The organism is Halovulum sp. GXIMD14793 (assembly GCF_054457435.1).
Genome location: NZ_JBTLNE010000010.1, coordinates 1 through 57,671, shown reverse-complemented (window position 1 = coordinate 57,671; position 57,671 = coordinate 1). Strand labels below are relative to the sequence as shown.

Sequence of the window (57,671 nt, the reverse complement as noted above, 5' to 3'; positions counted from 1 at the left end):
ACGCTGGTCTTTGCCCTGCAGGATGGCGTGTCGCGGCATCTGGCGGACGAATATAACATCCTGACCGTCGTCATGATCCGATACTGGTTCTTCGCCGCCTTTGTCATAGCCCTAAGCGCGCGCCAAAAAGGCGGGCTTGGCCGGGTGATGCAAACAGCGCATCCCTGGCTGCAGATCGGGCGCGGCGTGCTGCTGGTGGCGGAAATCTGCGTCATGGTGCTGGGGTTCGTTTTGCTGGGTCTGGTCGAGGCCCATGCCATTTTTGCTGCTTATCCGCTGATCATCGCCGCATTGTCAGGCCCAGTTCTGGGCGAAAAGGTCGGCTGGCGGCGTTGGGGGGCCATCGGCATCGGCTTTGTCGGCATGCTTCTGATCCTGCGCCCGGGCATCAAGGCCTTCAGCCCGGAGGCACTGATCGCCCTGACCGCTGCCGTCATGTTTGCGGTCTATGGGTTGATGACCCGCTATGTCGGACGCAGGGATAATGCAGCGACCAGCTTTTTCTATACCGGGACATCCGGTGCTGTAGCGATCACACTGATCGCACCGTTCTGGTTTACGCCGATGCAAGGGCTGGAGGATTGGTTCTGGATGGGCGTTCTTTGCATATCCGGCGCGTTGGGACATTACCTGCTGATCCGGGCCTATGAGGTGGCCGAGGCGTCTTCCATTCAGCCACTGGCCTATTTTCAGCTGGTCTTTGCCTCGACCATTGGGATCACCGTCTTTCGCGACACGTTGGAAATCTGGACCCTCGCCGGTGCCGCACTGATCATATCGGCTGGCCTTTATACCGCCTGGCGGACGCATGTCAGAAGCTTACGCCAAGCTCCTTATGAAGACCGATCGGCGTGACTTTGCCTGAGATGCGCATACGATAGACGTGAAGGCTTTCCATGACCCGCATCACATAGTTGCGCGTCTCACCATAAGGAATGTTCTCAATCCACCACAACGAATCGACCTCAGGCGCGCGCGGATCGCCATATTCGGCAATCCAGCGATCAGCCCGGTGCGGACCCGCGTTATAGGCGACCGCCGCCAGGATGATCGACCCGTTATAACGCTCCAGCATATCCGCCAGATACTGCGTCCCAAGCTGCGAGTTATAGCCAGGATCCTGCGTCAGCCGGGCCCGGTCATAGTCGACACCGATCTGCTTGGCGACGTTCTTGGCTGTGGCGGGCATCAACTGCATCAGCCCACGCGCGCCAGCAGGACTGATCGCATAAGGGTTCAACTCGCTTTCCTGCCGGGCGATGGCATTGGCAAGCGCCTGATCCACCGGCAAACGATGGCGCAGAGTATCCGCGATCGGGTAATAGGCATCTGGCTGGACCAGCCCCTTGCGCGCCAGACGTTTGGCAATCTTGACAGCCGCAAAGGGCCGGTCGATCTGGATCGACATCGCGGCCAGCGCAAGGCTGTCATTCACATCCAGACTTTCCTGCACATGCAGGATAAAGCGCTGCATCAGCACATGATCGCCTGCTTCACGCAGCAGCAACGCTGCCCGCACCGGGGTCGAGCGCGCAAAGGGCCGCGATTTCCAGTCCGGCAAACCGCCACTTTTCGCCATCAAAGGATCAACCGGCAGTTTGGCACGCTCTGCCGCTAACTGACCATAAAAACTGGTCTGATAGGCCGCACCATAACCATAGGCGGATTTCGCCGCACCGCTATTGCCCTCTGCCTCGTAGGCGCGACCCAGCCAATAGCCTGCACGGCCCAGGGAAATCGGCGTTTCCACCGCCAGACGGAAGCGTTCGAAATGCGCGACCGCCCGCTCGGTCTTGCCCAGATATGTCAGGGCGATGTAGCCCGACAGCCATTCCAGTTCGGCAAAACTGGACCCTTCGGTCAGAAAATGCTGGCTGGCCAGATTATAGGCTGTTGTCACACGGCCCTGCCGCATGGCCCGATGGGCCAGCAGGCGGCGGCGATAGGCCCAGGCCTCGGGTCGGCCTAATGCTTCCTTACTGACCGAGCGCTCCTTAAGGAGGGTTTCGGAGGGATCATAGCGATCCTTGCGCATCCGCCAGGCGAACCGATCATGCGCAAGCCCGGCATCGCCCTGCAATTTCGCCGGGACAGCCTTGATCAAGGCATCCACGCCGTTCTTTTCAAGCTGCAAAGCAATGCGTGCCTTGGCCAGCGCAGCCCTGTCTTTGCCGACCAGCGGCAGCATCGCCTCGGCTTCTTTGGTGTGACCCTCCCACAGCAGATTATCCAGCCGTGTTGCATGATGCGGTTTCAGCACCTTGCCATAGGCTTGCAAAAAGGCCGCCTGCTCTGCCTGGGTCAACCGTTTCTCGGTCCAGGCACCAATCACCGTCCGTTTCGCAAGTTCCGTATTCTGAGTAGATACCAGCAGCAGCGCGCCCCGCCCGGTCTGCGGTGCGCCAGAGCGGAAAAAGCGTTGTTTCGCCTCCGTCGGCAGGTCGGTGGGCATCACCGCTTCGGCCCGGCGACGCATCAGCGCCAGCCCTGGCCAATCGGGATTGCGTCTTAGGAAATCGGTGTAATCGGCCCAGCTCCCCTGCCCGGCGCGCAACTGATGCCAGGTCACCAGATCAAGCGCCACCTGATCACGGGTTTCGCGCGCGGCTTCCCGCGCAAGCGGATAATCGCGCTGCGCAATCGCATCCATCATTCGGATCAGCGTATCGCGGTCTGCCGACTGTGCGGCACCTGCAACAAGGCACAAAAGCGCCCACAAAAGCGGTCTGTATCGCATTCTGTCTAACCTGCTCTGGTCCTGGCCGGTTATCCGGCTCCGTTTGAGGGGACTTTAGCACGAGTAAGCACGCGCGTCTGCACCCTTATCCTTGCCGCCCGATCAAAGCGCCGTTAGGTTGCGCGGCGCATCAATGGTGGTGCGTCAAATGGAGTTTCAGTCATGTTTCGTGGATCAATCCCCGCCCTTATCACCCCGTTCCGAAACGGTGCCGTGGATGAGAAGGCGCTGAAGGACCTGGTCGACTGGCATGTCGAGGAAGGCTCCAGCGGGATTGTTGCGGTTGGCACCACTGCCGAAAGCCCGACGCTGAGCCATGAAGAACATGAATATTGCATCGAGGTGATCGTAAAACAGGCTGCCGGGCGCATCCCTGTGATTGCCGGTGCGGGATCCAACAACACGGCAGAATCGATCCGTTTTGTCGAGCACGCCAAGAAAGTCGGCGCCGATGGTCTGCTGGTCGTCACGCCCTACTACAACAAGCCCAGCCAGCGCGGCCTTTATGCCCATTACAAGGCCCTGAACGACGCAACATCACTGCCGATCCTGATCTATAACATCCCTGGCCGCTCGGTCATCGACATGACGCCGGAAACGATGGGGCAACTGGCAAAGCTGCCGAATATCGCAGGCGTAAAAGATGCCACTGGCGATGTCGGCCGTGTTTCGGACCAGCGCGCCACCTGCGGGGCGGATTTCATTCAGCTCTGCGGCAATGATGACGTCGCTTTGGGCTTCAACGCCCATGGCGGCGTCGGCTGTATCTCGGTGACCGCCAATATCGCCCCGCGCCTTTGTGCCGAATTTCAATCGGCTATGGCCAAGGGTGACTTCGCCACGGCCGCCACCTATCAGGACCGCCTGTTGCCCCTGCACCGCGCCTGCTTTGCCGAACCAAATCCCTGCCCCGTCAAGTTCGGGATGTCCGAACTTGGCCTGTGCACAGACGAAGTCCGCTCCCCGCTGGTTGGTGTTGAGGATAGCACAAAAGACATGATGCGCGCCGCAATGCGGCATGCCGACTTGGTAAATTAGGGCGCTTACGGTTTTCCGATTGGGCCGCTTCGTAAAATCCGCGACAAAAATGCCCCGGTGGATATGATCGACCTGCAGCAAAGTTCTCTTTCTTGCGGTGTTGCTGTATTGAGGGATGATGATATCGACCGAGCTTTGTGGCGCCCCGCTGAGACAGGCAGATGACACGCACCGCCAATCAACCCAAGCGCCGCGATCTGTGGTTCACATTGTTTCTGTTTGCTTGCGTGGTGATCAGTTTGATCGTGCTGGCCTTTGCCACCGGATGGGAGGAGGCACTGGCCTCCCTGCAGCGGATCGGGTTGCAGCAATTTCTGATTCTGCTGGCGCTGGCATTCTTTAACTACCTGCTGCGCGCTTTGCGCTGGCATCTGTTCACCCTGCGGCTGGAGATACCTTCGGGGCTTGCGACAGACCTGCGGCATTATCTGGGCGGGCTGGCGATGACCGTAACCCCGGGGCGTTTGGGGGAATTGGTGCGGTTGCGCTGGCTGCGGCAAGAGACCGGCTTGGCTTTGGAACGCACGGCCCCTCTGGCACTTGTGGATCGCGCAGCCGACCTCGCAGCCATCGGACTGCTATTGGCATTATGTCTGGCCTTGGGTGCCTCAGGTGGCGGCGCAGGTATCCCTGTGGCCATTGCTGCGGTGCTGGTGGCGCTGATGGTGACAAGGTCCAGCCTGGCGGTTTGGGGCGTAACCCGGATGTGGAAAATTGTTGGGCGCTGGCCGCGTCTGTTTGCCAAGCTGCGGCAGGCGGCCCGGACCCTGGCCCCATTTTCCGAAGCCCGTGTGCTTTGGCCTGCGCTGTTGCTTGGTGGCATCGGTTGGTTCGCAGAGGGCTATTCTTTCCATTTGCTGCTGGTTTGGCTGGGGTCAGATATCGGCCTTTGGACCGCCGTGGCGATTTTCATCATCGCGACGCTGGGCGGCGGCGCCACCGGCGCGCCGGGCGGCCTTGGCGGGGCCGAGGTGGCAATGGTTGCCCTCCTGTCCGTGCAAGGCGTGCCGTTGGAGGTATCTCTGCCCGCAACAGCGATTATCCGCCTGACAACGCTATGGTTTGCTATTGCCATCGGAACCGTTGTATTCCCATTTGCAACACGTAGCGCCGCAAGAGGAACCTATGCCTCTCAAACATGATACTTATACCGGCTGGGGTCGGGTTCTGACCGCCACCGGCGATATCGCTCGGCCCGAGCGCGGTCTTTCCTCGGCTGCCGGACCAGCTCAAGGCAATCGCCGCTCTTACGGGGATGCCGCCCTGAATAATGACGGTGTGATCACCGACATGACCCGGATGGACCGGTTTCTATCGTTTGATGCCGAAGCCGGGCTGCTGGAGGCCGAGGCCGGTATCAAACTGTCCGAAATTTTGCGTCTGCTTGCGCCAAAGGGCTGGATGCCAGCCGTCCTGCCGGGAACAGCACACGCAACGCTGGGTGGGGCCATCGCATCGGATGTGCATGGCAAGAACCATCATGCGGCGGGCAGCTTTGGCGAGCATGTGGAAAGCCTAACCCTGATAGGGGCTGACGGCACCAATCAGACCGTTTTGCCGGACACGGCGCTTTTTCGGGCCACCGTCGGCGGCATGGGGCAGACCGGTATCATTGCCAGCGCCAAGATCAAGCTGGCCCCGTGCCCGTCAGGTTTCGTGGAACTGACAGAGCGGCGCATCAATGCACTGACCGATTTTCTGGCAGCGTTCGATGCGTCCGAGGCACCGTTCAATGTCGGCTGGATCGATGCGACCGCCAAGGGCGAGTATATGGGCCGCGGCATTCTGGAAGAGGCGCATTTCGGCGCATCGAAAGAACCGTATCATCCCAAACTGGATCGCCGCTCGGTGCCCTTCAACGCGCCCCGCTTTGCAATGGCAAAACCAATCGTGAAGATGTTCAATACTATGTATTGGCGGCGTGTGCCCGAGGGCGGACGGATCAAGTCACGCAGCCTCGATAAGTTGTTCTTTCCGCTTGACGGAATCAGCGACTGGAACCGGCTTTACGGCAAACGCGGGTTTCATCAGTTTCAATGCGTGGTACCGTTTGAACCTGCACCGGATGTACTGCGCGATATGCTGCAGGCCATCGGTGAATCGGGCCTTGCCTCGCCGCTCGCCGTGCTGAAAAAGCTGGGGGCTGGCCGCGCTGGTATGTTGTCTTTCCCGATGGAAGGCTACACGCTCGCGGTCGATTTCCCCAACCGCGACACGGCGCGCGATCTGGTCAAGCGGCTGATCGACATGACCAAGGCGGCCGAGGGCCGGATTTACTTCACCAAGGATTCGCTGGCAACGGCAGCGCAGGTGGCGGGTATGTATCCTGAAATGGATGACTGGCGCGCCGCGGTCCGCGATGCTGACCCCAAGGGCACCTTTGTCACAGACCTTGTCCGTCGGCTTGAGCTAAGGGGTGAAGCATGAACGAGATCTGGATCATCCTTGGCGCATCCTCAGCCATGGCGCGTGCCCTTGCCCGCCGCAAGGCTGAGGCGGGTGCCTCTCTTATTCTGGCAGGCCGGGATCAGGACGATCTGGCGAAATCCGCTGCCGACCTGACCGTGCGCGGGACAGCGGATATTACGCCAATGCGCTTTGACACAAGGGATGCTACGACATTCGGGCCAATTATCGACGCCGCAAGAACGCATGACGGTCAGATCGGTATTGCTGTGTTTGCCGGTTCTATGCCGCCACAGGAAGAGGTCGAGGCCGATGCCGCTCTGATGGATGGCGTCGTAACTGACAATTTTGCGGGCCTTGCGCGATTCCTTCTACAGGCCGCGCCGGTTCTGGAAGATCGCGGTGCGGGCCAGATCGTTGCTGTCAGTTCGGTTGCCGGGGATCGCGGGCGCTTGAAAAACTATGCCTATGGCGCGGCCAAGGCCGGGTTTCAGACTTTTGCTGCAGGGTTGCGGAACCGGTTGGGTCGCAAGGGTGTGCATGTGTTGACGGTAAAGCCGGGTTTTGTGGATACAGCCATGACCTGGGGCCTGAATGGCATGTTCCTGGTTGCCAGCCCGGATGATGTGGCACGTGACATCGAAAAGGGTCTGCGCAAGAAGCGCAACGTGATCTACACGCCCTGGTTCTGGATTGGCATAATGGGGATCATCCGAACCATCCCGGAGCGGATCTTCAAAAAGCTGCAGGTATGAAGGAGGGTGGGTTTCACCCACCCTACAAGTGAGGTTGCGTGTAGGGTGGGTGAAACCCACCCCCGCCAGATGTCATACTGCCCAAACCAAAGTGATCATTGCGATAGCTATTAAAGCAAGGCCGAACTTGTCTCGCAGCGCAAACTCGATGGGGTCATAGGCCTGACTGCCCATCCACCCCGTCCAGATCATACGTGTCAGCCAAAGAGCCAAGGGCAAAACCGCCAACCTCAATTGCCAAGCACTATAATAAAGCACCTGGGCGACGCTCGAATAGCTATAGCCGACAAACACGGCACAACTGGCAATCCCTGCAAGAATGGCAACATTCAACAAATCTCCGCGATCGGATTTGCTGTATTTCCGCCCGGGCACCGGCCCGTCCGTCGTCGCTTTCGCCAGTTCTGTTAGCCGCTTCACGCAGGCCAATGTAAGGAAAAGTGGAAAGATAAACCCGATCAACCAACCCGAAGCTGGCACACCGGTCGCCACCGCGCCTGCCACCACCCGCAACGTATAAAGCCCGGCCAGGGTTGCAATATCGACCCAGCGCGCTCGCTTCAGACGCATTGAATAAGCGAGGGTCAAAACAATATAGAAACCAATGACAATGAACATCGCCCAGCCCAACAGCGCTGCTATGGTCAGCGCAAACAAGCCCAGTGCTACACTGGCTGCCATACCAACCCGGATCGGCACGCGCCCGGCCGCAAAGATGCGCTTGCATTTCGTCGGATGCGCCCGATCTGCATCGATATCCGTCAGATCATTGACCAGATAGATCGCACTGGCGGCCGCTGAGTAGCTGACAAAGCCCAGCACCACAGCCAAGATCGACCAGACATCTGCTGTATGTGCCGCGATCAGTGGCAGCACCATCAGAATGTTCTTTATCCATTGTCGCGGCCGCAACCCACGCCATAAGTCAATCCAGCGCCAGCGGCTGCCGATCACCTCAGGTGCCAGACCGGCTTCTTCCAGTTTGCCCGGCAGGGCCTCTGACGGGCGCGCAACCAGGCACTTTCGCGCCTTCTGCCAGACGGGGATATCCTTGAGACTGTCACCGACATAGTCAAAGCCACTCTCACCATAGCGCTCGACAAGCGCGGCGGCCTTTTCCTCACCACTCAGATTGGTGTTTTCATCTGACGTCAGAACAGCATCGAAGCCGCCGATATGCTCAGCGATTGGTTCGACCAGCACTTTGGTCGAGGCCGTGGCCAGCACGACCTCCCGCCCTTCGGCGGCGGCTGCATGGCAGACGGCTAAGATTTCCTCATCCACAGGTTGGGTCGTCGGCTCGCTTTGGGCGAGGGTCGCAAGATCTACCTTCAGTCGCGCGCGGTCGCCCCAGTTTTTCCACACAATTTGTAACGTCCCCAGTGGATCGCTGCCCATGCCTTTCCAGAAACACTCATAGAGCAGATCGGTGCGCAAAAGCGTGTCGTCGAGATCGACAACCAGCGGCACCTTGCTCTCATCGGGATCGGACATCACTGAGACGCAATCTTGAGCCCGGCGAACAGGCAGCCATCAGTGGCACGGACTGGCGGGATCATGCACATCATGCGTGCACGTTCCCAGGCTGCGACCACTTTAGGCACATAGCCCCGGGTTTCTTTGTAATTTGGAACACCACCATTCCTATCCACCGCACCTTCACCAGCGTTATACGCGGCCAGAGCCAGCACTGCATCACCGTCGAACCGGTCCAGAAGAAAGTCCAGATACTTCACACCACCGGCAATATTCTGCGCCGGATCGGTTCTTTTCTCTACACCGAAGCGTTTCGCAGTAGCGGGCATGAGTTGCATAAGCCCCGCCGCCCCCGCTTTGCTGACTGCTTCCGGATTGCCGGCACTTTCTGTTGAGATGACAGCAACAACAAGCGCAGGAGACACCTGAGTACCCGATGTCGCTTTCAGGATATCAACGCCATAAGCGTCCACAATCTTGCGCAGCCGCTGCGATGAAGGGAACAGCGGTTTAGCCTGATCAGGCGCACCCGCAAGCACAGCCCCTGCCAATACCAACTTGCCAAAACCCCGGTCCCTCAGGTCTGGGGAAACATTGGCCCAGAACCAGTCATCACTTTGGGCATAGACCGGTTTCGGTACAGGCTTCTCTTCCTCATCGGGCAGGTCGATGACATGATCGAGAACGCGCTTCACCTCTTTAGGCGGTTCCACCTGGATGGAAATCAGTCGCTTGGCACCAGTCGACGGGAGCGGAGTGACTCGCTTGAATGTAAAGCCGCCTGGCGGCTCCTCGGCTTTCACTGGATATGGCAACAAACATGCCGCTGCCAACACCGCTATGGTGATGTTTTTACAAATCACTGCTTCTGCCTCATTCTTATGGACTTTGAACCAGTCCATTTTTTATGATTCTATCGAGGCCTCATTCTCAGGCAAGCGTTTCCTGATTTACTGCTACGATTGCACATTTGGGGGCAGATTCGCATGTATTTTGCCCCAAAAGAACTGTTCAAAAATCTAAAAATGCCGGATTCGGAAAAATTTACATATATTTATCAAACACTTAAATCCACAAGGCGCATGATGCAAAAAAGACACGATTTCTGTCCAATTTCCGCCCGAATTGGCCTGTTAATTCTCAAGTGTTCGCTGAGAAGCCTTTCGGTCGCGGATGACCGTGGCCAGCAAGGTGGACGTAAATCTTGTGGATTTCCTTTGGAGGGAAAGAATATGAAACTGTTCAAGCTGAAAAAGACCTTCGTCGAAGATGAAGATGGTGCAGTAACCGTAGACTGGGTTGTTCTGACCGCAGCTATCGTTGGTATCGCTGTTGCCGTTATCGCCCTGCTGCGCGACGGTATCAAAGAAGCTGCTACCGACATCTATCAAGAGCTGACCGGCGCGATCAACTGATCGAAGCTGCGACTTAGCGTCGAGTTGATTCAGGTCTCCTGAATTTTGATTTAGAAGGGCGGCTGGTTGCCGCCCTTTTTGTGTCAAGCTGGTCTGGAAACTTGATTTTAACTGGCGTTACTTCCGTCTGGCGTTTTGCTCAAGATGCCTCGTAGCTTTTGACGATGAGGCAAAATTAAGCTTGTGGATGTTCCTTGGAGGTAACAAATATGAAGCTGTTCAAACTTAAGAAAACCTTTGTCGAAGACGAGGGTGCGGTGACTGTTGACTGGGTCGTATTGACTGCCGCTATCGTAGTCATTGCTGTCGCTGTCGTTTTGCTGCTACGGGACGGCGTGAAAGAAGCCGCAACGGATATATATAACGAGCTGACTAAGGCGTGATCTTAGCGCAACTCGCGAAACACCTGAGGCCTCACACATCATCTAACGCGTTAAAATTTCGGGTTTCAGCCCGCGTTAGATGCTTCAGGTTTTTCACAAAACGCTATAAGCTCTTTGTCACTGCTTCAAAAGGGTGGTGCTGGCCACTCTTTTGAAAACAGTGCTCCGCGTATGTTGATATCCTTCCAATCGTCTTTTCGGTTAATCCGACCGTTCACCGCATTCGTCTTGATATCTCGACAAAGACACGAGACTCAGACTATAGTGCCCTTTGGAGACTTGCGCTTTGCGCAGGGCTAAATCAAGTTTGAAAGGCTAGACACCCCATGCGTATCGTCTTCGCTTTGGTATTTCTGATCGGCATAGGCATTGCCGGATTTGCCACATATCTTGGAATGGATCATTTCAAGAAAGTTCAGGCAGATAACCACAGGCTACAAGCCCGCGCCGACCTTGTCGTTGATACGACGCCTGTCATTCTTGCTGCGACCAATCTTCGTTATGGCCAGCAGTTGAAGAAAGAGCACGTGAAAGAGGTGCAGTTTCCGGTAAAAGCCGTGCCCGAAAACAGCTTCACCTCAATGGAAGACCTCTTTGGCGACGAGGATACAGCCCCTCGCGCCATTTTGCGAACCATTGAAGAAGGTGAATTGATCACCGCGACGAAAGTCACCAAGTTTGGTCAGGACGCAGGTGTTTCGTCCAGCCTGTCCCGTGGCATGCGCGCCTTTACTATCAAAGTTGATGTGACAACAGGTGTATCAGGTTTTTTGCAGCCCGGTGACCGCGTAGACATCTACTGGTCTGGTCGCAAGGGCGGTGGCGGTATTAATGGCGGTGGCGCGCCTGTTACCAAGCTTATTCTCGAAGGCGTCGACCTGATCGCTATCGACCAAAGCGCTGATCAGGATGCCAAACGCCCAACCGTCGCCCGCACCGTGACCGTAGAAGTCTCCCCGCTTGTTGTCGCAACTCTCGCACAGGCCCAAGCTACGGGGCGTCTGTCGCTCGCTTTGCGAGGCGCAGAAGAAGAGACGATCATTGGTGAGATTCTTGAAGTGAAGCAGGAAGACCTTCTTGGCATTGAAGAAGTCGTTGTTGAAGAAGAGAAGAAGTGCTTCCAGAACGTTCGCCGCGGCGTTGAGGTTATTAAACAAGAAGTGGCCTGTCCCACCGAGTGATTTTGGCTCTAAAAAGCAAGGCGAAAACAACAGGTGTGACTTATCCACATCAATTCGCGCGTATAACACTTTGATTCTTGTGTTAATTTAAAAACTCTCGCACTTTCGTAGTTGCACCCCTGCTGCATGAACGGTCGGGGGCACTACACAAGTGGTTTTTGAGAGGCAGGAATCATGACTTGGAACCAAATGATAAAGGCAGGCCTTCTTGGTTTTGCTTTGTCAGCACCTCTTGTTGCGCCTGCAAGCGCACAAAGCGTGCTGCAAGTACTTCGGGGGGCAACCTCCAACAGCATTAGCGTCGCGGTAAATCGCGCCGTTGTTATGGAAGCGGATCGTCCCTTTGCGGAACTGTCAGTCGCCAATCCCGGCATTGCAGATATCGCAACACTGGGCGAGCGCACCATCTACGTTCTGGGCAAGACGCCCGGTCGTACAACCCTGACTATCCTTGGTCAGGAAGGTGAGCTGATCACCAACGTGGACGTTCGTGTCAGCCCAGATCTGGCTGAATTCAAAGAGCGTCTGCGCGACATCCTTCCGAACGAGCCAATTGAGGTCCGCACAGCAAATGACGGCATCGTGCTGTCTGGCCGTGTCTCGGGTGCTCGTAAAGTATCTCGTGCGCTGGAACTGGCCGAGCGTTATGCGCCGGGCCGCGTAACCAACCTGATGATGGTCGGTGGTACCCAGCAGGTGATGCTGAAGGTACGGTTTGCAGAGATGAGCCGTAGTGTTGCTAAGTCGATTGATGCGAGCATTGGTCTGAGCATTGCTGGAACTGGTTTAGCTTTTGGTGCAAAGAATGCCACGGCTGGGGTCAATCTCACCAATGGAACCGCTACTTTTCAACCAGAAAGCCGGGGCGGTGTTGCAGCTGGCTTCGACGTTGGCAATCTGGCAGTCAACGCTATGCTGGAAGCGTTGGAGACAAAAGGCATGGTCCGCACACTTGCTGAACCAAACCTTGTCGCGGTTTCAGGTGAAGAAGCAACTTTCTTAGCAGGCGGGGAATTTCCGGTTGTTGCTCGCAGCGATGATGGAGAAACTACCGTCCAGTTTAAGGAGTTCGGGATACGGTTGATCTTTACACCAACTGTTATAGATGGAAAGCTGATCCGTCTTGCATTGGAAACAGAAGTAAGCTCGATCGACACAGCGGTTAGTATTGCCGGTTTCCCGGGACTTAGTGTTCGGCGAGCTGCGACATCCGTTGAGATGCGTGACGGTCAGAGTTTCGCAATCGCAGGTCTTCTGCAAGATGATTTCACCGACTCGATCGGTCAGGTTCCATGGCTGGGGGATATTCCAGTTCTGGGAGCACTGTTCCGTTCTACAAGTTACCAGCGCAAACAAAGTGAGTTGGTGATTATCATTACACCGCACCTCGTGACCCCAACAGACGGCGACGTGCTTGCACTGCCGACCGACCGGGTTCGCGTTCCGACCGAGATGGAGCTGTTCTGGAATGGCCGAGTCGAGGGTTCAACAGTGGCTCAGGATGTCGCCAAGCAAGACTTCCAGGGCTCCTACGGCTACGTGATGGAGTGAAATCGATGAAAAGCACATTGCTTAAATCAACCGCGGCCATCGGCTTCTTGCTTCTGGCAGGCTGCGAAGGCCAAGTCGCCGGGGACCTGTCCACGTCGTCTGCCTTCGGCGGCGCGACGACCAACAACCAGGTTGCCCAGTCGGCCTATCTTTCCGGTGGCGTGCTTGCCAAGCTGTCGGAAAACTTCCGGGCCAGCGCGCCAGACATGATCAACTTTGCGTTCAACAGTTCGCAACTTGATGAGCAGGCGCGCGCATCTCTGGATCAACAGGCTGCTTGGATCCGTACCAACCCATACGTCAAGTTCCGTGTTTACGGACACACCGACAAGGTTGGTTCCAACGGCTACAACAAGGCCCTTGGCCTGCGCCGTGCACGTGCAGTGGTCAACTATCTGGTTGCCCGCGGTGTACAGCGCGACAAGCTGGAAGCGGTGGCATCCTACGGCGAGACCCGCCCACTGGTGCCAACCAACAACCGCGAACGGCTGAACCGCCGTACAGTCACTGAAGTAATCGGAGTAGCTCGCGGCTATGCTGGCGGTGACTTCGATGGCAAGGTAGCCGATAACATCTACACAAACTATGCAACCGAGGCTTCGCCCACAGTTGCTTCTACTGGTGCGGTTAGCGAGGGCGAATAAGGCTCTCAAGCACCATAAGCCACTTCAACTAACCGCCGGATGCAAATCCGGCGGTTTTTTGATGCGCGAATCTAAAACGCTGCACAAAAGACAATTCCCCGATCGTCGGCGACTCTCCGCCGACTGAAGGCAGCTGAAACAACAACACGTGATACTGAAGCCTCACTTTCGCCATTTTCTTTGCAAAATCTGAATAATTGTTGGGGCTTGTAGCAGAATGATCGTGTATATTAGCCCATGCTTGACCTACACTGTTTGATGCTGAAACCTGTGGCCCCTGTCACGGTCCGGACAGTCCAGCTTCGACAAAGTGGGTAAATAGGCCGTGGCGACAGGCTTCTAATGTATGAGGATCACTGATGGCGTTGTTGAAGGCGAAACCAGAGGAAGTCGAGATTTACTCGATTGCCTCCCGGCACGAGGATTTCCCGGCCCTGACCGAGGACCTGAACCGGGAGCTGGCAGGGCGTTGGGCTCCGCTGGATCTGGCAAAGGGCGAGGCGACGATCAAGGCGGGTATCGGTCCTGATCTGGAAATTGCCATTGTTGCCGTCAGCAACATCGACGAGGCTGATCTGACGCCGGCAGCACGTGTGGTACAGGCCGCACGAGACCACGGGCTGAAAGTTCTGCTCGTGGCTAAAGACATTTCGCCCACCGGTCTGCACCAGCTGCTTCGGGTCGGCGCGGATGATTTCGCCCCTTATCCGCTTCCGGATGGCGCACTGACCGATTCCATTGCGCGTATGCGCAGCAAGTTCACCGCGACACCGCGTGACGAAGCTACCTCCTCAGGAGGCAAAAACCGTCATGGCGTGATTATGCCTGTTTATGGCGTGGCGGGCGGCGTTGGCGCCTCAACCTTCGCGGTCAATCTGGCCTGGGAGTTGTCGCTGATGACCAAGAAGACCGACAAGCGCGTAGCGCTGTTGGACTTCAACTTTCAGTATGGGTCCATTTCGACATATCTGGACCTGCCCCGGCGCGAAGCGATCTACGAACTGATCTCCGATCCGTCGGCGATTGATCATGATTCGCTCAGTCAGGCCCTTACATCCTATAAAACACGGCTTGCGGTGCTGACCGCACCGATGGACGCGCTGCCACTGGACATTATCGCCCCCGAAGATGTCACAAGAATCTTGGAAATTGCCAAATCCTCCTACGACTTTGTTGTCGTCGATATGCCTCAGGCCCTGGTCCACTGGTCAGACAATGTTCTTCGCATGGCTGAAACCTTCTTTGCAGTGATGGAGATCGACATGCGTTCGGCTCAGAACTGCCTGCGGTTCCTGCGCGCCCTTAAGGCTGAGGATCTGCCCTACGAAAAAGTCCAGTTTGCGCTTAACCGCGCCCCGGGCTTCACTGACCTGAATGGCAAGGCACGGGCCAAGCGCCTGGCAGAAAGTCTTGGGGTTGAGGTCAACATCATGCTGCCTGAGGGCGGCAAGCAAGTGCAATCCAGCGGCGATGAGGGGGCTCCGCTCGCTGAAAGTCATCCGAAAAACGTGTTGCGGAAAGAATATCGCAACATTGCGGAATCAATCTACGAAGCCGTGGTGGCCGATAAGGCCGCTGTCGCGCTTTGATTTGCTAGAGGGATAGTTTCATGTTTCGCCGCTATCAGCGCCCCCAGGACATGCCGGCTCCGCCGAAGATCGAAATCGATAAGACGGAAGCCGCATTCAAACAGAAACAACGTCAGGACAAGTCCAAGCATCAGTCGACCCAGCAGGAGATCGCCGCCTCTGAAAAAGAGGCAAAGCGGCTTGAGAAGCTTCTGGACGTCCGGATGCAGCTGCACAAGCGGCTGCTGGAAAACCTGAACCTCTCGGTTCTGGATCAGGCGACAGAAGCAGAGCTGAAGCAGGAAATTTCTATCATCACCCGCGAGGGGCTGCGCGAATCCGGTGTCGTCCTGAATGCCGCTGAGGTAGAGCAGCTTAACGCTGACCTAATCGATGAGATCAACGGCCTGGGCCCTCTGGAACCGCTGCTGAAAGATCCAACGATCAACGATATTCTGGTCAATGGGCCATTGCAGGTGTTCGTCGAACGCGCGGGTAAGCTGGAACTGACCAATGTCCGGTTCAAGGATGATCGACATCTGATGCGCATCATTGACAAGATCGTCTCGGCGGTCGGTCGTCGCGTCGATGAAAGCCACCCTTATGTTGATGCTCGCCTTGGCGACGGATCACGTTTCAACGCGATGGTTCCGCCCTGTGCGGTGGATGGAGCTCTGGTCTCCATCCGTAAATTCTCTAAAGACAAGCTTTCGGTTGACGAACTGGTCGAGTTTGGCGCCTTTACCGAGGAAATGGCGGCCTATCTTCAGGCTGCAGTTTCCACCCGGCTGAACATCATTGTTTCGGGTGGTACCGGTTCTGGTAAAACCACCACGCTGAACGCATTGTCGTCCTTCATTGATGATGCCGAACGCATCGTGACGATTGAGGATACAGCAGAACTTCAGCTGCAACAGGTGCATGTGGGCCGGATGGAAAGCCGCCCTGCCAACGTTGAAGGCAAAGGCGAGGTTTCGCAGCGCGATCTACTTAGGAACGCCCTGCGTATGCGTCCTGACCGCATCATCGTGGGTGAGACACGTGGCCACGAAGTGATCGACATGCTTCAGGCCATGAACACCGGCCACGACGGATCAATGACCACGATCCACGCCAACTCAGCCCGAGACGCAGTTTCGCGTCTGGAAAATATGGTCGCGATGGCCGGGATCGAAATGCCGATCAAGGCGGTGCGCCAGCAGATCGCCTCGGCGGTTAACCTGATCGTACAGGTCAGCCGTTTGCAGGACGGTTCGCGTCGTATGGTATCGATCACCGAGGTGACCGGGATGGAAGGGGAAATAATCTCCATGCAGGAGGTATTCAAATTCCAGCGTACCGGTCTGGGCGATGGCGGCAAGATTATCGGCCATTTCACCCCGACAGGTATCCGGTCCAAGTACTCCGAACGCTTCACGCAGTGGGGCTACGAGCTGCCGTCCAGCATTTATACAGTCACAAACACACTGTAATGCGCGCAGCCACCAGGGAGATGAATACATGAGTGCAGAACCCGTCATCTACGCGCTGATCTTCGTTGGCGTATTCTTTATGGTCGAAGGCATCTACCTTCTTGCTTTCGGCAAATCAGTACGCTTGGAAAGTAAGGTCAACCGTCGCCTTGAGCTTCTGGAAAAGGGCGAAACGGCCGAAAGCGTGCTCAACCAGCTGCGCAAAGAGCGTGAACAACATAACAGCAATGCGGGCATCCCTCTTCTTGCTCCGCTAAGCGCCAAGGCCGCGCAGGCGAATATCGCCTTTACCCCTGTTGCGCTGCTTGTGGTGATGGTTGTTGTGGCCGTTACCTCATTTCTTGGCCTGACGTTCTTTACCAATTCGGGCATCGCCATCCGGCTGGCCCTGTCGGTAGTGATGGGATATGGCGCGGTCTATGTCTGGCTGAACGGCAAGGCAAAGAAGCGGATGGAGCTGTTTGAAGAGCAGCTTCCCGATGCGGTAGAATTGATCGTTCGGTCGCTGCGCGTCGGTCACCCCTTTTCGTCCGCCATCAACATCGTTGCGCAGGAAATGCCCGATCCCTTGGGCACAGAGTTCGGGATGATCGCCGACGAAAGCACCTATGGTGCCGACGTCACTGAATCCCTGAACGAAATGGCCGAACGGATCGATACCCAGGATGTGAAGTTCCTGTCGGTGGCTGTCGCAATCCAAAGCACATCGGGTGGTAACCTAGCAGAGATTCTTGACGGCCTGGCGAAAGTGATCCGCGCCCGTTTCAAGCTTTTCCGCCGGGTGAAAGCGATCACCGCAGAAGCACGCTGGTCCGGTTGGTTTCTTTCCATGTTCCCGATTGCTGCCTTGATCATGATCCAGTTGATCGAGCCTGATTATTACGATGACGTGAAGAACTCTTCCGCCTTCGTGCCAGCCGCAATCGTTGTCGCAATCTTTCTCGTCGTGAACATCATCTTCATGAAGATGATGGTCGACATCAAGGTTTGAGGGAGCAGCCAGATGGATATGCTTAACTACGGCTGGGAATTTATAAACGCAGCCTTTGGGCCGCTCGGGCCGCTCTATATTCTGGGCTTTCTTGGCCTGACCATGATCCTGATTACCGCACCTTTGCTGTTCAAGCAAAAGGCCGACCCGCTGGACAGGCTTAAAGGTTCCTCTGTGATGACGCCCGGTTCCGGCAAGGCAAAGCCGGTACGGCTGCGCTATGATGGTGGCGGCAACCGGCAGTTGGAACGCTTCAAGCCACTGCTTGAGCCGAAGGACCAGAAAGAGCTTGGCGCGACACGTCTGAAACTTATTCAGGCCGGCTATCGCACCCGGAATGCCGTATCGACTTATCATCTGGCACGCTTTGTTCTGGGCGTCCTGTTCCTTGCGATCGGAACGCTTTACGTCCTGTTTCAAAGTGGATCGCCAAGCCTGACCAGCGTTCTTTTGACCGTGCTTATCCCCGGTGTGGTTGGCTACTATCTGCCGGATTACTGGGTAGAACGACGCAAACAGGTTCGCCAGGAAGATATCACCAATGGTTTCCCAGACGCACTTGACCTGATGCTGGTCTGTGTTGAGGCTGGTCAGTCGCTGGACCAGTCGATCCTGAGGGTCGCGACAGAGATCAAATCCGGGTACCCTAACCTCGCCGAAGAATTTGAGATCGTCTCAAATGAAATGCGGGCCGGTAAGGACCGCGTGACAGTTCTGCGCGATATGGGCGAGCGCTGCGGTGTTTCCGATATCTCGGCCTTTGTTACCGTTCTGGTCCAATCGGCAACGTTCGGTACCTCTATCGCGGACGCATTGCGCGTCTATGCGTCCGAGATGCGGGACAAACGTGTGATGCGTGCAGAAGAAAAAGCCAACAAGCTGCCGACCAAAATGACGCTGGGAACCATGATGTTCTGTGTTCCACCACTGCTGATCATTCTGGTTGGTCCGTCCTTCTACGATATCTCGCAGACACTACTGAAGTGACCCTATGCCAAATTTGAGGTCTACTCTGTTGATCGCCATTGCAGCCGCCCTTTTGGGCGGCTGTTCGAATCCCGATGTCCTTATCAACGACCGCGTCGGCGTCGCCCCTTCCCGCGGCGCACAAGCAGTTGAGGGCGTTGACGGGCTTACAGTCGGGCATCGCCTAATGGAGGCGGGAGAGCTTGAACTCGCACTAAAGGCCTACTACCTAGCGGCCGCAGAGCTTGGCGCCAACGTTGATGTCCTTTCGGCACTCGGCTCTGTCAACCTGCGCCTTGGACGACTAGACCAAGCCGAAGAACTTTTGCGCAGGGCAGTTAAAAAAGATCCTAAGTTCGTTCCCGCCCTGAATAACCTAGGCGTTGTCCTGGATGCCAAGAACGAATACGGCGAAGCGCGCGAACTTTTCCGCGTGGCCTACGCACTTGACAGTGGAAATACAGACGAAATTCGCGACAATTTGCGTCGTTTGGACAAAAAAATTCAAAATATTGGGTCTGAACCGACCGAAGACTACGATTTTCGCTTGGTAAGACGGGGCAATGGGCAGTATCTTCTACTTGGAGAACAATAAACCGAGCAGAGGTACAGGCAAATGCAAACCCGGGGTAAAATCCTGGCGAGACTGGGGATTCTGGCCACAGTCACGCTGGCAGGTTGCGCAGATCACGAAGCGGATCGCGAAGCCATTGAAAGTCTTGACGGTATCAACGTCATTGATGCTGCAAACCTGAATGAAATCATGCTGGATTTCGCTGATCCAAACCAGGCAGCGAACTATTTCCGCAACGCTTTGAACAACGATCCCGACCGGTTGGAGTTCAAACAGGGCTATGCCCGATCACTAATGCGCGCGAAACGCACCACTGAAGCTGTCCTGGTGTTCGAGCAAATCGACGCATCTGGGGAACTGACAGATCAGGATCGGCTATATTATGCCGAGGCACTTATCCATAACGGCAAATGGAAAGAAGCTTCGCAACAGCTCAACGCCATCCCGCCGAATGTCGAAACATATGACCGCTATCGTTTGGAAGCTATGGTCGCAGACTCCCAGAAGAACTGGAAGAAAGCGGATCATTTCTACGATACTGCGCGCGGCCTGACCACGCGGCCAGCGGCAATCTTTAACAACTGGGGCATCTCAAAAACGGCACGTGGCGACCATAACGGCGCGGAGGAGATGTTCCGAAAGGCCGTGGCCTTTGATCCCAAACTGTTCAGTGCCAAGAACAACCTGGCCCTGTCCCGTGCTCGGCGCGGCATCTACGAGCTGCCGGTAGTTCCACTGACCGAAACCGAAAAAGCGCAACTTCTGCACAATATCGCACTACAGGCGATCCGTGCTGGCAAGCTGCAAACCGGTAAAGGTCTGCTGGAAGAGGCGATTGAGACGCACCCGCAGCATTTCCCCGAAGCTGTCAACAAACTTGCCGCGCTTCAGGGCAACAACGTGATTCGTTGATCCTCCGTTGTCTGCTGAACTGATCCTCTTTCTGGCCGCCCTGCCCTTCGGGTTCTGGGCGGCCTTTCAAGATCTTAGCCGGATGAAATTGCCAAATCGGATGAACATCGCAATCGCGGTGGTCTTCCTTGTTATCGGGCCGTTTTTATTTCCGTTTGAGGAGTATTTGTGGCGCATTGCGGTGGGTGTCGCGATCATTGCGGCAATGTTTTTCTTTGCGATCCTGTGCTTTGAGTTTTGGGCTGCTTTTCTGGACTTAAGCCGAATGACGCTGCTGCACAAAGTGGTCATCGCCATTATGGTAATACTCCTTATCGCCGGATACTTCCTGACACCTAAGGAGGACTACATACGTTACGCGGGAACCGGCGTAGGTACATTCGCAGCGCTGTTGTTTTTGAGCCTTACGATGGAGCAGATTGGAGGCGGCGACCTCAAGTTTCTTGCAGTCGTGCTGCCTTGGGTCGGTCTGACGGCAATGTCCTTCTTTATTATCATTCTGGCCGGGGCCATTCTTTGCGGATTTGTGCTGCACCGCTGGGCGCGTCAGCAACGCTGCATCCGCGCTCTTGCCCCGCGCTGGGTCTCTTGGCGGCGCAAGCGATATCCGATGGGGCTGTCTATCTCTGCCGCTTGGCTTGTGACCCTTGGGCTATCCGCCTTCAGCGGCTGATACTTAGCAAGATAACAGTGTCTGTCCGCGCGACCTCTTGCAGGCGCAACCCTTCCTTTTCAATCGCCTGCAGCTTTGCGTCTCTGGCTTTGATCGATAACGGGCAAAGCGGCACAGCTAGAAATGCCGCTGTCTCTGCTCCATCATCAAAACCGTAATACCAGGGAGCGCCATGTTCCAACCTTTCGAAAGATCCAAAAAGGTGAAGCGGATCAAGAATATCGGCTAACATCACCTGCTTGCCGTCAGCCAAGCCCGTTTGTTCGACATCCCTGGCAATCTTGTGTAGCCATCCGACCAATCCAGTCGACAGATCGCAACTTTCCAACTCCTCGCCATTCAGCAAAGCAGGAGGCTCCGGTGCGTCTTCTGCATCCTCGGCACTCGGCAACGTCACGCCGACAAGTACAATCGTTGCCAGCGGCTTTTCAAAAGTATCGCGACGCACCTGCAGATCAGACCAATCGGACCTGGGAAATAGAGGAACGAACTGGTCATCAAGAACATAGCCCAGATGACGCGGCACAGACGTGGTGATATTGATGACGCTTGGCGCATAGATCACGAACAAGACCAGCGCCAAAATCCGTCCAAATGCACCTGCGTTAATATCCATAAAGGGCTTTGCCTGCTGCGGCGCAGGAATCCCCAGCAGCAGAAGGGCAAGGATGAACAGCCAGGTCGGGTCATGCCCCCAGTTCTGGTAGACGATATAAACCAGCCCGGGAAACAAAAGCAGCAGCAAAAGCCCCTCGCGCAGGCGCTGGGTCTTGCGCCAGTAAACCACGGCCAGAAGTGCTGTGATCGACATCGTGATGTAGGCAGGCTTGCCCATCAGCGAGGTGTAATCCTCTCCCGGCTGTGTTCTGATCGGGCTTACCATCGTTGCCAGAAGGTCAAAAATATAGGCGCGCCAGAACGCGATACCTCCAAAAGCCAGCGTAGCGGCAGCGCTTACCAGCAAAGCAACAAGCAACGCACCACCCAGCAAACGCCAGTTTCGATCGTAAAGTATGGCAACCAACCCAAAGGGCAGAAGCCCCAAAAGATACGTTACCTTAAGCAAGGCCAAACCCGCAGCACTTAGACCAAGCACCACCGCGTCTGAACGGGTGGTCGGCTGGTCGGGACGGACCATCAATATCAGAATAATCAACGCCGCCAGCACCCAAGCCCAGCGATTGTAGTAGAGCGCCAGAGAGGTTGACGGATTATCACCGCCATACACCAGTGATGTGGTCAACAGTACTGCCCCAACCACGAAGGCCAGCCGAACGCCGCCTTCCAGTCGACGGCGAGTGGCCAGCAAAAGAAGCGGCAAGAAAATCATGCAAACCAAAGCTTGCGCCAAAAGCACCGCCATGCCCGGCCCAGTTCCCAGCTTCATGAAAAGTGCAATAGGCGCGACCGCCAAAACCCCTAACGGGGTCATGTAGTCGATATGCTGCAATTGACCGTCGGCCATACGGCTGGCCGCATCAATGGTATGAATCAGGTCACCCTCATGCCCGGTCACTCGTAAAGCCCCGGGCAATAGCGAAACAGCGATAATGACACAGGTAAATATAGCCATACCTGTTACAAACTTGATTTCACTACGCATTATGTCGAATTCCCTACCGCATCAAAAAAACCATAGACGGCTTTTCGTCTTCGTCGCAACGCAGAAAAGCCTTTTTTGCCAACTATACATCCGATATCCTGCAACAGTTCTGCGTCCAAAGGGTTATTGCAATGAACGATATGGCTAACGCGCCCGAAGGCTCCTTCGCGCCAAAATCACCTATGTCTCTTGAGGATCTGGGCCTGGAAATCGTGTTGATGCGCGATATCCTGCTGAAAACGATGTTCCGGCGCAATCTCAACACGCTGTCCGATATTGCCAAGGCGCTTTCCGTAAATCCGCCGATTGCGCAGGATCTGATCGACATGGCGCGAGAGCAGAACCTGATTGAGACGCTTGGGGCTATCGGCTCGCTGTCTTCGTCTGAGTTGCGGTACCAGCTGACCGATGGCGGTCGCGCGCGTGCTTTGGATGCTTTGACGCAATCTGAATACTACGGCGCTTTGCCCGTTCCTCTGGACGACTATTGGAAACAAACTGCGCGCCAGCAGATTTCGGATGCTGTGATCACACAGGAACGTCTGGAAAACTCCATGTCGCATCTGGTTCTGCCCGCAGGCATGCTGGACCAACTGGGACCCGCGGTGAACTCGGGCCGGTCGGTGCTGCTTTATGGACCGCCAGGAAACGGTAAATCGTCGATTTCCAACGGGATTCGTGACGCACTGGGCGACAATATCTATGTCCCGAAATTTCTCGAATATGCCGGGCAGGTGATCTCGGTCTTCGACCCGATCGTGCATACCATCGCCAAAACCAAGGCGGAGGATGCAAACTCCCTCCGCCGGGGTGAGACAGGCTATGATCAGCGCTACGTGCTGTGCCGTCGCCCGTCGGTGATGACCGGTGGTGAATTGACCCTTGATATGCTGGATCTGAACTACAACGAAATCAGCCGGACCTATCAGGCACCGTTGCAGTTGAAGGCCACCGGCGGCGTCTTCATCATCGATGACCTTGGGCGTCAGTCCGAACCGCCACAGGCCCTGATCAACCGCTGGATTGTTCCGATGGAAGCCAGCTTTGATATTCTGTCGCTGCAATCGGGCCAGAAATTCATGGTGCCGTTTGACACGCTGGTGATCTTCTCCACCAACTTTACACCATCGGAAATGTTCGATGGCGCGGCCCTGCGTCGTATTTACTATAAGATCAAGGTGGACAACCCGCACCGCGACGACTTCATCAAGGTCTTTGTGAAGACCGCCCGGCACTACAAGATCAAGCCGGACGAAGAGGTGCTGACCCACCTTCTGAAAAACAAGTATCCAGAGCGTGACAATCAGTTCGCCTCCTATCACGCACCCTTCCTGATCGACCAGATGCTGTCAATTGCCGATTACGAAGGGCTGCCGCGCAAGATGACTATTCCACTGGTCGAACGCGCGTGGGAAAATCTGTTCGTCGACGAAGAATAGGATGCAGATCGGCGTCGCCGGTTGCGGCGCAATGGGATTACCAATGGCGGAGGCGCTGGCCTCCGCTTCTTTTCATGTCCGCGGTTTGGATGTTCGGCCAAAGGCAGAGTTTACCAACGCCGCCCTGCCCGTCCGAACGGATGTCGACTGGTTCGCTGATGGCACCGAGACAATATTCTCAGTCGTGCGCGACATTCCCCAGACCGAGGGATTGCTCTTCGGCGATCAGGCGCTGCTTGATCGCGCCAAATCACTGAAAACGCTGATAATATCCTCAACTATCGCTCCGGACTTTCTGGCCGATCTGCGCCGCCGTATTCCCGACCACATCACCTTGCTAGATGCCCCGATGTCTGGCGCGCCTGTGGCCGCAAGGGAACGCAACCTATCCTTCATGTTGGGCGGGGAGGCGGAGCAGATCGCCCCACTGATGCCGCTGTTTCACGCCATGGGGCAAGAGATTCATCATATTGGCAGCCTTGGCGCTGGGATGACGGCAAAGGTTATGAACAACCTGATCGCGGCCTCCTCGCTGGTCGCGACGCGGCTAGCGCTGGCCGGGGCCGAGGCGCAGGGGATTGACCGCGACACCATGCTGAAGGTGCTGAATTCCAGTTCCGGGCTAAGCTGGGTGTCGCAAAATTTCGACCGTATCGACTGGGTGGGCGAGGGCTTTGACCCCGCCAACACCATGGGCATTCTGGCCAAGGATGTTGCCAGCGGTCAGGCGGTTTCCCCAAGCCCGGAATTCGGCGATACTCTGATCGCGATGCTGAAAAACCTGACACCCCTGACGTGAACCTGCCACCTCGCTTTGCTGATTGGTTCGCCGCCCGCGGCTGGGCACCGCATGCGCATCAGTTGGATATGCTGACGCGGGCGGACGATCCCGCCACCTTGTTGATCGCGCCCACGGGTGGGGGCAAGACGCTTGCGGGTTTCCTGCCGTCTTTGGTTGATCTGCAGAGCCCGCATGACGGGATGCATACGCTCTATATCTCTCCGCTGAAGGCGCTGGCTGCAGATATCCGCCGCAACCTGCGCACCCCGGTCGAAGAGATGGGTCTTGATATACGGATCGAGGACCGCACCGGCGACACCAAGCAATCCGCCCGCCAGCGCCAGCGCCATTCCCCGCCGCATATCCTGCTGACCACCCCGGAAAGCCTGGCCCTGCTTTTGTCCTATGAGGACGCACCGCGCATCTTTGCCGGGCTGAAACGGGTGGTGGTCGATGAAATCCACGCGTTGATGGAAAGCAAGCGCGGCGACCAGATGCTGCTGGGTCTGGCGCGCCTGCAAGCGATGAACCCGGGGCTGTCGCGGGTCGGGCTGTCTGCAACGGTGGACGATCCGCAGGGGCTGGCGGCTTTGTTCGCGCCAGATGGCTGCAGCATCATCCATGCCGATCCCGGGCCGGAACCGGATATCGCCATGCTCCGCACCGCCGAACTGCCCCCCTGGGCTGGCGCGACCGGGCTTTATTGCGCGTCTGAGGTGATGGACCAGATCAGACAGGCCAACACAACGCTGGTCTTCATCAACACCCGCGCCCAGGCCGAATTGTTCTTTCAGGCACTTTGGGCCGAAAATACTGAGGCTTTGCCAATCGCAATCCACCACGGCTCTCTCGCTCGCGAAGCGCGCGAAAAGGTAGAGGCCGCGATGGTGGCCGGTGAATTGCGCGCGATTGTCTGCACGGCCTCGCTCGACCTTGGGATCGACTGGGGCGATGTCGATCTGGTTATTCAGGTCGGCGGGCCCAAGAATGTAAAACGTCTGGTGCAGCGGATCGGGCGGGCCGGGCACCGCTATGACACACCATCGCGCGCCTTGCTGGCGCCCGCCAACCGGTTCGAGGTGGTGGAATGCCAGGCCGCCCTTGAAGCGATCCGCGCCGGTGATCTGGACCGGGCCGAAACCCGCCCTGCCCCGCTAGACGTCCTGTGTCAGCACATTCTGCTGACGGCCTGTGCCGGTCCTTTCAACGCTGAAACCCTACTGGCCGAGGTCCGTACCGCTGGCCCCTATGGCCATCTGTCCCGCGCACAGTTCGACGATTGTCTGGAATTCTGCGCTACCGGCGGCTACGCTTTTCGCGCCTATGATCGCTGGCAAAGACTGGTCGAGCGGAACGGCAGCTGGCAGCTGCGCGATCCGCGCACCACCCGCAATCTGCGCATGAATATCGGCACCATCGTTCAGTCCGAGACGATGGCGGTGCGGATGCGCAACCACAAGCATCTGGGCGAGATGGAGGAGTATTTTGCCTCAACCCTCTCCCCCGGCGATACCTTCCTGATCGGCGGTCAGACTGTGCGCTATGAAAGCATGCGAGAGATGGCGATTGTGGTCTCTCCGCAACCGACAAAACAACCAAAGATCGCTGTTTTTTCCGGCCTGCGTATGGCCATGTCACTGGAACTGTCGCACCGCGTCATCGGCATTCTGTCAGACCCGGCGGCGTGGGCGGCGCTGCCGCGCCATACACAGGACTGGCTGGAGCAGCAACGTGCCCTGTCCGAACTGCCGCAGCCCGGCATGCTGCTGTCCGAGGCATTCTGGCGCCATGACCGGGCCTATCTTAGCCTCTATTCCTTTGCCGGGCGCAATGCCAATCAGACGCTGGGCCTGCTGCTAACCCGCCGAATGGAAGAGGCGGGTCTTGCCCCCACCGGGTTTGTGTCCAACGACTACGGCGTGTTGGTCTGGGGCCTGAAACTGGTCAAAGATATCGCCCCGCTGATCAGCCCCGAGGGCTTGCGTGAAGGGCTGGAGACCTGGCTGGGCGAAAATGCGGTGATGAAGCGCAGCTTTCGGACTGCGGCAATCATCGCGGGGCTGATCGAACGCAACATGCCGGGACAACGTAAAACCGGAAAACAGGCCACGTTTTCCTCTGACATCCTTTACGACACCTTGCGCAAATACGACCCCGATCATCTGCTGATGCGGATCACAAGGGAGGAGGCACAGCGGGGCCTGGTGGATTTCGACCGGATCGAAGAGATGCTGGACCGCGCGCAGAACGCCTCCAATCACATTCTGCCCCCGCATGTAACACCACTGGCCGCCCCCCTGATGCTTGAGGTTGGCAAAGTGCCAATCATGGGCACAGGCACCGATCTGGCCCTGCAGGAAGAAAGCGACCGATTAATGCAGGAAGCCGGGTTGAAATAGGCTTGCAGAAACGGGTTTGTTCCTGTTTTGTATTCCCCATGCCCGGCGTAGAATTCACTCTTAATGATACCTGTTTAACCGCCCGCCCCAGCGGTGCGCTGTGGTGGGCAGAGGCTGGATTATTGTGCGTTTCTGATCTGCATCTGGGCAAATCAGAGCGCATGGCCCGGCGCGGCGGCGCATTGCTGCCCCCCTTTGAAACGCGCGAGACGTTGCTGCGCCTTGAAGCTGAAATATCAGAGCTTTCGCCGGGAACAGTCGTCTGCCTGGGTGATTCCTTTGACGATGATGTCTGCGCCGAAAATCTTGATGAGGAGGATCGGGCGCAGATCAAAGGGCTGATGGCCGGTCGGCGGTGGTTCTGGATCGAAGGGAACCATGACCGCAGCAATCCGGGGCTGGGGGGAACGGCCGTGCCTGAACTATCACGAGGCCCCCTGACTTTTCGTCATATTGCCGAACCGCGCGCGGTCGCGGGCGAGGTTTCGGGGCATTATCACCCCAAAACCCATGTCCAGACCCGCGCTGGCGGCCTGAGCCGGCCATGTTTCCTGCATGATGCAGCGCGCCTGATCCTTCCCGCCTTTGGCACCTATACTGGTGGGCTTAGCACCTCCGAAGAGGCGCTGCGCGGGTTGTTCGGGCCGCAAGCCTTCGCCATCCTAACCGGCAGCACACCTTGCGTTATCCCACTGCCAGACCGGAAAACCGCCTGAGCCTCAGGGCGTCAACCCATCCGGTTCCGGCAAGCCATTGCTGCGGCAACAGGCCGTCAGGGTATTGGCCAGCAGGCAAGCTATGGTCATCGGGCCAACGCCGCCCGGCACCGGGGTAATCGCACCCGCAACCTGGGATGCACTGGCGAAATCGACATCACCGACCAGCCGCGTCTTTCCTTCATCGGCCTCAATCCGGTTGATGCCCACATCAATCACCGTCGCACCGGGCTTGATCCAGTCGCGGTTGATCATCTCTGCCCGTCCGACCGCCGCAACAAGGATATCCGCGCCGCGACACAGCGCTTCGATATCCTTGGTCCGCGAATGTGCGATGGTCACAGTGCAACTGTTGCGCAACAGCAGGTTGGCCATCGGCTTGCCAACGATGTTGGAGCGCCCGACCACCACTGCATTCAGCCCGGACAAGCTTCCCAGCCGGTCACGCAACAGCATCAGACAGCCCAGCGGGGTGCAGGGCACCATGGCTTTCTGTCCGGTCCCAAGCCGACCGACATTCAGGATGTGAAACCCGTCAACATCCTTGGCCGGGTCGATGGCATTGATGACCTTTTCCTCATCAATGTGATCCGGCAAGGGCAGCTGCACCAGAATGCCGTGGATCTCTGCATCGGCATTCAGGCGGTCAACCACCGCCAGCAGCTCTGCCTCGGACGTATCGGCGGCCAGCTTATGCTCCACCGATTTCATGCCCGCCCCAACCGTCATCTTGCCTTTGGACCGAACATAAACCTGGCTGGCCGGATCTTCGCCCACCAGCACCACAGCAAGCCCTGGCGTGATGCCATGCTGCGCTTTCAGCGCCGCGACCTCCCGCCCGACCCGCGCACGCAGGTCAGCAGCAAATGCCTTTCCATTAATAGTGTCCGCCACCATCAGAACAGCCCCTCGATCTCGCCTGCCTCATTCAACCCGATCGCTTCTGCCGCTGGTTTGCGGGGCAGGCCGGGCATGGTCATGATCTCACCGCAGATCACCACGACAAAGCCCGCACCGGCGGACAGCCGCACCTCCCGGATCGGGACGGAATGGCCGGTCGGTGCGCCGCGGCGTGTCGGATCGGTGGTAAAGCTGTATTGCGTCTTGGCCATACAAACCGGCAGATCGCCATAGCCTGCCGCCTCCCAGTCTTTCAACTGATTGCGGATTTTCTGATCGGCCAGCACCTCATCAGCGCGGTAAATACGCTTGGCAATGGTTTCGATCTTTTCCATCAGCGGCATGGCATCAGGATAGATCGGGGCGAACGCGGCCTCGCCCGCCTCAACAATCTCCACCACCCGCGTTGCCAGGTCTTTCGTCCCAGCAGAGCCGTCGGCCCAATGGCGGCAAAGGATAGCCTCCGCCCCGAGCGAAGCGGCATAATCGCGGATCGCCGCCACCTCTGCATCCGTATCGGTGGTGAAATGATTGATGGCAACCACGGCAGGCACACCGAAGCTTTTGATGTTTTCGATATGACGCCCCAGATTGGCGCAGCCAGCGGTCACGGCATCCACATTCTCAACGCCCAGATCATCCTTGGCCACGCCGCCATTCATTTTCAGCGCCCGCACCGTGGCCACAATCACCACGGCCGAGGGCGACAACCCCGCCTTGCGGCACTTGATATCCAGGAATTTCTCGGCCCCAAGATCGGCGCCAAACCCGGCCTCTGTCACCACGTAATCCGCCAGTTTCAGCGCGGTCTTGGTCGCAATGACCGAGTTGCAGCCATGCGCGATATTGGCAAACGGGCCGCCATGCACAAAGGCCGGGTTGTTTTCCAGTGTCTGCACGATATTGGGCTGCAACGCTTGCGCCAGCAGAACGGTCATTGCGCCATCAGCCTTTATGTCGCGGCAATAAATCGGCTCGCGCTTGCGGGTATAGGCGACGATAATATCGCCCAGACGCTTCTTCAGGTCATCCAGATCGGTCGCCAGACACAGGATCGCCATGACCTCGGACGCAACCGTGATGTCAAATCCGGTTTGCCGGGGGAACCCGTTGGCCACGCCGCCCAGAGAGGTGACCGTATCACGCAAAGCCCGGTCATTCATGTCCAAAACCCTGCGCCACACGACCCTGCGCTCGTCGATCTGCAGTTCGTTGCCCCAGTAGATATGATTGTCGATCATCGCCGACAAAAGGTTATGGGCCGAGGTGATGGCGTGGAAATCACCTGTGAAATGCAGGTTCATATCCTCCATCGGCACAACCTGCGCCAGACCGCCGCCAGCTGCCCCGCCTTTCATGCCAAAGCAGGGGCCAAGTGAGGCTTCGCGGATACAAATCGCAGCCTTTTTGCCGATGGCGTTCAGCCCGTCGCCCAGACCAACCGTCGTGGTGGTCTTCCCCTCACCCGCCGGGGTTGGGTTGATTGCTGTCACAAGGATAAGCTTCCCATCGGGCCGGTCCTGAAGGCCCGCAATGAAGTCAGCCGAGACCTTGGCCTTGTCATGGCCAAAGGGGATCAGGTTTTCCGCCCCGATGCCCAGCTTTGCGCCAATGTCCTGAATGGGGTGTTTCTGCGCGTCACGCGCAATCTCAATATCGGACCGAAAGCCCATGTTTATCCCTCCCTGATTATTTAATAGGCATCTGTAACGGATCAGACAGGAATGTCAGGCCCGAAGTTGCCCAAAATCCGACAAGACACCCAACACAAACGACCCCACCTGTTTAGGGGCAGGGTCGGATAAGGTTATCTGCTGTTTGCTTAAGCCTGTGGTTCCGGCTCAAGGCCAGGATCAGCGTCCGGGCGCTTTCGACGCGGCTTGCCCGCCTTGGGGATCGCGGCAACGCTGGCATTCTCTTCGCTTTTTGCAGGGCTATCGCCGCCATCCTGGTCCTGTGTCGGCGGTTCCCCCCGCATCACGCGCTCAATCTCTTCGCCGGTCAGCGTTTCATATTCCAGCAGGCCTTTGGCCAGTCGTTCAAATTCTTCCGACTTATCAGACAGAATTTTCTTGGCCGTCTCGTAGCCGCTTTCGATCAGGCCGCGCACCTCGTCTTCGATCAGTTCTTTGGTCTTGGCAGAGACCGAGAAACCACCAGTATTGCCCTGATAACCTTCTGCGGCTTCGGAATAGTCGATATTGCCAACCTTATCGGACATACCCCAGCGCATCACCATTGCACGCGCAATACCTGAGGCTTGCTGGATATCGCCCGCCGGGCCATTTGATACCCGATCATCGCCCCATTTAAGGACCTCAGCGGCCTTGCCTGCCATCGCCATGGCAATCTTCTGGGTGGCTTCGTCCTTATGGTAGTTCAGGCGGTCCATTTCAGGCAGTGAAATAACCATACCCAAGGCCTGTCCGCGCGGGATGATCGTGGCTTTGTAAACTGGATCACATTTTGGCAGCGTCATCCCGACAATGGCATGTCCGGCCTCATGGTAGGCAGTCATTTCCTTCTGCTCATCCGTCAGCACCATAGAGCGGCGCTCCGCCCCCATCATCACCTTGTCCTTGGCCTTTTCGAAATCATCCATGGTGACAAAGCGTTTGCCCAGACGGGCCGCCATCAGGGCGCTTTCATTGACCAGATTGGCAAGATCGGCTCCAGAAAAGCCTGGTGTGCCGCGGGCGATGATGCGCAGGTCTACATCGGGGCCAAGCGGCACCTTGCGAGCGTGAACCTCAAGGATTTTCTGGCGGCCCTTGATATCCGGATTAGGCACATGCACCTGCCGGTCAAAGCGGCCCGGGCGTTTCAGTGCGGGGTCCAGCACGTCAGGGCGGTTGGTAGCAGCCAGAAGGATCACACCTTCATTCGCCTCAAACCCGTCCATTTCCACCAGCAGCTGGTTCAGGGTCTGCTCTCGCTCGTCATTGCCACCGCCATATCCGGCACCGCGGTGACGGCCCACGGCGTCAATCTCATCGATGAAGACGATGCAAGGCGCGTTTTTCTTCGCCTGATCGAACATATCGCGGACACGGGATGCGCCGACCCCGACAAACATCTCGACAAAATCAGAGCCCGAGATGGTAAAGAACGGCACCCCAGCCTCCCCCGCGATGGCACGAGCCAGCAGGGTTTTACCGGTGCCCGGAGGGCCGACCAGCAGTGCGCCCTTTGGAATCTTGCCGCCAAGGCGGCTGAATTTCTGCGGATCGCGCAGGAACTCAACGATTTCCTCAAGCTCTTCCTTGGCCTCATCAATGCCCGCAACCTCGTCAAAGGTCACCTTGCCCGAGCGTTCCGTCAGCATCTTGGCCTTGGATTTGCCAAACCCCATGGCGCCGCCACGACCACCGCCCTGCATCCGGTTCATGAAATAAATCCAGACACCGATCAGCAGCAGAACCGGCAACCAAAGGCTAAGCGCCGCGAAAAAGCTGGACTGTTCCTGCGGTTCGGCCTCGATCACGACATCATGTTCCAGAAGAATGGGGATAATCTCACTGTCTCTGGGCTGAATGGTCCGATAGCGGTTATTCTGTTTGTCGACGACAATGATATTCTCGCCGTCCAACTCGACCGAGGCGATCTTTCCGGCCTCAACCCGCTCAACAAAATCGGAAAACGAGATGTTCCCGGCACTGCCAGACGAGCTGTTGTTGCTGAATACCTGCGCCAGCATCATCAGCACGACAAACATTGCCACCCAGAAAATCAGGTTCTTGGAGTTTCCCACGTTCGTTCTCCTATGCCGGCGATTAGATCATCAGTCCCGGCTTTGGCCATCCGGATCAGGCCTTACAGATATGTTTTGGCTATCTAGATTCAACAGCCCTTAGAATTGGTAAAGCACAATTGCGCAGGACGTGCCAGTTGCAGACAAAATGCCGCGTCCTTTACCGCCCATGCAGTGCAGGACAGCGTGTCCTTATACCAGATCGCGGGGCTGGCGAGTAGGGCCTCGCGCGGATGGCCGGTTTCGCGCCAGTCCTTGCACATCGCCAGACCTGATTCGCCCAAGGCCCGCACAACCGCCCCGGGCGGTCCGCCGGTTTTCCATTTGTCGTCCCAGATCGCGCCAACGGGCAGTTCCGACCCCGTCGCTGCGGGTTCCCGGCAGATCGTCGCCTCTCCCCCCTTGCTGCGCACCATACATCCATGCAGCGTGCGCACGCCGAGTTGTTCGGCAAGCAACATGTCCTCGATCCGAGTAAGGTCGCGCAACCGTGGGCGATAGCTTTGCGCCGCGGTCCAGTTCAGGATGGCCGAAAGCACTCGCAAACGCGTTTCCCTGCGCGCCGCGCGCCAAAGCGGCAGATCCAACCGGGCATAGCCAAGCTCGCTTAGCGTCACAGCAGCCCCGGCAAGGGCGGCGGCGGCGTCATCAAGAACCGCGCGGGTCATCTGCATCCGTTCCGCAGTTGCGGCCAATGTCTCTGCATCCAGCCCTTCCTTAGAAAGGGTCGGCATCAACTGGCGCATCCGAATACGTGCAAATCGGGGGTCGGCATTGCTGGGATCGTCCACCCAAGGCGTGCCCCGGGCTCTCAACACATATCGCAAGTCCTGCCGCGAGACGCCAAGCAAAGGGCGCAGCCAGGTCATGCCATCGGCGGTGCTGGTGGCATACATCCCGCCCAGTCCATCAACACCGGAACCACGCGCCAAACGCATCAAAACCGTTTCCGCCTGATCATCGAGGGTATGGCCAAGCACCACGGCCCCCGCCCCTTTGGCCGAAGCCCAGTTCGCCAATAACCGTCGCCGTGCCATGCGCGCCCGGTCCTGCAGGTTTCCCGGGCCGTCAGGGTCCGTCCATGTCAGGATGTCATGGGAAATACCAAGCTTTTTGCACAGGCGGGCAACGGCCTCTGCCTCCGCCCGGCTTTCGGGCCGCAACTGGTGATCGACGGTCGCTGCAATAAGGGGGCGCTGGCCCCAATCGGTCAGCAGGCACAACAACGCAACGGAATCGCCCCCCCCGGATACCGCAACCGCCAGCGGCCCTGTGGGTGCTGCACAAAGTGCGCGGTTCAGCGCATCCGCTGCGGTCAAGAACAGCCCAGCGCCTGACGTTCCTGATTGGTGCTGTCCAGTATGGCCGGGCTGACATTGGGATAACGGTTGCCAACCTCCGCCAGCGTCAGGCAGGCCTCGTCCGTCTGTCCCAAACGTCCCAGCGACACACCAAGGCGGAAAAGCGCCTCGGGCGCTTTGGCTCCCTGCGGCGCGCCGGAAAAACTGTTCAGATAGCTGCGCGCAGCCAGGTTCCACTCGCCCTGATTGGCCAAGGCCTCCCCTTGCCAGAACGCGGCATCGCTGGCCATCGGCCCGTTGGGGTGCTTTACCAGCAGTTCCGCAAACCTGTCCGAGGCGTCGCGATACGCACCGGACCGGAACGCGGCAAGCCCTGCGTCAAACATCTCCTGCTCGGTCTGTGGGACCTGCGCCAGAACGTCCCCGGCTGGGGTTTCGATTGGCGGCGTGGTTTCAATCACCGGCGTTTGCGCCTGATCGCGCGGACGCAGTACCGGGCGGATAGTGGTTGGCGTGCCGTTGTTATCCGACGCAGGCCGTGAGGTCGGCGTGGTTGACCCTGTGCCCAACGGTGTCGTCTCGGGGATGCTGGCAATGTCGCCGCCTTCCAGCTCCGTCAGGCGAAACTTCAGGTCATCAATACGGTTGGTGCCATCGGCGACAATCTGCCGAATATCGAACTGCAGCCGCTCAACCTGATCGGTGACACGGCGCAATTCCTGTTCCATCAACTCAATACGCTGCAGGATCGGGGTCGCATCCGCAATGCCCGTTGTTGCGGGTGTTTCGGTCTGCAACTCCAGCTTCAACCGCTGGATCTGCGCGCTTAACTCGCCGATTTCCGCCCGGATATCCGCCAGTTTCTGCCGGTCAGTGGTCTGGGCTGACACACTCAGCGGCAGGCCCAGTACGAGAATAAGGATCGTCAGAATGCGCATTGATCCACTCCTTGTTTGCGGCACCTAAGTGCCCCTTTAAGGGTCGCTTAGGACCCTAGACCACTTGTGACAACCGTGACGGCGCGACGGTTTTTCGACCAGCAGGCCTCGGTCGAGCAAACCTCAACCGGGCGCTCTTTCCCAAACGGGATGGTCGACAAGCGCACATCGGGGATGCCCTTGGTCACCAGATAGTTGCGCACGGCACTGGCCCGGCGGGCCGACAGGGCAATGTTGTATTCCCGCGTGCCCTGCTCATCCGCATGGCCTTCGATGGTGATCTGCGCAGCAGAGCGCTGCGACAACCAGGCAGCCTGCCCATCAAGGATCGCCATTGCCTCAGGGGTCAGGGTGCTTTGGTCAACGGGGAACAGAACCCGGTCGCCGATCTGTTCGGAAAAGAACGCCAGACTGCGCTGGTCAATCGGTCCGCCATCCAGACCCGATCCCGGCCCGGTCGGACCGCCTGGGCCATAGGGGCCGTCGATCGTCCCTGGGTCGTTATTGAATAGGCCCGTGGCATCATCACCCCTGGTGCAGGCGGATACCGTTGCCGCTGCCATTAGCAGCAGCGCAATGCTGCGTGTCATCACTGTCTCGTACCTCGTTGCTCTTGTCGTGGCCCGTTTTTCGGACCTTGCTTCCATCATACCACACTCGATTCAGCCCGCATAGCCAATCAAGGCAAAAGCGGTGACCAGTTGGGGTCGGACCCGAAGGCAGGTGTGGGGATTGGGCGCAGATTGCCGCCCAGATCGTCCACCGATGTCGTGATATCCACCGAATACAGCTTCGGCGCACCTTCGGAGCCTGGTGTCTCACGGAAAAAGACAACCACACGCCCGTTGGGCGACCAGCTTGGGCCTTCGTCCAGAAAAGACCGGGTCAGCAGGCGTTCCCGGCTACCATCAACCGTCATCACACCGATATGGAACTGTCCATCCAGGATTTTGGTAAAAGCGATCAGGTCCCCACGCGGCGACCAGACCGGCGTGCCGTAGCTGCCCTTGCCAAAGCTGATCCGCGTGCCATCGCCACCCGAGGCTGGCATGATATAAAGCTGCTGCGAGCCGCCGCGATCGCTTTCAAACACGATCTGACTGCCATCCGGCGAATAGCTGGGGGCGGTCTCGATCGCCGGTGACGTGGTCAACCGGCGCCGCTGACCATCGACCAGCGAAATCTCGTAGATATCGGTGTTCGCACCGTCATTCAGCGACAAAATCACCCTTTGCCCATCCGGCGAGAAGCGCGGCGCAAAGGACACGGTGCCCAGATCACCAAACGCCTGCTTTTGCAGGCTGCGAACGTCCATAACGATCACCTGCGGCCGACCACTTTCATAAGAGGTATAGATGATCTTGGAGTTATCCGGCGACCAACGCGGTGCCAGCACGATAGAGTTATCTTCGGTCAGATAGCGCGGGTTGTGGCCATCCTGATCAATCACCGCGATCTGCTTGCGCCTAGCGTTTTTGGGCCCGGTTTCCGAGACAAAAACCATACGGCTGTCGAAATAGCCGCTCTCACCTGTCAGCCGCGAATAGACCTGATCTGCCGCCTTGTGGGCCATACGCCGCCAGCTTTCCTGCGGCCCGGCAAATTGCTGACCCTCGCCCAACTGGGTCTGGGCGAAAACGTCCCAGAGGCGGAATTTGACGACGACGCGTCCATCATTGGTGGTGGCAACGGCACCAGTGATCAGGGCCTGAGCATTGATTGGCGTCCAGTTGGCAAATTGCACCGGTGCGTCAAAGCTGGTGATCCGCCCGATATGCGCCGCTGGCGGGATTTCCCGGAACAGCCCAGATCCGTTCAGATCGTCCAGAATAACCTGGGAGATTTGCTGTGCCAACCCCTGTGCGCCGGGATTCTCGGCAACGAATACGGGCATTGCGAAGGGTAATGGCTCAACCACGCCCTCGGTAATTTCGATCCGCAATGGCGGCCGATCCTGCGTCAGTCCCGCGCTGGGGACACCCAATGCCATGAGAAATGCACAAAAAAGCCTGATCATGCGCCCTGTTTCCTGCTCTGCCTGCTTTTGTTTCCGGACAGTATCTCATTTTTGTGCGGCTATGCCCAGTGCGCCGTAGAATGCGCAATCAACATTTTGTTTCTGGCTATGACAAACCGCTCAATATCCAGCTAGCCTCCCGCCTTGAACGCCGCCCGAATATCTTTCCATCTGCTATACTTATCTGGCGGCAGTGGAAGGCCTTGTTTCGTGCATTTCACAATCGCTGAAACGGCGGCTGAATAAAGCTGAGCGGTCACCGGGTCCTCAAGCGTATCAGGGCCAAGCAACTGCGGCTCGGCAGCCAATTGCCCACCCTCAGTCAACTGTATGCGGACGTTGATGGAGGCATTCGAGCCTGAAACACCCTCTGGCGGCAGCCAACACCTTTGAATTGCGCCAACTAGCGCAGCAACTTCGCTCTTTGTCATCGGAGGCGTCGGATCGACCGGAGCCTCTTGGCTCAACCGCGGCCGGGGGGTGGGCTCTTGTGCAAAGCTCTCTGTCACCATAGCAATGACGCCCAGCGACATAAGTGCCATCACCCCAGATCTGTACCCAAAAAAATTGGTGCGGCGTGCTGTAGTTTCGGATGTCATTGCCGGATGGCCAAATGAGACTTTAGATCAAAAAACGTCATTTTATCCGTTTGCTCCTGCTATATTTCAACGGCCTGTGGATACCATTGAATCAGCCAGGGCTATATTCTGATCATTCAGGAAACCCGGCTCAAAACCCCAAAACGCCTTCGGGGTTAAACACAACCTCAAGATTTTTCCAATGCTCATATTTCTCACGCGGCAGCTCATACCCGCGTGCACCGCACCGGATGATCGCACGCCGGGCAGCTTCGTAAGCGATTTCAACTTGATCGGAACTAATCGAAGGCGGGTCAATCAGCTTGGGCGATCCGTTGATCGTGCCATCGGCATTCAGATTAACAGATAGCGTGACCTTCAGGCTACCAGCATTAGCCAATCCGTTTGGCGGGTTCCAGCATTTCTGGACTGCGAATTTCAATGCGTCCTTCTCACCCGAGGTCATTGGCGGACCCGCCGCAGCAACGTTAGCTGCGGCTTCTTCCGCCGCTGCAGCTTCTTCAGCGGCGCGGCGAATTTCTTCAGCCAGACGTTCCTCTTCAGCCTGTTGCTGGGCTTCCAGCTCTGCGGCTTCCTGCTCCAGTCGCTCACGCTCGGCCGCTTCTGCGGCATGCTGTTCCTCGGCTCTCTGACGCTCTGCCTCTGCATCCGCTTCGGCTTGGCGCTGACGTTCAGCCTCTTCGGCAGCTGCGGCCTCTTCTTCACGCGCGCGCTGTGCTTCTTCGGCGGCGGCCACCTGGTCGGCAAAGTCGCGCGGACGCGCAACAGGGCGGGTTGAACGGCTGGCCGGATCCACCTCTTCGACCGGGTCTTTGGCATCCTCGTCAACCGGCGGCGTATCTTCAACCGGGTCTTCTACCGGTGTCTCTTCCGGGGTTACGTCGTCAGGCGGAGTATCGGTCTGCGGCGTTTCCTCTGGCGTTGTATCTTCCGCCGTCTCGACCGGGGTTTCTTCAACCGGATCTTCGTCGCGGTCCGAGCGTGTCGCGCTGGTCGGCAAGGCGGGCGGCGCAAACGGGGTCGGGGCGGGCGAGCTACCCATCGACATCGGCTGCGGTCTTGACGGTCCGCCCATTGGCAAGGAGGTTTCGCCGCCTCCAAGGGTCATACCGCCCATAGACATACCGCCCAAAGGATCGTCGGGTGCATCGTCAATATCACTGACCTTCACCGCAACCTCAGGCTGCGCCAATTCTTCCAGAAGGGCTGACAAATCGGCCTGTTTGTCGCGAGCAGAAGGCGCTTCAACTTCGTCAGTCACTGCGCCGGTATGTTCGATCTCCAAGTCGGGGGTGTCGCCAACCTCTTGCGAACCCGTGTTCTCAAAAGACATCTCAAAGACTTCTGCAAAAACCTCAGGCTCTGCCTCTGCGTTGCGGGTTTCAAAATCGCTTGCAGGGATCAGTTCGACCTCGGCCACCTTGATGGTTTCCGGCTCCGGCGGCTTGGCCCAGGGCAAACCGGTAATGGCGACCGCCAAAGCGCCGCCATGAAACAAAGCAGAAAGGACATAGCCCGTGCGCAACGATCACTCCGCCGGCTGGTCGAGGGTCGGACCACCATTGTCGGTCACCAGACCAATATTGTGATACCCCGCCTGATTAAGCGCACCCATCACCTGCATCACCGAAGCATAATCGATGTTGCCATCGGCGCGAATAAACACTTTGTCATCCTGACGCTGGCTGATGACCGCTTTCAGAAGCGGGATCAGCGATTCCTTCGGAACCTCGGTTTCCTGGATCAGGACCAGCCCGTCAGCGGTCATTGACACGACCAGCGGCTCTTCCTTTTCCTGCGGCAGCTTTTCCGCTGCGGTCTCAGGCAGTTCCAGCGGCACGCCGACCTGCAGCAAGGGCGCTGCGACCATAAAGATAATCAGCAGAACCAGCATCACATCAACAAAGGGTGTCACATTGATTTCGGACATTGGCTTGGTCCCCCCGCGCCGCCGGCCCCGACGGCTGGAGCCGCTGCGATCTATCATCGAGGCGCCCATGTCAGGTCACCTCTTTTTCGATCTGACGCGACAAGATCATGGAAAACTCGTCCGCAAAGGCTTCCTGCCGGGCCGACAGCTTGTCCGCATCGCCTGACAGCTTGTTATAGAAGATAACAGCCGGAATCGCCGCCAGCAGGCCAAGGGCCGTCGCCATCAGCGCCTCGGCGATGCCGGGGGCGACAACGGCAAGGCTGGTATCCTGCTTGATCGCGATATCCTCAAACGCAACCTTGATACCCCAGACCGTTCCGAACAGCCCGACAAAGGGCGAAATCGCACCGACTGTGGCCAGAAAGCCCAGCCCGCTGGTCAGTTCATCGGATTCCCGACCAATCGCGACATTCATCGCCCGGTCAACACGCGCCTGCGTACCGCCGATCAGGTTGCCACCCGCCTTATGAGACCGCTGCCATTCGCGCATACCTGCCGCGAAAATCCGCTCCGAGCCGTCGCGCGGATCCTCGCGCACCTCTTCATAGACCTCGTCCAGGGCGCGCCCGGACCAGAACGCCTCTTCGAAATCGTCTGCCGCTGTACGCGACCGGCGGAAATTCAGGTGTTTTTGAAAGATGATTGCCCATGACCAGAAGGAGGCCAGGATCAAAACGATCACGACAATCTTAACCGTCAGGGTAGCGCGCATAAACATCGCAACAACCGAAAAATCGATTTCGCCAGCCGCGCCGAGGACTTCAGTTTCCATTTTTTGCCTGCTCTTAAAGCGTAGTTCTGCACCGCGCTGGTCGTTACCCGCCAGCTTGGGCGTTAATCTAACGTATTAGAAACCGTTTGTGTCGAAAATACGCTGATATGTCCATAATTGCGGCCATTATTCCAATAATGTCACAAGCTTGCAGCGGATTTTAGCCGGGATACGGGCCGGACGGCCTGTTGGTGCCATCATCGCAAGGGACAAATCAGCCGTCAGAATTTCGATATTTTCAAGCAGGATACGCTGCGTCATCAGCAGTGACGCCCCCCGCACCTCGCTCACCCGGCTTTCAACCGTCAGCAGATCGTCAAACTGCGCTGCCCGCAAGAATTCGAGGGCCATTGACCGCACCACAAACACCAATCCGGTGTCCTGTTTCAGCGCCTTTTGGTCAATTCCAGCGCTACGCACCGCTTCGGACCGCCCCCGTTCCAGAAATTTCAGGTAATTCGCATGATACACGATCCCGGCCAGATCGGTGTCTTCGTAATAGACGCGAAGGGTGAGTTGATGCGGCATGTCTATCCCTCCTCGAATTCGGCCAAAAGCATAGACGCCCTTGCGGCCAGTCGGTAGGCCAGTGCGGGATCAGCCGAGGTGTTGGGCAGCTTCGGGTCATAAGCAGCACGGATCAAGGCCGCAATGCGTGGGGCAACTAGGCAAGTGCCGTCGGATTGCACAGCCAGAGTCGGCTCGGCCTCGAACGCATGACCGGACCACAGCAGCAGATTGCGGACGGTCAGGTCCAGCGCGAGGTTTCGGGCCCTCATCTCTTCGTCCCCAAGGCGCAGGAAGCTGACCACAAGCGCGATAGAGCCGTCGGCTGCGGGCACAACACGGCGATACCGACTGGCCCCTGATCCCTGCAGGCGCTCTGCCAGATCTGGCAAGTCCGGGATTAACTGTTCAAGGTCCTTGGCGGCGTGCAATTCCTGCCAGTCGCGCAGGACAAACAGCATCAGATTTGCGCCCAGCTCCGGGTCAATATCGACGATGCACAGATCGGCCAGACTGGCGGCCTCGGCCATCGCGGGTTTGATGGCATCCAGTGTCGCATCATCTGTGCCGAACACGACCGGAGCCAGTGGTTTGGTCCAGCGGGCAAAGCGAAAACCCTGAGGGCCGGTGAACAGCGCGGTGACCTCTTCGGGTGTCATGTGTCGCTTTCAAACAGATCAGTCTGGCCCGGCGCTTTCGGCGCGCTGAGGCCCAGATGGCTCCAGGCCTTGGCCGCCAGCATACGCCCGCGCGGTGTCCGCTGTAGCAAGCCCTGTTGCAGCAGATAAGGTTCAATCACCTCTTCGATGGCATCGCGGGATTCGGACAGGGCTGCAGCGATGGTCTCAACCCCGACCGGGCCGCCGCCATAGTTCTCGGCCAGCAAGGTCAGATACCGCCGATCCGCGCTGTCGAGGCCCAGATCATCCACCGCCAGACGAGTCAAGGCGCGGTCGGCGATCTCTGCCGTGACCTTGCCATTGCCTTCCACCACCGCAAAATCCACCACGCGGCGCAACAGGCGCCCGGCGATGCGGGGGGTGCCCCGGGCGCGGCGGGCGATCTCATGCGCACCATCCGGGGTCGCGTCTGCATTCAACAGGCGCGCGGCGCGGCTGACGATTTCTACCAGTTCGGCGGTTTTGTAGAACTCCAACCGGGTCGGGATGCCGAAGCGGTCACGCAGCGGTGTGGTCAGCAGGCCCAGCCGCGTCGTGGCCCCCACAAGGGTAAAGGGCTGCAGATCAATACGCACCGTCCGCGCCGCGGGCCCTTCGCCGATCACAAGATCCAGTTCGAAGTCTTCCAACGCAGGATAAAGCACCTCTTCCACGGCTGGGTTCATCCGGTGGATTTCGTCGATGAACAGCACGTCGCGGGCATCAAGATTGGTCAGGATCGCCGCCAGATCCCCCGCCTTGGCCAGAACCGGGCCAGAGGTCATGCGGAAATTCACCCCAAGCTCTCGCGCAACGATCTGTGCAAGCGTCGTCTTGCCAAGACCCGGGGGGCCGTAAAACAGCGTGTGATCCATCGCCTCGCCCCGGCGGCGGGCGCTTTCGATGAACACGGCCAGATTGGCCCGCGCCTCCTGCTGGCCGATAAACTCGTCCAGCGTCTGCGGGCGCAAGGCGCGGTCGGTATCGGTGGCCAGTTCCTCGGGCCGCAGGTTTGGGTCAGGATCGGTCATCTCAGCCCTTCGGTGCCAGCAGTTTCAGGGCCGCACGGATCAGGTCTTGCGCCGTATCCGCCCCCTGCCCCGACGCTTCGGCAATGGCGCTGGCCGCCTCGCCATGGGCGTAGCCAAGATTGGCCAGGGCGGACAGGGCGTCAGCCTGCGCCGCAGCCGAAGCGCCTGTCTGATCATCGGTCATCGCCGGCGAAACCGGCGCTGGCGTCTGCGTCGCCGGGGCGGCATCTGCCGCCATGGCCTGAGTGGCACCCTGTGATCCAAGCGCCATGATGCTCGGGGCCTTGTCCTTCAGCTCAAGCACCACACGTTGCGCGGTCTTGGGCCCGACACCGGGCGCGGCCTTGATCGCCGTGACATCCGCCAGTGAAATCGCGCGGCTGACCCCATCCGGCCCCAACGTGCCCAGAATAGCCATCGCACCTTTGGCCCCGATCCCCTGTACAGAGGTCAGCAACCGATGCCATTCCTTTTCCGCAAGCGTCAGAAACCCGAAAAGCTGCATCAGATCTTCGCGCACCAGAAGCTCGGTATAAAGCGCCACCACCTCGCCCGGCCCGGGCAATGCGGCCAATGTGCGGTCCGAGCAATGTACGATATAGCCCACCCCGCCGGTATCAATCAGGACATGACCATCGCCGCGTATCTCTAACCTGCCGGAAATCTTGCCGATCATGATGCTGCTTTCTCTAGCGCGGCCTGCAACCTGTCCCCGAACTGGGCATGATGCGCATGGCACAGCGCCACGGCCAAAGCATCCGCCGCATCCGGCCCGGCCACCTTGGCCCCGGGCAGTTGCAGCCCGACCATATAGCCGACCTGATCCTTATCCGCATGGCCTACCCCGACGACAACCTTCTTGACCGCATTAGGGGCATATTCCGCCACTGGCAAACCAGCTTGCGCAGGCACCAGCAGGGCAATGCCCCGGGCCTGCCCCAGCTTCAGCGTGCCTGCGGCATCCTTGTTCACAAAGGTATGTTCGACCGCCGCAGTGTCCGGCGCATGCTCGCGCAAGATCTGCGTCAACTGAGCATGAAGCGAACATAAGCGCATCGCCAGATCATCGCCAGCGGATGTGCAGACCCCATTGGCCACATGGCTGAGTTTGCTGCCGAAAACGTCGACAACCCCCCACCCGGTGCGCCGCAATCCCGGATCTATGCCTAAGACGCGCATGTGCCTGCTCCAACGCTGTTCTTATCATTGCCGTCAGTCCTAGCACAAAGAGAGAACATTGGCCAAGCGCAACATTGCAGGACCGGAGTGACTGCGGCTGAAGATCCCTTGTATGGGGCTTTCATAGCTAAGCATGACGGTAGCGCCCCTAGAACTCCTCAACATGTGCCACGCCCTGCACATGGCGGATGGCCGAGATGACTTGCGGTGTCACCGGATATTGCTCCGGCAGGGAAACCTCGACCTCGCCGGGCAGGCCCGGATGCATCAGGATCAGGTTCACCGGACCGCGCGACCGCCCGCCGGATTTGGCGCTATCCTCCAACCGGGTGGCGACAGAGGCCACAGCCGTGTCATCCGAGATATAGATTTTCAGCCCGGCCGCTGCCGCCCCGACCACCGCATCATCCACGGCTTGAACGCCGCGCGCCAGCATCTTGACCTGATCCCCATCGGGTTCAGCCTCGACCGCCAGAACGACATTGCGGCCCGGCTCTAGCAGATCACGGGCGGTTTCCAGCGTGTCCGAGAACACCGTGACTTCGTAAATGCCGGTCGGATCGGATAGCTGCACAAAGGCAAACCGATTGCCCCGCGCCGATTTGCGTTCCTGTCGACCGGAGACGGTCCCGGCAATCTTTGCCGCAATCGCCCCGCCACTGACCTTTGCTGCCAGATCTTTCAGCGTTTCGACCCGCTGCCGTTTCAGCGGCCCCATATAATCGTCCAGTGGATGGCCCGACAAGTAAAAGCCCACCGCCTGATGTTCATGCCCCAGCCGTTCCGTTGGCAACCAATCCTCAGGCGCAGGCAGGCGCGGGGCGGGCAAATCCTCGCCGCCATCGCCAAACATGGAAATCTGGTTGGAGTTCCGGTCGTCATGTGTCGCCGTGGAATAGGCAACCAAAGGGCCGACACTGGCCAGTACCTTGGCGCGGTTGCTGTCCAGCTCATCAAAGGCCCCGGCGCGGGCCAGCATCTCCAGCGGGCGGGTGCCGATGCGTTTCAGATCCACACGGCAGGCGAAATCGAATACATCCTTGAAAGGCCCGTCTTCGCGCGCGGCGGTGATCAGCTTCATCGCCTCGACGCCGACATTCTTCAACGCGCCCAGTGCATAAACCAGCTTGCCGTCCTTCACGGTAAAGGTCGCGCCTGAGCGGTTGACGCAGGGCGGGATCAGGTCGATCTCAAGCCGGTCAACCTCCTGCTTGTAGATGCTCAGCTTGTCGGTCAGGTGGATATCGCAGTTCATCGCCGCAGCCATGAACTCCACCGGGTAATTCGCCTTCAGCCAGCCGGTCTGATAGCTGACCACGGCATAGGCGGCGGCATGAGATTTGTTGAAGCCGTAGTTGGCGAACTTATCCAGCAGGTTCCAGACCTCGGTCGCTTTGGCCTTTTCCACACCGTTCTTGGCCGCACCATCCAGAAATTTCGGCTTTTCCGCATCCATCGCCGCCTGGATTTTCTTACCCATGGCGCGGCGCAAAAGGTCCGCACCGCCGAGGCTATACCCGGCCATTTCCTGCGCGATCTGCATCACCTGTTCCTGATAGACGATGATGCCTTGCGTTTCGTCCAGAATATGGTCGATCAGCGGATGCAGGCCGTCGCGCTCCTCACGCCCGTTCTTGACGTTGCAGTATTTCGGAATGTTTTCCATCGGGCCAGGACGATAGAGCGCCACAAGGGCCACGATATCCTCGATACAGGTCGGTTTCATCTGGCGCAGGGCATCCATCATGCCCGAGCTTTCCACCTGAAACACCGCCACCGTCTTGGCACTGGCATAAAGATCATAGGTTTTTTCATCATCCAGCGGGATGGCGCCGATATCCACCTCAACTCCACGATCCTTCAGCAGATCCAGCGCGTTCTGGATCACTGTCAGGGTTTTCAGGCCCAGAAAGTCAAACTTGACCAGCCCGGCCTGCTCCACCCATTTCATATTGAACTGGGTCGCTGGCATGTCAGAGCGCGGATCTTTGTAAAGCGGGACGAGTTCATCCAGCGAGCGGTCGCCAATCACCACGCCAGCCGCGTGGGTCGAGGCGTTGCGAAGCAGCCCTTCAACCTTCTGCGCATAGTCCAGCATGCGCGCGACGACCTCTTCGTTCTTGGCCTCTTCACGCAGGCGCGGCTCATCCGCCAGCGCCTTTTCGATGCTGACAGGTTTGACACCTTCGACAGGGATCAGCTTAGACAGGCGATCCACCTGGCCATAGGGCATCTGCAGGACGCGACCAACGTCGCGGACGGCAGCCTTGGACAGCAAAGCACCAAAGGTGATGATCTGCGCCACGCGGTCACGACCGTATTTTTCCTGCACGTACTGGATCACCTCTTCCCGGCGATCCATGCAGAAGTCGATGTCAAAATCGGGCATCGAGACACGTTCGGGGTTCAGGAAACGTTCGAACAGCAGCGAATAGCGCAGCGGGTCCAGATCGGTGATGGTCAGAGCATAGGCCACCAAAGACCCCGCGCCCGAGCCACGCCCCGGCCCGACAGGAATATCACGATCCTTGGCCCATTTGATGAAATCGGCAACGATCAGGAAATAGCCGGGAAAGCCCATCCCCTCGATAATGCCAAGCTCGAATTCTAGGCGCTTTTCGTATTCCTCGACCGGGGCAGCGTGAGGAATAACCGCAAGACGATCCTTCAGACCCTCCTGCGCCTGTCGGCGCAGTTCCTCAACCTCATCATCGGCGAATTTCGGCAGGATCGGTGCGCGGGTTTCTGCCTTGAACGCACAGCGGTGGGCGATCTCTATGGTGTTCTCTATGGCCTCCGGCAGGTCGGCGAACAGCGCCACCATGTCGTCCTGCGTCTTGAAGCAATGCTCCGGCGTCAGATGGCGGCGCGGCTCCTGCTGGTCGACATAGGCACCGTCAGCGATACAGATCAGGGCATCATGCGCCTCATACATCGCACGGTCGGGGAAATAGACGTCGTTGGTGGCGACCAGAGGCAGATCAAGCTCGTAGGCCAGTTCAACAAGACCGCGCTCGCTGGCCTGCTCCGCCTCTGTCAGCGCACCGCTTTCGTCGCGATGCCGCTGCAACTCGACATACAGGCGTTCGGGAAACGCCCCGGCCAGCGTCTGCAACAGCGCACGGGCCGCAGGGACTTGGGCGTCCCGCACCAGCTGCCCAGCTGGCCCCTCCGCCCCACCGGTCAGACAGATCAGCCCTTCGGCATGATCTGTCAGCTGGGCCAGTGTGATATGCGGCAACGCCTCACCACAGGACAAAAAGTTGAAGCTGTCGAGCTTCATCAGGTTCATATAGCCGGTCTCATTCTGGGCAAGCAAAACAACAGGGCGCGGCGCAGGGGTAAGGTCCCCAGGCGCTTTGGACGGCGCATAGGCCAGATCAAGCTGACACCCCAGGATCGGCTGGATGCCGGTACCTGCGGCAACTTCGGAGAACTCAAGCGCGGCAAACATATTGCCGGTATCGGTCAGGGCCACCGCTGGCATGTCGTCGGCACGGCATAGCTTCGGAAGAGATTTTAGCCGAATGGCCCCTTCCAGAAGTGAGTATTCGGAATGCGTGCGCAGGTGAATGAATCGCGGAGTATTGGCCATGAGCAATCGTTACCTTGGTCTGCCACCGGAAGGAAGGCTGGATGGTGGGTTTCACCCACCCTACACTCGCGCGATGTTCTGTAGGGTGGGTGAAACCCACCATCGCCATCGGTCAAATTGCCTGCATCAATTCAATTCTGTTGCCAAAAGGGTCTGATACATATGCACGGCGAAAGCACGGATACCCAGCATCAAATGTCATTGGAGTCCCGGCTTCACGAAATCGCACCTCCAATGGCGTCAAATCTTCAAACATCAATCCCGGATGCGCTTTAGTGGCTGGCTGAAATCCATCTGTCTGCACCCCGATATGCAGCCTCAATTCACCGCTTTCAAACCAGCACCCGCCGCGTTTGGCCAGTTCCGGCGGCTTGGCGACCTCCGGCAAGCCCAGCAGCCCGATATAAAATGCCCGGGCGCGGTCTTCGCCGCCCGGTGGCATGGCAAGCTGAACATGATGAAGCTGTGGCATAGACCACGTTTAGCATGGCTATGTGCCGGTTTGAAACCTCCCTTGCCAAGCGCGGCAAATTTGGGTCCTTTGTCAGTTGAAGCAGCAAGGGCACGATATGGGTACGATACGCTTTCTTCTGAATGGTGATGAGGTCCGGATCGACGATCCGGACCCGACGCGCACGTTGCTGTCCTGGCTGCGCGAGACAAGGGGACTGACCGGCACGAAGGAAGGCTGTAACGAAGGCGATTGTGGGGCTTGCACCGTGCAGGTCACCGGACCGGAGGGTACGGTATCGGCCCTGAACGCCTGTATATTGTTCCTGCCGCAACTGCATGGCCGTGCCGTGCGCACGGTCGAGGGGCTAACAGGCCCTGACGGGACTCTACATCCGGTACAGGACGCGATGGTTACGCAGCACGGTTCGCAATGCGGGTTCTGCACACCGGGTATTGTCGTGTCGCTGGCCACAGCGCATCAGGCGGGCCGCCCCGATTATGATGATGTTCTGGCGGGTAATCTTTGCCGCTGCACGGGCTACGCCCCGATCATCCGCGCCGCCGAAATCGCCGCCGGGCAGGATGCAGCACCTTGGAGCGATGACCGGGACCGGGTCGTGGATCAGGGCAGCGACGCAGATCTTGTATTGGCAGAAGCCTATGCGCCTACGGATATTGACCGCTTTGCCGATTGGTATGTCGCCAACCCCGATGCCACACTGATTGCCGGGGCGACGGATGTCGGGCTTTGGACCACCAAAGCGTTGCGCGATATTCGGCCCGTGGCGTTTCTGAATCGCATAGGCGCGCTGCAGCGGATTGAGGACACGGGCGACGGGTTGCAGATCGGAGCCGGTGTCACAGTGGCTGATTTTGGCACCGCAATCGCCTCGCGTCATCCGGATCTGGCTGAACTTATCCGCCGGTTTGCCAGCGTGCAAATCCGCGGTGCGGCGACCATCGGCGGCAATATCGCGAACGGCTCTCCTATCGGGGACGGCCCACCTGCGCTGATCGCCCTTGGGGCCGAACTGGTGCTGCGCAAAGGATCGGACCGGCGACAGATCGCGCTGGAGGATTTCTTTGTCGATTACGGCAAACAGGATCGCAGCACGGGCGAGTTTGTTGAAAGCCTGTTCATCCCGACACAACCCGACACACTGCGCTGTCATAAACTTTCAAAACGTTTCGATCAGGACATCTCGGCCGTGTGCGGCTGTTTCAATCTGCCGGTTGAGAATGGGCATTTTACGGCCTCGCGTATCGCGTTCGGCGGCATGGCTGCGACCCCAAAGCGCGCCCGTGCCGTCGAGGCCGCATTGCATGGCCGCCCCTTCACTCAGGAGGCAATCAACGCCGCCCTACCTGCCTTTGCCGAGGATTTCGCGCCCATCGACGATATGCGTGCGTCAGCCCGCTACAGGCTGGTTGCAGCGCAAAACATGCTGCAGCGCAGCTTTCTGGAACTGTCTTCGGACATCCCGACACGGTTGGCAGAACGAGGGGTGCTGGCATGAGTGTTGCCAAATCCAATCCGCACGACAGTGGGATATTGCATGTCACTGGCGCGGCCCGTTACACGGATGACACCGCCCTGCCCGGCAATGCATTGCATCTGGCCTTTGGTCTGTCGGAAATTGCGCGTGGACGGATCACCAAGATGGATCTGGCGGCAGTGCACACAGCCCCCGGTGTTGTGGCGGTTCTGACGGCTGAGGACATACCCGGGGAGAATGACGTCTCTCCCTCGATCCATGATGAGCCGCTTTTGTCCGATGGGACCGTGCATTATCTGGGGCAACCGCTGTTCCTGGTTGTTGCAGACAGCCATCTGGCCGCCCGCAAAGCAGCACGGCTGGGGACCATCGACTATGCCGAGGAAACACCCATACTGAGCATAGACGAGGCTTTGGCAGCGGGTTCGGAGTTTGAGGCCCCGCTGGTTTTTGAACGGGGTGATCCCGGGCCCGAAATCGCCCGCGCCCCGCATCAGCTGTCCGGCCAGATGGAGATCGGCGGGCAGGAACATTTTTATCTGGAAGGCCAGGTCGCCTGGGCCAACCCGAGCGAGGATGGCGGGGTTCTGGTGCAATCTTCGTCGCAACACCCGTCTGAGATCCAGCATAAGGTGGCCCATGCGCTTGGTTTGCCGTTCTCTGCCGTCCGGGTCGAGGTCCGGCGTATGGGCGGCGGCTTTGGCGGCAAGGAAAGTCAGGGCAATGCGCTGGCGGTTGCCTGCGCGGTTGCCGCACATGCCACCGGGCGGGTCTGCAAGATGCGCTATGACCGCGACGATGACATGATGATCACCGGCAAGCGGCATGATTTTCGCATTGGCTATCAGGTTGGTTTTGATGATGCTGGCCAGATCACCGGGATCGAGTTTCGCCATGATGTGCGCTGCGGCTGGGCGCAGGATCTGTCTTTGCCGGTGGCGGATCGGGCCATGTTGCATTCTGACAATGCCTATTGGCTGCCTGCGGTACGGATCACATCGCATCGGCTGAAGACCAATACCCAGTCTGCCACGGCCTTTCGGGGATTTGGCGGACCGCAGGGCATGGTGGGGATTGAGCGGGTGATGGGTCACATTGCGCATCATCTTGGGCTTGATCCGCTGGCGGTGCGCAAGGCGAATTACTATGCCATGCCGCCAGACACCTCCGAAGGCACGGATGCGGCGGGTGCCGGAGCCTCCGGCGGGGATATTTGTGGAACAATGAAGGGGCGGGTGACGCCCTATCATATGGAGGTGGAGGATTTTGTCCTGCCGCCGATTGTGGCCGCGCTGGAGGAAAGTTCTGATTATGCCGCGCGGCGGGCGGCGGTCCGGGATTTTAATGCCGGGTCGGCGGTGCTGAAGAGGGGGATTGCGCTGACGCCGGTGAAATTTGGTATTTCGTTTACCCTGACGCATCTTAATCAGGCGGGGGCGCTGGTTCATATCTATTCTGACGGGTCGATCCATCTGAATCATGGCGGGACGGAGATGGGTCAGGGCCTGTTCACCAAGGTTGCGCAGGTGGCTGCGGAAGTGTTTCAGCAGCCGTTGGAGGCGGTGCGGATCACGGCCACCGATACGGCGAAGGTGCCCAATACCTCGGCCACGGCGGCGTCCTCGGGCGCGGATCTGAATGGTATGGCGACCAAGGCGGCCTGTGAGACGCTGAAGGCGCGGCTGGTGGATTTTGCGGCGGAGTATTGGCAGGCGCAGCGTGACAGCATTGAGTTTACGCCAGAAGGCGTGCGGGTCGGGCAGGAGAGGATCAGTTTCGCGGAACTGGCCGCGCTGGCTTATACCGGGCGGGTGCCCTTATCGGCGACGGGCTATTACGCCACGCCCAAGATCAGCTGGGACCGACGGGCGGGGCGCGGGCGGCCGTTTCTTTACTTTGCCTATGGGGCCGCCGTGACAGAGGTCGCGATTGACACGCTGACTGGCGAGTACCGTCTGTTGCGAACAGATATTTTGCATGATTGCGGGCGCTCGCTGAACCCTGCGCTTGATATCGGCCAGATTGAGGGCGCTTATGTGCAAGGAGCCGGATGGCTGACGACTGAAGAACTGGTCTGGGATGATAAGGGGCGGCTGCGCACCCATGCGCCGTCAACCTACAAGATCCCGGCCTGTGGTGATCGGCCCGAGGTGTTCAATGTCGCCCTTTGGGACGGGGCTAATCGGGAAGACACGATCTATCGGTCAAAGGCCGTGGGCGAGCCGCCCTTTATGCTGGGTATTTCGGCGTTTATGGCCTTGTCGGACGCGGTGGCAGCTTGTGGTGACGGGTCTATCTATCCTGCGCTGGATGCACCAGCGACGCCTGAGCGGGTGTTGCGCGCCGTATCTTTGCAGCAAGGAAACGCATGGTAGGCGGGTTGGACCTGTCCGACCTGCACCGCCGTGTCACAGCGCATGGCGTTGTGGCCCGTGCGGTGATCACCGGTTTTCAAGGTTCCTCGCCACGCGAAACCGGGGCGGCAATGCTGGTTTGGGCGGATGGACAGTCCGGAACTATCGGCGGCGGCGCGTTGGAGTTTGCGGTTACGCAAGAGGCGCGGCAGGCGCTGGCGGCACCCGGCGCGCGGCGTCTTTCCCGCCATGCTTTGGGACCCGCGCTTGGCCAGTGTTGCGGCGGAGCGGTGGAGTGTCTGATCGAGGTTTTTAACGCCGAGGCGCTGGCGGCGATCCCCGATACCGGCGTTTACGCGCGCGCCATCGGTACCCGGATCGGGCAAGACGGGCCGCCACCGCCAAAGGTTGCGCGCGCGCTGAGCATGAGCCCTGAAATCGCTACCATCGATGACTGGTTTATAGAGCCTGTGGCACGGGCGCAGGCTCCGGTCTGGATTTATGGCGCAGGCCATGTGGGCCGTGCGTTGGTGCATGTGTTGCAGGGGCCGCCCGTGGCTGTGACCTGGATTGATACTGATAAGGCGCGGTTTCCTGACCCTTTGCCAAGCGGGCCTGATATGCTGGTCGCCGCCGATCCTGCCTCGGTCGTGCGCCATGCACCGGATGACGCGCATCATCTGGTCATGACCTATTCCCACGCGCTGGACCTTGAAATCTGCCACCAGGTGCTGTCGCGCCCTTTCGCGACCCTCGGTCTGATCGGATCAGCCACCAAGAAAGCCCGTTTTGAAAGCCGACTGCGGGCACTGGGGCATGGCGCGGCGCTGAAACGGCTGATCTGCCCGATCGGCGACCCGGCCTTGGGCAAATTGCCATCGGCCATTGCCCTGAGCACTGCGGTTGCGCTACTCAGTCATCTCAACAATGCCGAAAATCGGCAAAAACAGGGGTGGGTTACGTGAGCGCGTTGCTGCAGGTTCAGGGGCTTTCTAAATCCTATCCCGGGGTTCGGGCCAACAGCGATGTATCCTTTGCCCTTGAGGCCGGCCAAATCCACGCCTTGCTAGGCGAAAATGGCGCGGGCAAATCCACACTGGTCAAAACCATCTATGGCCTGGTGCAGCCCGATAGCGGCATCATGTATATCAACGGCACCCAGCACGAACCGCGCAACCCCAAGGCGGCGCGCAAGGCGGGGGTCGGGCTGGTGTTTCAGCATTTCTCGCTGTTCGAAGCGCTGAGCGTGGCCGAAAACATCGCCCTTGGCATGGAAGACCCGCCGGAACCGGCAGAACTGTCTCGGAAAATCCGCGACGTCGCCAATGCCTATGGCCTGCCGCTGGACCCGGATCGGCTGATCGGCGATCTGAGCGTCGGGCAGCGCCAGCGGGTCGAGATTGTGCGCTGCCTTTTGCAGAACCCACGCATCCTGATCATGGACGAGCCGACCTCGGTCCTGACCCCGCAGGAGGTGACGACACTGTTCACCACGCTGCGGCAGCTGGCCTCTGAAGGGGTGGGAATCCTTTATATCTCGCACAAGCTGGAGGAAATCCGCACGCTGTGCGATCACGCGACAATCTTGCGCAACGGGGCCGTGGTGGGCAGTTGCCGCCCCGTTGAACGCACGGCGCATCAGCTTGCGGAAATGATGGTAGGGATTGAGTTGACCAAACCCCTGCCCCGCCTGTTCACCCCCGGCGAACCGCTGCTGACCCTGCGCGACCTGAGCGTGGAAACCGAGGATCCGTTTGGCACCAATCTGAAAGACATCAACCTGACCCTGCGCAATGGCGAGGTTCTGGGCATCGCAGGTGTGGCGGGCAACGGGCAAAGTGAATTGCTGCTGGCAATCTCGGGCGAGACCGCAACAGAACGCTCTATGGTGGTGCTGGAGGGCAGCCAGATCGGGCGAATGGCCCCGAATGCGCGGCGCAAACGCGGCCTGCTGACCGCGCCCGAGGAACGGTTGGGCCATTCCGCCGCCGGGGACATGACACTGGCCGAAAACGCCTTTTTGACCGGGCGGTCACGGCAACGGCTGGATTGGCGCGGCTTTATCAAGCAGCGCTCCACCCAGAACTATGCTCGGGCTATCGTGTCGAAATTCGATGTGCGCACGCCCTCGGTCGATGTGGCCGCAGGTTCGCTGTCAGGGGGGAACCTGCAGAAATTCGTCATCGGGCGGGAAATACTGCAGCGCCCGCATGTGCTGGTGGTGAACCAGCCAACCTGGGGCGTCGATGCCAATGCTGCGGCCACGATCCGCAGCGCCTTGCGTGATCTGGCCGCCAGTGGTGCGGGCGTGATCGTGATCAGCCAGGACTTGGATGAATTGCGCGAAATCTCGGACACAATCGCTGTGATCGAAGGCGGACGGCTAAGCCCTGCGCAGCGCAACGGCTCGCTGACCAATGAAGAGATCGGGCTGATGATGGGCGGTAAATTCGGCGCACAGAAGGATATGACCACCCATGCTTGAGCCCCGCGCCGCGCCCTCTGCCCGCCTGCAGCTGCTGTCGCCCCTGCTGGCCATTGCCGCCACTATGATTGTGGGCGGTGCGCTGTTTGCATTGCTGGGCAAGGATCCGGTGCAGGCGATCAGGATCATCTTTGTCGATCCGCTGTTTGACAGCTATTCCCGCTCTGAAATTCTGGTCAAAGCCTCCCCGCTTATCCTGATCGCCATCGGCTTGTCCTTTGGTTTTCGCGCCGGGATCTGGAATATCGGGGCCGAGGGGCAATTTATCATCGGCGCGATTGCTGGCGGTGCCGTCGGGCTGGCCTTCTGGAACATCGTGGGCGCATGGCTGTTGCCGCTGATGTGTCTGGCCGGAATGGCGGGCGGGTTTGTCTGGGCTATGATCCCGGCACTCCTGAAGGTGAAGTTCAACGCCAACGAAATCCTTGTGTCGCTGATGCTGGTCTACGTAGCCGAGCTGCTGCTGTCTGCGCTTGTTTCTGGCCCGCTGCGCAATCCCGACGGCTTCAACTTTCCCGAAAGCCGCATGTTCCATGACAGCGCAACGCTGCCCATCCTGATGGAGGGGACCCGGGTCCATATCGGCATTCTGGTCGCTCTGGTCGTGGCCATACTGGCCTATATCCTGCTGCAACGGCATGTGTTCGGCTTCAATGTTCGCCTGTCGGGTGTCGCCCCAAGGGCGGCCCATTTCGCCGGGGTTTCACGCAACAGGACGGTTATCCTGTGTCTGGGCTTGTCAGGCGCGCTGGCGGGGCTGGCGGGCGTGTTCGAGGCCGCTGGCCCCGTCGGGCAACTGGTGCCTTCACTGCCTGCAAAATACGGGTTTACGGCAATCATCGTCGCCTTCTTGGGCCGCTTGCATCCAATCGGGATCGTGGTTGCCGGATTGATGCTGGCACTGACTTATATCGGCGGGGAAACCGCGCAATTCACCCTGCAAATCCCGGCCGCAGCGATCCAGGTCTTTCAGGGTCTGCTGCTGCTGTTTCTATTGGCCTTCGAAGTGTTCGTTCGCTACCGATTTACCCCGCGCGCGAAAGGGGTGGCATGATGAAACCGCGTCTGAGTTCAACCAACCAGCAATTGATCCTTGTCGGTGCGGCCCTGGTCGCCCTGACGGCGTTCTGCGATCAATTCGGCATCAGTCCGGTGTCACTGACCCTCGCGATCATCATCGCCGCGCAACCTTTGATGCTAGCCGCCCTGGGCGAGATGGTTGTGGAAAAATCCGGTGTTCTGAACCTTGGTGTCGAAGGGATGATGATCATCGGCGCGATTGCAGGCTTTGCAATCTCGGTCGAGACAACCTCCGTCACGTTGGGCTTCGTCGCCGCAGCCGCTGCCGGAGCCGCGCTGGCCCTGATTTTTGGCGTCATCACCCAGATTTTGCTGGCCAATCAGGTGGCAACCGGGCTGGCATTGACGCTGTTCGGGCTTGGGTTGGCGGCGCTGATCGGTCAACCCTATTCAGGGCTAAAGCCGCCGCCGGTTGGGCATCTTAACCTGCCCATTCTGTCGGATATGCCGGTTTTTGGCCCGATCTTGTTCAGCCATGACGCGATGGTCTACCTGTCGCTTGCATTGGCGGTGCTGATCTGGGCGTTTCTGACCACCTCACGCAGTGGGCTGGCCTTGCGCGCCATTGGCGAGAACCACCACGCCGCCCACGCGCTTGGCTATCACGTTGTGCGCACCCGCCTGCTGGCAATTGCATTCGGCGGAGCCTGCGCTGGGCTGGGCGGGGCCTATCTGTCGCTGATCCGGGTGCCGCAATGGAACGAGGGGATGACCGCTGGGGCGGGCTGGATTGCGCTGGCCATCGTGGTGTTCGGAGCCTGGCAAACCTGGCGCGTGGTTCTGGGCGCGTTGCTGTTTGGCGGCGTGACCCAACTGCAACTTTATATGCAGACCGAGAATATCACACCGCTCTGGCTGCTGGTCTTTGCGCTGTTCCTGTTTGCAGTCAATGCGACCCTCAACACCATTTCGCGGCGCGGCAGCATGGACAAAAGCATGGTCCCGCTTTGGGTGCTGACCCTTGTTGCCCTAATGGCGGCGCAAACCTATCCGGTGCATATCCCGGCGCAATACATTTCGATGGCCCCCTATCTTGCGACCATCGTCGTGCTGGTGGTGATGTCGGCCGATAAGCTGCGCACGCATCTCAACGCCCCGGCCTCACTGGGCCAGACCTTTCATCGCACAGATTGACGCCCTGACCAAAGGCTTGACCCAACCGCTGGGCACCGCAAAACTGATAACCCACCAACAGGAAGGAACAAAAGATGAGACTGTTTTCAAAGCTGGCAGGCGCAACACTCGCGCTGGCAATAGGCACCGGGGCCGCCCTGGCCGATGGGCATGAACCACTGAAGGTCGGTTTCATCTATGTCGGCCCCGTCGGTGACTTCGGCTGGTCCTATGAGCATGATCAGGGCCGCCTGGCCATCGAAGAGGCTTTCGGCGACAAGGTCGAAACCAGCTTTCTGGAAAGCGTTCCCGAAGGCCCCGATGCAGAGCGGGCCATCCGCCAGATGGCGCAATCCGGCCATAAGCTGATCTTCACCACATCTTTCGGCTATATGAACCCAACGCTGAAAGTGGCCAAGCAATTCCCGGATGTGAAGTTCGAGCATGCCACCGGTTATCAGCGCGCGGACAACCTCTCGACCTATTCCGGGCGCTTTTATGAAGGCCGCACCGTTCTGGGTCACATCGCGGGCAAGATGACCAAGACAAACACCGTCGGCTACATCGCGTCCTTCCCGATCCCCGAGGTTGTGCGTGGCATCAACTCTGCCTATCTGGCGGCAAAAAAGGCCAACCCGGATGTAGAGTTCAAGGTCGTCTGGGTCTCCACCTGGTTTGACCCCGCGAAAGAAGCAGATGCCGCCAATGCGCTGATCGAGCAGGGGGCCGATGTGATCATGCAGCACACCGACAGCCCTGCTGCCATGACCATCGCTCAGGGCACGTGGGAGGATGATACAGAAGGCAATGAAGTCTATGCCTTCGGTCAGGCCTCTGACATGGCGCAGTTCGGTCCGGATGCGCGCCTGTCCTCGATCATCGACAACTGGGGCCCGTACTACATCTCACGGACACAGGCGGTGATGGACGGAACCTGGGAAAGCAGCGACACTTGGGACGGGATCAAGCCTGGCATGACCGAAATCGGCGCTTTCTCTGACAAAATCCCTGACGATATCCGCGCCGAAGCACAGCAGATCGCCGATGATATTGCAGCTGGCAAGCTGCACAGCTTCACCGGTCCGATCAACAAGCAGGACGGCTCTGCCTGGCTGGCAGAAGGCGAAACCGCCGATGACGGCACCCTTCTGGGCATGAATTTCTATGTCGAAGGGCTGCAGGGCGAGCTTCCTCAGTAAACTTAAAGCGTTTCGAGTTTACCTTGAGACATCACATAAAATCGAAACGCGTACACCATATAGGCTTATCACTGCGTTTCAGGATAATCTTTTGTCTCAGGTTTATCCCGAAACGCTTTAGGCATCTGAGAATAGATGGCCCGGCGATCAGCCGGGCCTTTTTTTGTGGGCTTTGAAGTTGAACTAGGGCCTGTTAACACTATTGTCTATCGCTGAAATGTTGATCCTCCCCCACTGAAGTGGTCCGCCCCTATAGTTAGGAAACGGAGGATCAGATATGGGAATCAAGCGACACAAGCCGGAAGAGATTGTCACGAAGTTACGGCAGGTTGAGGTGCTTTGCGGCCAAGGAATGGCGCGCATTGATGCGATCAGGCAGGTGCAGATAACCGAGCAGACATTCTACCGCTGGCGTAAGCAGTATAGCGGCATGGGAACCGACCAACTGAAAGAACTAAAGCGACTTCAGAAGGAGAATGACCGGCTGCGTCGAGCCGTGTCGGACCTAACGCTGGACAAGCTCATCTTGTCAGAGGCCGCGCGGGGAAACTACTGAGCCCCTCGCGCCGTCGCGCCTGTATCGATCACGTTCGCAATGAGATGCGGGTGTCTGAACGTCGGGTCTGCCG

General features: G+C 58.4%; 49 protein-coding genes and 1 pseudogene (1 of these 50 running past the window's edge). 29 read left to right on the top strand and 21 right to left on the bottom strand.

Annotated features, from left to right (window positions below; translation table 11 throughout):
- A protein-coding gene (locus tag ACW9UQ_RS04135) for a DMT family transporter (protein ID WP_458929735.1) crosses the window boundary here: on the top strand, window positions 1-855 show its 3' portion. 42 nt of this gene lie to the left of the window's left edge; only the last 855 of its 897 coding nucleotides appear in the window; its start codon lies beyond the left edge, outside the window; it ends in the stop codon at window positions 853-855.
- On the opposite strand, the gene ACW9UQ_RS04130 is transcribed toward ACW9UQ_RS04135, so the two are convergent.
- Window positions 812-2,737 carry a lytic transglycosylase domain-containing protein gene (locus ACW9UQ_RS04130; protein ID WP_458929734.1) on the bottom strand — a complete coding sequence of 642 codons (1,926 nt, stop codon included), beginning with the start codon at window positions 2,735-2,737 and terminating at the stop codon, window positions 812-814. The genes ACW9UQ_RS04135 and ACW9UQ_RS04130 overlap by 44 nt on opposite strands.
- Before the next feature lie 162 nt (window positions 2,738-2,899).
- Here ACW9UQ_RS04130 and dapA point away from each other — a divergent pair, with 162 nt between their 5' ends.
- From dapA to ACW9UQ_RS04110, 4 genes are all read left to right on the top strand, one after another.
- A complete protein-coding gene (dapA, locus tag ACW9UQ_RS04125) occupies window positions 2,900-3,775 on the top strand; it encodes a 4-hydroxy-tetrahydrodipicolinate synthase (protein ID WP_458929733.1) in 876 nt (291 codons plus the stop codon).
- 161 nt (window positions 3,776-3,936) lie between these two features.
- Entirely contained in the window at window positions 3,937-4,917 is a 981-nt protein-coding gene (locus tag ACW9UQ_RS04120; protein ID WP_458929732.1) for a lysylphosphatidylglycerol synthase transmembrane domain-containing protein, read from the top strand.
- Complete coding sequence (locus ACW9UQ_RS04115; RefSeq protein ID WP_458929731.1) at window positions 4,901-6,202, top strand: FAD-binding oxidoreductase; 1,302 nt, start codon at window positions 4,901-4,903, stop codon at window positions 6,200-6,202. The genes ACW9UQ_RS04120 and ACW9UQ_RS04115 overlap by 17 nt, the downstream gene beginning before the upstream one ends.
- Window positions 6,199-6,936 carry an SDR family NAD(P)-dependent oxidoreductase gene (locus tag ACW9UQ_RS04110; RefSeq protein WP_458929730.1) on the top strand — a complete coding sequence of 246 codons (738 nt, stop codon included), beginning with the start codon at window positions 6,199-6,201 and terminating at the stop codon, window positions 6,934-6,936. The genes ACW9UQ_RS04115 and ACW9UQ_RS04110 overlap by 4 nt, the downstream gene beginning before the upstream one ends.
- 72 nt (window positions 6,937-7,008) lie before the next feature.
- On the opposite strand, the gene ACW9UQ_RS04105 is transcribed toward ACW9UQ_RS04110, so the two are convergent.
- Both ACW9UQ_RS04105 and ACW9UQ_RS04100 read right to left on the bottom strand, forming a co-directional pair.
- Window positions 7,009-8,430 carry a UbiA family prenyltransferase gene (locus ACW9UQ_RS04105; RefSeq protein ID WP_458929729.1) on the bottom strand — a complete coding sequence of 474 codons (1,422 nt, stop codon included), beginning with the start codon at window positions 8,428-8,430 and terminating at the stop codon, window positions 7,009-7,011.
- On the bottom strand, window positions 8,430-9,314 hold the full coding sequence (locus ACW9UQ_RS04100) for a lytic transglycosylase domain-containing protein (protein ID WP_458929728.1): 885 nt from the start codon (window positions 9,312-9,314) through the stop codon (window positions 8,430-8,432). Before ACW9UQ_RS04100 ends, ACW9UQ_RS04105 begins: the two co-directional genes overlap by 1 nt.
- Window positions 9,315-9,398: 84 nt before the next feature.
- Between ACW9UQ_RS04100 and ACW9UQ_RS04095 the strand changes: the two genes are divergently transcribed.
- The 12 genes from ACW9UQ_RS04095 to ACW9UQ_RS04040 all read left to right on the top strand — a co-directional run bounded on the left by ACW9UQ_RS04095 (window position 9,399) and on the right by ACW9UQ_RS04040 (window position 20,742).
- On the top strand, window positions 9,399-9,827 hold the full coding sequence (locus ACW9UQ_RS04095) for a hypothetical protein (protein WP_458929727.1): 429 nt from the start codon (window positions 9,399-9,401) through the stop codon (window positions 9,825-9,827).
- A gap of 209 nt (window positions 9,828-10,036) precedes the next feature.
- On the top strand, window positions 10,037-10,210 hold the full coding sequence (locus ACW9UQ_RS04090; protein WP_458929726.1) for a pilus assembly protein: 174 nt from the start codon (window positions 10,037-10,039) through the stop codon (window positions 10,208-10,210).
- A 326-nt stretch (window positions 10,211-10,536) separates the two neighbouring features.
- Window positions 10,537-11,391: a Flp pilus assembly protein CpaB gene (cpaB, locus tag ACW9UQ_RS04085; RefSeq protein WP_458929725.1), complete on the top strand. Its 855-nt coding sequence runs from the start codon at window positions 10,537-10,539 to the stop codon at window positions 11,389-11,391.
- A gap of 174 nt (window positions 11,392-11,565) precedes the next feature.
- Window positions 11,566-12,942 carry a type II and III secretion system protein family protein gene (locus tag ACW9UQ_RS04080; RefSeq protein WP_458929724.1) on the top strand — a complete coding sequence of 459 codons (1,377 nt, stop codon included), beginning with the start codon at window positions 11,566-11,568 and terminating at the stop codon, window positions 12,940-12,942.
- 5 nt (window positions 12,943-12,947) lie between these two features.
- A complete protein-coding gene (locus tag ACW9UQ_RS04075; RefSeq protein ID WP_458929723.1) occupies window positions 12,948-13,586 on the top strand; it encodes an OmpA family protein in 639 nt (212 codons plus the stop codon).
- A gap of 359 nt (window positions 13,587-13,945) precedes the next feature.
- The gene (locus ACW9UQ_RS04070) at window positions 13,946-15,175 is read left to right on the top strand and encodes an AAA family ATPase (RefSeq protein WP_458929722.1); all 1,230 of its coding nucleotides are present in this window, start codon (window positions 13,946-13,948) and stop codon (window positions 15,173-15,175) included.
- A 20-nt stretch (window positions 15,176-15,195) separates the two neighbouring features.
- Window positions 15,196-16,626 (top strand): CpaF family protein, encoded by a 1,431-nt coding sequence (locus ACW9UQ_RS04065; RefSeq protein WP_458929721.1) that lies wholly within the window; start codon window positions 15,196-15,198, stop codon window positions 16,624-16,626.
- A gap of 28 nt (window positions 16,627-16,654) precedes the next feature.
- Entirely contained in the window at window positions 16,655-17,617 is a 963-nt protein-coding gene (locus ACW9UQ_RS04060) for a type II secretion system F family protein (RefSeq protein WP_458929720.1), read from the top strand.
- 12 nt (window positions 17,618-17,629) lie between these two features.
- On the top strand, window positions 17,630-18,604 hold the full coding sequence (locus tag ACW9UQ_RS04055; RefSeq protein WP_458929719.1) for a type II secretion system F family protein: 975 nt from the start codon (window positions 17,630-17,632) through the stop codon (window positions 18,602-18,604).
- Window positions 18,605-18,608: 4 nt separating this feature from the next.
- The gene (locus ACW9UQ_RS04050) at window positions 18,609-19,178 is read left to right on the top strand and encodes a tetratricopeptide repeat protein (protein WP_458929718.1); all 570 of its coding nucleotides are present in this window, start codon (window positions 18,609-18,611) and stop codon (window positions 19,176-19,178) included.
- A 21-nt stretch (window positions 19,179-19,199) separates the two neighbouring features.
- The gene (locus ACW9UQ_RS04045) at window positions 19,200-20,069 is read left to right on the top strand and encodes a tetratricopeptide repeat protein (RefSeq protein WP_458929717.1); all 870 of its coding nucleotides are present in this window, start codon (window positions 19,200-19,202) and stop codon (window positions 20,067-20,069) included.
- Between the two features lie 7 nt (window positions 20,070-20,076).
- Window positions 20,077-20,742, top strand: coding sequence for a prepilin peptidase (locus tag ACW9UQ_RS04040; RefSeq protein ID WP_458929716.1), 666 nt, complete (start codon window positions 20,077-20,079; stop codon window positions 20,740-20,742).
- On the opposite strand, the gene ACW9UQ_RS04035 is transcribed toward ACW9UQ_RS04040, so the two are convergent.
- On the bottom strand, window positions 20,732-22,345 hold the full coding sequence (locus ACW9UQ_RS04035; RefSeq protein WP_458929715.1) for a hypothetical protein: 1,614 nt from the start codon (window positions 22,343-22,345) through the stop codon (window positions 20,732-20,734). The two genes, ACW9UQ_RS04040 and ACW9UQ_RS04035, sit on opposite strands and share 11 nt — an antisense overlap.
- 131 nt (window positions 22,346-22,476) lie before the next feature.
- Here ACW9UQ_RS04035 and ACW9UQ_RS04030 point away from each other — a divergent pair, with 131 nt between their 5' ends.
- The 4 genes from ACW9UQ_RS04030 to pdeM are packed head-to-tail and all read left to right on the top strand — an operon-like array spanning window position 22,477 to window position 27,680.
- Window positions 22,477-23,784: an ATPase gene (locus ACW9UQ_RS04030; protein WP_458929714.1), complete on the top strand. Its 1,308-nt coding sequence runs from the start codon at window positions 22,477-22,479 to the stop codon at window positions 23,782-23,784.
- Between the two features lies 1 nt (window position 23,785).
- Window positions 23,786-24,583: an NAD(P)-dependent oxidoreductase gene (locus tag ACW9UQ_RS04025; protein ID WP_458929713.1), complete on the top strand. Its 798-nt coding sequence runs from the start codon at window positions 23,786-23,788 to the stop codon at window positions 24,581-24,583.
- Window positions 24,580-26,964 (top strand): ligase-associated DNA damage response DEXH box helicase, encoded by a 2,385-nt coding sequence (locus tag ACW9UQ_RS04020; protein WP_458929712.1) that lies wholly within the window; start codon window positions 24,580-24,582, stop codon window positions 26,962-26,964. Before ACW9UQ_RS04025 ends, ACW9UQ_RS04020 begins: the two co-directional genes overlap by 4 nt.
- 38 nt (window positions 26,965-27,002) lie before the next feature.
- Window positions 27,003-27,680, top strand: coding sequence for a ligase-associated DNA damage response endonuclease PdeM (gene pdeM / locus ACW9UQ_RS04015; RefSeq protein WP_458929711.1), 678 nt, complete (start codon window positions 27,003-27,005; stop codon window positions 27,678-27,680).
- Window positions 27,681-27,683: 3 nt separating this feature from the next.
- Here the strand turns inward: pdeM and folD are convergent, their stop codons facing one another.
- The 17 genes from folD to ACW9UQ_RS03930 form a co-directional block, all read right to left on the bottom strand.
- Window positions 27,684-28,577: a bifunctional methylenetetrahydrofolate dehydrogenase/methenyltetrahydrofolate cyclohydrolase FolD gene (gene folD / locus ACW9UQ_RS04010; RefSeq protein WP_458929710.1), complete on the bottom strand. Its 894-nt coding sequence runs from the start codon at window positions 28,575-28,577 to the stop codon at window positions 27,684-27,686.
- Complete coding sequence (locus ACW9UQ_RS04005) at window positions 28,577-30,253, bottom strand: formate--tetrahydrofolate ligase (RefSeq protein WP_458929709.1); 1,677 nt, start codon at window positions 30,251-30,253, stop codon at window positions 28,577-28,579. Before ACW9UQ_RS04005 ends, folD begins: the two co-directional genes overlap by 1 nt.
- A gap of 149 nt (window positions 30,254-30,402) precedes the next feature.
- Window positions 30,403-32,331 carry an ATP-dependent zinc metalloprotease FtsH gene (ftsH, locus tag ACW9UQ_RS04000; RefSeq protein WP_458929708.1) on the bottom strand — a complete coding sequence of 643 codons (1,929 nt, stop codon included), beginning with the start codon at window positions 32,329-32,331 and terminating at the stop codon, window positions 30,403-30,405.
- Between the two features lie 89 nt (window positions 32,332-32,420).
- Window positions 32,421-33,650, bottom strand: coding sequence for a tRNA lysidine(34) synthetase TilS (gene tilS / locus ACW9UQ_RS03995; RefSeq protein WP_458929707.1), 1,230 nt, complete (start codon window positions 33,648-33,650; stop codon window positions 32,421-32,423).
- Window positions 33,647-34,570, bottom strand: a complete 924-nt coding sequence (ybgF, locus tag ACW9UQ_RS03990; protein ID WP_458929706.1) for a tol-pal system protein YbgF — start codon at window positions 34,568-34,570, stop codon at window positions 33,647-33,649. The genes tilS and ybgF overlap by 4 nt, the downstream gene beginning before the upstream one ends.
- A 47-nt stretch (window positions 34,571-34,617) precedes the next feature.
- Window positions 34,618-35,160, bottom strand: a complete 543-nt coding sequence (gene pal, locus ACW9UQ_RS03985; protein ID WP_458929705.1) for a peptidoglycan-associated lipoprotein Pal — start codon at window positions 35,158-35,160, stop codon at window positions 34,618-34,620.
- An 89-nt stretch (window positions 35,161-35,249) separates the two neighbouring features.
- On the bottom strand, window positions 35,250-36,587 hold the full coding sequence (gene tolB / locus ACW9UQ_RS03980) for a Tol-Pal system beta propeller repeat protein TolB (protein WP_458929704.1): 1,338 nt from the start codon (window positions 36,585-36,587) through the stop codon (window positions 35,250-35,252).
- A 729-nt stretch (window positions 36,588-37,316) separates the two neighbouring features.
- Entirely contained in the window at window positions 37,317-38,711 is a 1,395-nt protein-coding gene (locus tag ACW9UQ_RS03975) for a hypothetical protein (RefSeq protein WP_458929703.1), read from the bottom strand.
- 3 nt (window positions 38,712-38,714) lie between these two features.
- A complete protein-coding gene (tolR, locus tag ACW9UQ_RS03970; RefSeq protein ID WP_458929702.1) occupies window positions 38,715-39,185 on the bottom strand; it encodes a protein TolR in 471 nt (156 codons plus the stop codon).
- 1 nt (window position 39,186) lies between these two features.
- On the bottom strand, window positions 39,187-39,891 hold the full coding sequence (gene tolQ, locus ACW9UQ_RS03965) for a protein TolQ (RefSeq protein WP_458929701.1): 705 nt from the start codon (window positions 39,889-39,891) through the stop codon (window positions 39,187-39,189).
- A gap of 126 nt (window positions 39,892-40,017) precedes the next feature.
- Window positions 40,018-40,419 (bottom strand): tol-pal system-associated acyl-CoA thioesterase, encoded by a 402-nt coding sequence (ybgC, locus tag ACW9UQ_RS03960; protein WP_458929700.1) that lies wholly within the window; start codon window positions 40,417-40,419, stop codon window positions 40,018-40,020.
- Window positions 40,420-40,421: 2 nt separating this feature from the next.
- Entirely contained in the window at window positions 40,422-41,057 is a 636-nt protein-coding gene (locus ACW9UQ_RS03955) for a hypothetical protein (RefSeq protein ID WP_458929699.1), read from the bottom strand.
- A complete protein-coding gene (gene ruvB, locus ACW9UQ_RS03950) occupies window positions 41,054-42,088 on the bottom strand; it encodes a Holliday junction branch migration DNA helicase RuvB (RefSeq protein WP_458929698.1) in 1,035 nt (344 codons plus the stop codon). Before ruvB ends, ACW9UQ_RS03955 begins: the two co-directional genes overlap by 4 nt.
- Before the next feature lies 1 nt (window position 42,089).
- On the bottom strand, window positions 42,090-42,764 hold the full coding sequence (gene ruvA, locus ACW9UQ_RS03945; protein WP_458929697.1) for a Holliday junction branch migration protein RuvA: 675 nt from the start codon (window positions 42,762-42,764) through the stop codon (window positions 42,090-42,092).
- Window positions 42,761-43,267 carry a crossover junction endodeoxyribonuclease RuvC gene (gene ruvC, locus ACW9UQ_RS03940; protein WP_458929696.1) on the bottom strand — a complete coding sequence of 169 codons (507 nt, stop codon included), beginning with the start codon at window positions 43,265-43,267 and terminating at the stop codon, window positions 42,761-42,763. The genes ruvA and ruvC overlap by 4 nt, the downstream gene beginning before the upstream one ends.
- A gap of 148 nt (window positions 43,268-43,415) precedes the next feature.
- On the bottom strand, window positions 43,416-46,862 hold the full coding sequence (dnaE, locus tag ACW9UQ_RS03935) for a DNA polymerase III subunit alpha (protein ID WP_458929695.1): 3,447 nt from the start codon (window positions 46,860-46,862) through the stop codon (window positions 43,416-43,418).
- Between the two features lie 112 nt (window positions 46,863-46,974).
- Window positions 46,975-47,334 (bottom strand): VOC family protein, encoded by a 360-nt coding sequence (locus ACW9UQ_RS03930; RefSeq protein ID WP_458929694.1) that lies wholly within the window; start codon window positions 47,332-47,334, stop codon window positions 46,975-46,977.
- Between the two features lie 97 nt (window positions 47,335-47,431).
- Here ACW9UQ_RS03930 and xdhA point away from each other — a divergent pair, with 97 nt between their 5' ends.
- The 8 genes and pseudogenes from xdhA to ACW9UQ_RS03890 form a co-directional block, all read left to right on the top strand.
- Window positions 47,432-48,832 (top strand): xanthine dehydrogenase small subunit, encoded by a 1,401-nt coding sequence (gene xdhA, locus ACW9UQ_RS03925; protein WP_458929693.1) that lies wholly within the window; start codon window positions 47,432-47,434, stop codon window positions 48,830-48,832.
- Window positions 48,829-51,186, top strand: a complete 2,358-nt coding sequence (gene xdhB / locus ACW9UQ_RS03920) for a xanthine dehydrogenase molybdopterin binding subunit (protein WP_458929692.1) — start codon at window positions 48,829-48,831, stop codon at window positions 51,184-51,186. Before xdhA ends, xdhB begins: the two co-directional genes overlap by 4 nt.
- Window positions 51,180-52,130, top strand: coding sequence for a xanthine dehydrogenase accessory protein XdhC (gene xdhC / locus ACW9UQ_RS03915; RefSeq protein ID WP_458929691.1), 951 nt, complete (start codon window positions 51,180-51,182; stop codon window positions 52,128-52,130). Before xdhB ends, xdhC begins: the two co-directional genes overlap by 7 nt.
- Window positions 52,127-53,650: an ABC transporter ATP-binding protein gene (locus ACW9UQ_RS03910; protein ID WP_458929690.1), complete on the top strand. Its 1,524-nt coding sequence runs from the start codon at window positions 52,127-52,129 to the stop codon at window positions 53,648-53,650. The genes xdhC and ACW9UQ_RS03910 overlap by 4 nt, the downstream gene beginning before the upstream one ends.
- Window positions 53,643-54,704: an ABC transporter permease gene (locus tag ACW9UQ_RS03905; RefSeq protein ID WP_458929689.1), complete on the top strand. Its 1,062-nt coding sequence runs from the start codon at window positions 53,643-53,645 to the stop codon at window positions 54,702-54,704. The genes ACW9UQ_RS03910 and ACW9UQ_RS03905 overlap by 8 nt, the downstream gene beginning before the upstream one ends.
- A complete protein-coding gene (locus ACW9UQ_RS03900) occupies window positions 54,704-55,864 on the top strand; it encodes an ABC transporter permease (protein WP_458929688.1) in 1,161 nt (386 codons plus the stop codon). Before ACW9UQ_RS03905 ends, ACW9UQ_RS03900 begins: the two co-directional genes overlap by 1 nt.
- Before the next feature lie 74 nt (window positions 55,865-55,938).
- Complete coding sequence (locus ACW9UQ_RS03895; protein WP_458929687.1) at window positions 55,939-57,042, top strand: BMP family ABC transporter substrate-binding protein; 1,104 nt, start codon at window positions 55,939-55,941, stop codon at window positions 57,040-57,042.
- A gap of 277 nt (window positions 57,043-57,319) precedes the next feature.
- Window positions 57,320-57,671: pseudogene (locus tag ACW9UQ_RS03890) on the top strand (transposase); the annotation flags it as partial.

Coding starts and splice junctions, on each gene's coding strand:
- tolQ (WP_458929701.1), bottom strand. CDS start 39,891: ATGGAAACTGAAGTCCTCGGCGCGGCTGGCGAAATCGATTTTTCGGTT.
- ybgF (WP_458929706.1), bottom strand. CDS start 34,570: ATGCGCATTCTGACGATCCTTATTCTCGTACTGGGCCTGCCGCTGAGT.
- ACW9UQ_RS03900 (WP_458929688.1), top strand. CDS start 54,704: ATGAAACCGCGTCTGAGTTCAACCAACCAGCAATTGATCCTTGTCGGT.
- ACW9UQ_RS04120 (WP_458929732.1), top strand. CDS start 3,937: ATGACACGCACCGCCAATCAACCCAAGCGCCGCGATCTGTGGTTCACA.
- ACW9UQ_RS04035 (WP_458929715.1), bottom strand. CDS start 22,345: ATGCGTAGTGAAATCAAGTTTGTAACAGGTATGGCTATATTTACCTGT.
- pal (WP_458929705.1), bottom strand. CDS start 35,160: ATGACACGCAGCATTGCGCTGCTGCTAATGGCAGCGGCAACGGTATCC.
- pdeM (WP_458929711.1), top strand. CDS start 27,003: ATGCCCGGCGTAGAATTCACTCTTAATGATACCTGTTTAACCGCCCGC.
- ACW9UQ_RS04095 (WP_458929727.1), top strand. CDS start 9,399: ATGTATTTTGCCCCAAAAGAACTGTTCAAAAATCTAAAAATGCCGGAT.
- ACW9UQ_RS04030 (WP_458929714.1), top strand. CDS start 22,477: ATGAACGATATGGCTAACGCGCCCGAAGGCTCCTTCGCGCCAAAATCA.
- tolR (WP_458929702.1), bottom strand. CDS start 39,185: ATGGGCGCCTCGATGATAGATCGCAGCGGCTCCAGCCGTCGGGGCCGG.
- ACW9UQ_RS03930 (WP_458929694.1), bottom strand. CDS start 47,334: ATGCCACAGCTTCATCATGTTCAGCTTGCCATGCCACCGGGCGGCGAA.
- ACW9UQ_RS04115 (WP_458929731.1), top strand. CDS start 4,901: ATGCCTCTCAAACATGATACTTATACCGGCTGGGGTCGGGTTCTGACC.
- cpaB (WP_458929725.1), top strand. CDS start 10,537: ATGCGTATCGTCTTCGCTTTGGTATTTCTGATCGGCATAGGCATTGCC.
- xdhA (WP_458929693.1), top strand. CDS start 47,432: ATGGGTACGATACGCTTTCTTCTGAATGGTGATGAGGTCCGGATCGAC.
- ACW9UQ_RS03905 (WP_458929689.1), top strand. CDS start 53,643: ATGCTTGAGCCCCGCGCCGCGCCCTCTGCCCGCCTGCAGCTGCTGTCG.
- folD (WP_458929710.1), bottom strand. CDS start 28,577: ATGGTGGCGGACACTATTAATGGAAAGGCATTTGCTGCTGACCTGCGT.
- ACW9UQ_RS04130 (WP_458929734.1), bottom strand. CDS start 2,737: ATGCGATACAGACCGCTTTTGTGGGCGCTTTTGTGCCTTGTTGCAGGT.
- ybgC (WP_458929700.1), bottom strand. CDS start 40,419: ATGCCGCATCAACTCACCCTTCGCGTCTATTACGAAGACACCGATCTG.
- ACW9UQ_RS04005 (WP_458929709.1), bottom strand. CDS start 30,253: ATGGGCTTTCGGTCCGATATTGAGATTGCGCGTGACGCGCAGAAACAC.
- ACW9UQ_RS03955 (WP_458929699.1), bottom strand. CDS start 41,057: ATGACACCCGAAGAGGTCACCGCGCTGTTCACCGGCCCTCAGGGTTTT.
- ACW9UQ_RS04105 (WP_458929729.1), bottom strand. CDS start 8,430: ATGTCCGATCCCGATGAGAGCAAGGTGCCGCTGGTTGTCGATCTCGAC.
- ACW9UQ_RS04060 (WP_458929720.1), top strand. CDS start 16,655: ATGAGTGCAGAACCCGTCATCTACGCGCTGATCTTCGTTGGCGTATTC.
- tolB (WP_458929704.1), bottom strand. CDS start 36,587: ATGATCAGGCTTTTTTGTGCATTTCTCATGGCATTGGGTGTCCCCAGC.
- xdhC (WP_458929691.1), top strand. CDS start 51,180: ATGGTAGGCGGGTTGGACCTGTCCGACCTGCACCGCCGTGTCACAGCG.
- ACW9UQ_RS04100 (WP_458929728.1), bottom strand. CDS start 9,314: ATGGACTGGTTCAAAGTCCATAAGAATGAGGCAGAAGCAGTGATTTGT.
- ACW9UQ_RS04065 (WP_458929721.1), top strand. CDS start 15,196: ATGTTTCGCCGCTATCAGCGCCCCCAGGACATGCCGGCTCCGCCGAAG.
- ACW9UQ_RS04090 (WP_458929726.1), top strand. CDS start 10,037: ATGAAGCTGTTCAAACTTAAGAAAACCTTTGTCGAAGACGAGGGTGCG.
- xdhB (WP_458929692.1), top strand. CDS start 48,829: ATGAGTGTTGCCAAATCCAATCCGCACGACAGTGGGATATTGCATGTC.
- dapA (WP_458929733.1), top strand. CDS start 2,900: ATGTTTCGTGGATCAATCCCCGCCCTTATCACCCCGTTCCGAAACGGT.
- ACW9UQ_RS04110 (WP_458929730.1), top strand. CDS start 6,199: ATGAACGAGATCTGGATCATCCTTGGCGCATCCTCAGCCATGGCGCGT.
- ACW9UQ_RS04050 (WP_458929718.1), top strand. CDS start 18,609: ATGCCAAATTTGAGGTCTACTCTGTTGATCGCCATTGCAGCCGCCCTT.
- ACW9UQ_RS04075 (WP_458929723.1), top strand. CDS start 12,948: ATGAAAAGCACATTGCTTAAATCAACCGCGGCCATCGGCTTCTTGCTT.
- ACW9UQ_RS03895 (WP_458929687.1), top strand. CDS start 55,939: ATGAGACTGTTTTCAAAGCTGGCAGGCGCAACACTCGCGCTGGCAATA.
- ruvC (WP_458929696.1), bottom strand. CDS start 43,267: ATGCGCGTCTTAGGCATAGATCCGGGATTGCGGCGCACCGGGTGGGGG.
- ACW9UQ_RS04070 (WP_458929722.1), top strand. CDS start 13,946: ATGGCGTTGTTGAAGGCGAAACCAGAGGAAGTCGAGATTTACTCGATT.
- dnaE (WP_458929695.1), bottom strand. CDS start 46,862: ATGGCCAATACTCCGCGATTCATTCACCTGCGCACGCATTCCGAATAC.
- ACW9UQ_RS04025 (WP_458929713.1), top strand. CDS start 23,786: ATGCAGATCGGCGTCGCCGGTTGCGGCGCAATGGGATTACCAATGGCG.
- ruvA (WP_458929697.1), bottom strand. CDS start 42,764: ATGATCGGCAAGATTTCCGGCAGGTTAGAGATACGCGGCGATGGTCAT.
- ruvB (WP_458929698.1), bottom strand. CDS start 42,088: ATGACCGATCCTGACCCAAACCTGCGGCCCGAGGAACTGGCCACCGAT.
- ACW9UQ_RS04080 (WP_458929724.1), top strand. CDS start 11,566: ATGACTTGGAACCAAATGATAAAGGCAGGCCTTCTTGGTTTTGCTTTG.
- ACW9UQ_RS04055 (WP_458929719.1), top strand. CDS start 17,630: ATGGATATGCTTAACTACGGCTGGGAATTTATAAACGCAGCCTTTGGG.
- ACW9UQ_RS04045 (WP_458929717.1), top strand. CDS start 19,200: ATGCAAACCCGGGGTAAAATCCTGGCGAGACTGGGGATTCTGGCCACA.